57 protein-coding genes and 1 pseudogene (2 of these 58 only partly in view) are annotated in these 55,771 nt (G+C 58.0%); 37 read left to right on the plus strand and 21 right to left on the minus strand.

Features of this window, described 5'->3' with window-relative positions; all coding sequences use genetic code 11:
- Window positions 1–235: the beginning of a 4Fe-4S dicluster domain-containing protein gene (locus tag Ga0074115_RS04430; protein ID WP_057955363.1), read on the minus strand. The gene continues 905 nt to the left of window position 1, outside the view; 235 of the gene's 1,140 nt are visible here — the first part of the coding sequence; its start codon is at window positions 233–235; the stop codon falls past the left edge of the window.
- A gap of 548 nt (window positions 236–783) precedes the next feature.
- On the opposite strand from Ga0074115_RS04430, the gene Ga0074115_RS04435 reads away from it, so the two are divergent.
- Window positions 784–1,641 carry a PEP-CTERM sorting domain-containing protein gene (locus Ga0074115_RS04435; protein WP_057955362.1) on the plus strand — a complete coding sequence of 286 codons (858 nt, stop codon included), beginning with the start codon at window positions 784–786 and terminating at the stop codon, window positions 1,639–1,641.
- 245 nt (window positions 1,642–1,886) lie between these two features.
- On the opposite strand, the gene Ga0074115_RS04440 is transcribed toward Ga0074115_RS04435, so the two are convergent.
- Window positions 1,887–2,804, minus strand: a complete 918-nt coding sequence (locus Ga0074115_RS04440; RefSeq protein WP_057955361.1) for a LysR substrate-binding domain-containing protein — start codon at window positions 2,802–2,804, stop codon at window positions 1,887–1,889.
- 161 nt (window positions 2,805–2,965) lie between these two features.
- On the opposite strand from Ga0074115_RS04440, the gene Ga0074115_RS04445 reads away from it, so the two are divergent.
- The 6 genes from Ga0074115_RS04445 (at window position 2,966) to Ga0074115_RS04470 (ending at window position 7,927) form a co-directional block, all read left to right on the plus strand.
- On the plus strand, window positions 2,966–3,382 hold the full coding sequence (locus Ga0074115_RS04445) for a rubrerythrin family protein (RefSeq protein ID WP_057955360.1): 417 nt from the start codon (window positions 2,966–2,968) through the stop codon (window positions 3,380–3,382).
- 69 nt (window positions 3,383–3,451) lie between these two features.
- A complete protein-coding gene (locus Ga0074115_RS04450) occupies window positions 3,452–4,783 on the plus strand; it encodes a heterodisulfide reductase-related iron-sulfur binding cluster (RefSeq protein WP_057955359.1) in 1,332 nt (443 codons plus the stop codon).
- Between the two features lie 189 nt (window positions 4,784–4,972).
- Window positions 4,973–5,554 (plus strand): DUF3501 family protein, encoded by a 582-nt coding sequence (locus Ga0074115_RS04455; RefSeq protein ID WP_057955358.1) that lies wholly within the window; start codon window positions 4,973–4,975, stop codon window positions 5,552–5,554.
- A 288-nt stretch (window positions 5,555–5,842) separates the two neighbouring features.
- On the plus strand, window positions 5,843–6,763 hold the full coding sequence (locus Ga0074115_RS04460; RefSeq protein WP_087959729.1) for a pirin family protein: 921 nt from the start codon (window positions 5,843–5,845) through the stop codon (window positions 6,761–6,763).
- On the plus strand, window positions 6,750–7,319 hold the full coding sequence (locus Ga0074115_RS04465; RefSeq protein ID WP_057955356.1) for a cytochrome b: 570 nt from the start codon (window positions 6,750–6,752) through the stop codon (window positions 7,317–7,319). The genes Ga0074115_RS04460 and Ga0074115_RS04465 overlap by 14 nt, the downstream gene beginning before the upstream one ends.
- Window positions 7,319–7,927 (plus strand): YceI family protein, encoded by a 609-nt coding sequence (locus Ga0074115_RS04470; protein ID WP_057955355.1) that lies wholly within the window; start codon window positions 7,319–7,321, stop codon window positions 7,925–7,927. The genes Ga0074115_RS04465 and Ga0074115_RS04470 overlap by 1 nt, the downstream gene beginning before the upstream one ends.
- A 72-nt stretch (window positions 7,928–7,999) precedes the next feature.
- Here Ga0074115_RS04470 and Ga0074115_RS04475 read toward each other — a convergent pair whose 3' ends face one another.
- Both Ga0074115_RS04475 and Ga0074115_RS04480 read right to left on the minus strand, forming a co-directional pair.
- On the minus strand, window positions 8,000–9,277 hold the full coding sequence (locus Ga0074115_RS04475) for an ATP-binding protein (protein WP_198295038.1): 1,278 nt from the start codon (window positions 9,275–9,277) through the stop codon (window positions 8,000–8,002).
- 56 nt (window positions 9,278–9,333) lie between these two features.
- Window positions 9,334–10,062 (minus strand): response regulator, encoded by a 729-nt coding sequence (locus Ga0074115_RS04480; RefSeq protein WP_057955353.1) that lies wholly within the window; start codon window positions 10,060–10,062, stop codon window positions 9,334–9,336.
- 598 nt (window positions 10,063–10,660) lie between these two features.
- Between Ga0074115_RS04480 and Ga0074115_RS04485 the strand changes: the two genes are divergently transcribed.
- From Ga0074115_RS04485 to Ga0074115_RS04495, 3 genes are all read left to right on the plus strand, one after another.
- Window positions 10,661–11,437, plus strand: a complete 777-nt coding sequence (locus Ga0074115_RS04485; RefSeq protein ID WP_057955352.1) for a hypothetical protein — start codon at window positions 10,661–10,663, stop codon at window positions 11,435–11,437.
- 230 nt (window positions 11,438–11,667) lie between these two features.
- Window positions 11,668–12,333 (plus strand): DUF2202 domain-containing protein, encoded by a 666-nt coding sequence (locus Ga0074115_RS04490; protein WP_057955351.1) that lies wholly within the window; start codon window positions 11,668–11,670, stop codon window positions 12,331–12,333.
- Window positions 12,334–12,368: 35 nt separating this feature from the next.
- Complete coding sequence (locus Ga0074115_RS04495) at window positions 12,369–12,746, plus strand: hypothetical protein (RefSeq protein WP_057955350.1); 378 nt, start codon at window positions 12,369–12,371, stop codon at window positions 12,744–12,746.
- A 142-nt stretch (window positions 12,747–12,888) separates the two neighbouring features.
- Here the strand turns inward: Ga0074115_RS04495 and Ga0074115_RS04500 are convergent, their stop codons facing one another.
- Window positions 12,889–13,341 (minus strand): hypothetical protein, encoded by a 453-nt coding sequence (locus Ga0074115_RS04500; protein WP_057955368.1) that lies wholly within the window; start codon window positions 13,339–13,341, stop codon window positions 12,889–12,891.
- Between the two features lie 274 nt (window positions 13,342–13,615).
- Here Ga0074115_RS04500 and nifJ point away from each other — a divergent pair, with 274 nt between their 5' ends.
- The 4 genes from nifJ to yacG all read left to right on the plus strand — a co-directional run bounded on the left by nifJ (window position 13,616) and on the right by yacG (window position 19,481).
- Window positions 13,616–17,209 carry a pyruvate:ferredoxin (flavodoxin) oxidoreductase gene (gene nifJ / locus Ga0074115_RS04505; RefSeq protein WP_057955349.1) on the plus strand — a complete coding sequence of 1,198 codons (3,594 nt, stop codon included), beginning with the start codon at window positions 13,616–13,618 and terminating at the stop codon, window positions 17,207–17,209.
- A 143-nt stretch (window positions 17,210–17,352) separates the two neighbouring features.
- A complete protein-coding gene (locus Ga0074115_RS04510) occupies window positions 17,353–18,360 on the plus strand; it encodes a dihydroorotate dehydrogenase-like protein (protein ID WP_060528251.1) in 1,008 nt (335 codons plus the stop codon).
- Between the two features lie 153 nt (window positions 18,361–18,513).
- A complete protein-coding gene (gene zapD / locus Ga0074115_RS04515) occupies window positions 18,514–19,281 on the plus strand; it encodes a cell division protein ZapD (protein WP_057955347.1) in 768 nt (255 codons plus the stop codon).
- Window positions 19,282–19,286: 5 nt separating this feature from the next.
- Window positions 19,287–19,481 carry a DNA gyrase inhibitor YacG gene (gene yacG / locus Ga0074115_RS15685; RefSeq protein ID WP_081417735.1) on the plus strand — a complete coding sequence of 65 codons (195 nt, stop codon included), beginning with the start codon at window positions 19,287–19,289 and terminating at the stop codon, window positions 19,479–19,481.
- Between the two features lie 12 nt (window positions 19,482–19,493).
- On the opposite strand, the gene Ga0074115_RS04520 is transcribed toward yacG, so the two are convergent.
- Window positions 19,494–20,198, minus strand: coding sequence for a hypothetical protein (locus tag Ga0074115_RS04520; RefSeq protein ID WP_057955367.1), 705 nt, complete (start codon window positions 20,196–20,198; stop codon window positions 19,494–19,496).
- A gap of 199 nt (window positions 20,199–20,397) precedes the next feature.
- Here Ga0074115_RS04520 and Ga0074115_RS04525 point away from each other — a divergent pair, with 199 nt between their 5' ends.
- Both Ga0074115_RS04525 and Ga0074115_RS04530 read left to right on the plus strand, forming a co-directional pair.
- Window positions 20,398–20,775 carry a thioredoxin family protein gene (locus Ga0074115_RS04525; RefSeq protein ID WP_057955346.1) on the plus strand — a complete coding sequence of 126 codons (378 nt, stop codon included), beginning with the start codon at window positions 20,398–20,400 and terminating at the stop codon, window positions 20,773–20,775.
- Window positions 20,775–21,407, plus strand: coding sequence for an MBL fold metallo-hydrolase (locus tag Ga0074115_RS04530; protein ID WP_057955345.1), 633 nt, complete (start codon window positions 20,775–20,777; stop codon window positions 21,405–21,407). The genes Ga0074115_RS04525 and Ga0074115_RS04530 overlap by 1 nt, the downstream gene beginning before the upstream one ends.
- Window positions 21,408–21,411: 4 nt before the next feature.
- On the opposite strand, the gene Ga0074115_RS04535 is transcribed toward Ga0074115_RS04530, so the two are convergent.
- Both Ga0074115_RS04535 and Ga0074115_RS16155 read right to left on the minus strand, forming a co-directional pair.
- Window positions 21,412–23,013, minus strand: coding sequence for a methyl-accepting chemotaxis protein (locus tag Ga0074115_RS04535; protein WP_060528252.1), 1,602 nt, complete (start codon window positions 23,011–23,013; stop codon window positions 21,412–21,414).
- A 66-nt stretch (window positions 23,014–23,079) separates the two neighbouring features.
- Window positions 23,080–23,598: a hypothetical protein gene (locus Ga0074115_RS16155; protein WP_157292649.1), complete on the minus strand. Its 519-nt coding sequence runs from the start codon at window positions 23,596–23,598 to the stop codon at window positions 23,080–23,082.
- Between the two features lie 297 nt (window positions 23,599–23,895).
- Here Ga0074115_RS16155 and Ga0074115_RS04545 point away from each other — a divergent pair, with 297 nt between their 5' ends.
- From Ga0074115_RS04545 to Ga0074115_RS04560, 4 genes are all read left to right on the plus strand, one after another.
- The gene (locus tag Ga0074115_RS04545; RefSeq protein WP_057955342.1) at window positions 23,896–24,471 is read left to right on the plus strand and encodes a NapC/NirT family cytochrome c; all 576 of its coding nucleotides are present in this window, start codon (window positions 23,896–23,898) and stop codon (window positions 24,469–24,471) included.
- Window positions 24,472–24,495: 24 nt separating this feature from the next.
- Window positions 24,496–25,437, plus strand: a complete 942-nt coding sequence (locus Ga0074115_RS04550; protein ID WP_057955341.1) for an ankyrin repeat domain-containing protein — start codon at window positions 24,496–24,498, stop codon at window positions 25,435–25,437.
- 297 nt (window positions 25,438–25,734) lie between these two features.
- Complete coding sequence (locus Ga0074115_RS04555; RefSeq protein WP_060528253.1) at window positions 25,735–26,349, plus strand: c-type cytochrome; 615 nt, start codon at window positions 25,735–25,737, stop codon at window positions 26,347–26,349.
- A 15-nt stretch (window positions 26,350–26,364) separates the two neighbouring features.
- Entirely contained in the window at window positions 26,365–27,657 is a 1,293-nt protein-coding gene (locus tag Ga0074115_RS04560; protein ID WP_057955339.1) for an FCSD flavin-binding domain-containing protein, read from the plus strand.
- Between the two features lie 241 nt (window positions 27,658–27,898).
- On the opposite strand, the gene Ga0074115_RS04565 is transcribed toward Ga0074115_RS04560, so the two are convergent.
- A complete protein-coding gene (locus tag Ga0074115_RS04565) occupies window positions 27,899–28,489 on the minus strand; it encodes a response regulator (RefSeq protein ID WP_057955338.1) in 591 nt (196 codons plus the stop codon).
- A 363-nt stretch (window positions 28,490–28,852) separates the two neighbouring features.
- Window positions 28,853–29,641 (minus strand): c-type cytochrome, encoded by a 789-nt coding sequence (locus tag Ga0074115_RS04570; RefSeq protein WP_057955337.1) that lies wholly within the window; start codon window positions 29,639–29,641, stop codon window positions 28,853–28,855.
- Between the two features lie 220 nt (window positions 29,642–29,861).
- Here Ga0074115_RS04570 and Ga0074115_RS16160 point away from each other — a divergent pair, with 220 nt between their 5' ends.
- Genes Ga0074115_RS16160 through Ga0074115_RS04580 form a run of 3 tightly spaced genes read left to right on the plus strand, consistent with a single transcriptional unit; the run spans window position 29,862 to window position 31,318 of the window.
- Entirely contained in the window at window positions 29,862–30,200 is a 339-nt protein-coding gene (locus Ga0074115_RS16160; protein WP_157292651.1) for a hypothetical protein, read from the plus strand.
- The gene (locus Ga0074115_RS04575; protein ID WP_039960199.1) at window positions 30,142–30,753 is read left to right on the plus strand and encodes a c-type cytochrome; all 612 of its coding nucleotides are present in this window, start codon (window positions 30,142–30,144) and stop codon (window positions 30,751–30,753) included. Before Ga0074115_RS16160 ends, Ga0074115_RS04575 begins: the two co-directional genes overlap by 59 nt.
- Window positions 30,754–30,808: 55 nt before the next feature.
- On the plus strand, window positions 30,809–31,318 hold the full coding sequence (locus Ga0074115_RS04580) for a DUF302 domain-containing protein (protein ID WP_005963135.1): 510 nt from the start codon (window positions 30,809–30,811) through the stop codon (window positions 31,316–31,318).
- A 130-nt stretch (window positions 31,319–31,448) separates the two neighbouring features.
- Here the strand turns inward: Ga0074115_RS04580 and Ga0074115_RS04585 are convergent, their stop codons facing one another.
- Window positions 31,449–31,910, minus strand: a complete 462-nt coding sequence (locus Ga0074115_RS04585; RefSeq protein ID WP_060528254.1) for a CBS domain-containing protein — start codon at window positions 31,908–31,910, stop codon at window positions 31,449–31,451.
- A gap of 223 nt (window positions 31,911–32,133) precedes the next feature.
- A complete protein-coding gene (locus Ga0074115_RS04590; protein WP_039960203.1) occupies window positions 32,134–32,529 on the minus strand; it encodes an ANTAR domain-containing protein in 396 nt (131 codons plus the stop codon).
- A 647-nt stretch (window positions 32,530–33,176) separates the two neighbouring features.
- Here Ga0074115_RS04590 and Ga0074115_RS04595 point away from each other — a divergent pair.
- The 4 genes and pseudogenes from Ga0074115_RS04595 to Ga0074115_RS04605 form a co-directional block, all read left to right on the plus strand.
- Window positions 33,177–35,966: pseudogene (locus Ga0074115_RS04595) on the plus strand (ribonucleoside-diphosphate reductase subunit alpha); the annotation flags it as partial.
- 376 nt (window positions 35,967–36,342) lie between these two features.
- On the plus strand, window positions 36,343–37,515 hold the full coding sequence (locus tag Ga0074115_RS04600; RefSeq protein ID WP_057957128.1) for a ribonucleotide-diphosphate reductase subunit beta: 1,173 nt from the start codon (window positions 36,343–36,345) through the stop codon (window positions 37,513–37,515).
- Window positions 37,516–37,576: 61 nt separating this feature from the next.
- Window positions 37,577–37,777: a hypothetical protein gene (locus tag Ga0074115_RS16165; protein ID WP_157292653.1), complete on the plus strand. Its 201-nt coding sequence runs from the start codon at window positions 37,577–37,579 to the stop codon at window positions 37,775–37,777.
- A 139-nt stretch (window positions 37,778–37,916) separates the two neighbouring features.
- Window positions 37,917–38,753 carry an alpha/beta hydrolase gene (locus Ga0074115_RS04605; RefSeq protein ID WP_060528255.1) on the plus strand — a complete coding sequence of 279 codons (837 nt, stop codon included), beginning with the start codon at window positions 37,917–37,919 and terminating at the stop codon, window positions 38,751–38,753.
- Between the two features lie 99 nt (window positions 38,754–38,852).
- Here Ga0074115_RS04605 and Ga0074115_RS04610 read toward each other — a convergent pair whose 3' ends face one another.
- Window positions 38,853–39,437, minus strand: coding sequence for a rhodanese-like domain-containing protein (locus tag Ga0074115_RS04610; RefSeq protein ID WP_057957126.1), 585 nt, complete (start codon window positions 39,435–39,437; stop codon window positions 38,853–38,855).
- A 280-nt stretch (window positions 39,438–39,717) separates the two neighbouring features.
- Window positions 39,718–40,674 carry an SLAC1 anion channel family protein gene (locus Ga0074115_RS04620; RefSeq protein ID WP_060528257.1) on the minus strand — a complete coding sequence of 319 codons (957 nt, stop codon included), beginning with the start codon at window positions 40,672–40,674 and terminating at the stop codon, window positions 39,718–39,720.
- 323 nt (window positions 40,675–40,997) lie between these two features.
- On the opposite strand from Ga0074115_RS04620, the gene Ga0074115_RS04625 reads away from it, so the two are divergent.
- From Ga0074115_RS04625 to Ga0074115_RS04635, 3 genes are all read left to right on the plus strand, one after another.
- Window positions 40,998–42,338, plus strand: a complete 1,341-nt coding sequence (locus tag Ga0074115_RS04625) for a GGDEF domain-containing protein (protein ID WP_057956579.1) — start codon at window positions 40,998–41,000, stop codon at window positions 42,336–42,338.
- 143 nt (window positions 42,339–42,481) lie between these two features.
- Window positions 42,482–43,354 carry a hypothetical protein gene (locus Ga0074115_RS04630; protein ID WP_057956578.1) on the plus strand — a complete coding sequence of 291 codons (873 nt, stop codon included), beginning with the start codon at window positions 42,482–42,484 and terminating at the stop codon, window positions 43,352–43,354.
- Between the two features lie 2 nt (window positions 43,355–43,356).
- Window positions 43,357–44,634, plus strand: coding sequence for a peptidoglycan -binding protein (locus tag Ga0074115_RS04635; protein ID WP_057956577.1), 1,278 nt, complete (start codon window positions 43,357–43,359; stop codon window positions 44,632–44,634).
- 52 nt (window positions 44,635–44,686) lie between these two features.
- On the opposite strand, the gene Ga0074115_RS04640 is transcribed toward Ga0074115_RS04635, so the two are convergent.
- Entirely contained in the window at window positions 44,687–45,454 is a 768-nt protein-coding gene (locus Ga0074115_RS04640; RefSeq protein WP_232432906.1) for a poly-gamma-glutamate hydrolase family protein, read from the minus strand.
- 208 nt (window positions 45,455–45,662) lie between these two features.
- On the opposite strand from Ga0074115_RS04640, the gene Ga0074115_RS04645 reads away from it, so the two are divergent.
- From Ga0074115_RS04645 to Ga0074115_RS04655, 3 genes are all read left to right on the plus strand, one after another.
- Window positions 45,663–46,337, plus strand: a complete 675-nt coding sequence (locus Ga0074115_RS04645; RefSeq protein WP_057956576.1) for a PEP-CTERM sorting domain-containing protein — start codon at window positions 45,663–45,665, stop codon at window positions 46,335–46,337.
- A gap of 166 nt (window positions 46,338–46,503) precedes the next feature.
- Complete coding sequence (locus Ga0074115_RS17050) at window positions 46,504–46,626, plus strand: hypothetical protein (protein WP_267887569.1); 123 nt, start codon at window positions 46,504–46,506, stop codon at window positions 46,624–46,626.
- A gap of 11 nt (window positions 46,627–46,637) precedes the next feature.
- Window positions 46,638–46,901, plus strand: a complete 264-nt coding sequence (locus Ga0074115_RS04655; RefSeq protein WP_005964128.1) for a hypothetical protein — start codon at window positions 46,638–46,640, stop codon at window positions 46,899–46,901.
- Between the two features lie 63 nt (window positions 46,902–46,964).
- On the opposite strand, the gene Ga0074115_RS04660 is transcribed toward Ga0074115_RS04655, so the two are convergent.
- Window positions 46,965–48,677, minus strand: a complete 1,713-nt coding sequence (locus Ga0074115_RS04660; protein ID WP_057956574.1) for a radical SAM family protein — start codon at window positions 48,675–48,677, stop codon at window positions 46,965–46,967.
- Between the two features lie 160 nt (window positions 48,678–48,837).
- Here Ga0074115_RS04660 and Ga0074115_RS04665 point away from each other — a divergent pair, with 160 nt between their 5' ends.
- Window positions 48,838–49,149, plus strand: coding sequence for a YqfO family protein (locus Ga0074115_RS04665; RefSeq protein WP_057956573.1), 312 nt, complete (start codon window positions 48,838–48,840; stop codon window positions 49,147–49,149).
- 4 nt (window positions 49,150–49,153) lie between these two features.
- On the opposite strand, the gene Ga0074115_RS04670 is transcribed toward Ga0074115_RS04665, so the two are convergent.
- The 5 genes from Ga0074115_RS04670 to Ga0074115_RS04690 form a co-directional block, all read right to left on the minus strand.
- Window positions 49,154–49,351, minus strand: a complete 198-nt coding sequence (locus Ga0074115_RS04670) for a hypothetical protein (protein ID WP_057956572.1) — start codon at window positions 49,349–49,351, stop codon at window positions 49,154–49,156.
- 29 nt (window positions 49,352–49,380) lie between these two features.
- Window positions 49,381–50,499, minus strand: a complete 1,119-nt coding sequence (locus tag Ga0074115_RS04675) for an FIST signal transduction protein (RefSeq protein WP_057956571.1) — start codon at window positions 50,497–50,499, stop codon at window positions 49,381–49,383.
- 52 nt (window positions 50,500–50,551) lie between these two features.
- Entirely contained in the window at window positions 50,552–50,959 is a 408-nt protein-coding gene (locus Ga0074115_RS04680) for a PilZ domain-containing protein (RefSeq protein ID WP_057956570.1), read from the minus strand.
- A 95-nt stretch (window positions 50,960–51,054) separates the two neighbouring features.
- Complete coding sequence (locus tag Ga0074115_RS04685; protein ID WP_057956569.1) at window positions 51,055–51,771, minus strand: transcriptional regulator domain-containing protein; 717 nt, start codon at window positions 51,769–51,771, stop codon at window positions 51,055–51,057.
- Window positions 51,772–51,776: 5 nt separating this feature from the next.
- Window positions 51,777–52,214 (minus strand): secondary thiamine-phosphate synthase enzyme YjbQ, encoded by a 438-nt coding sequence (locus Ga0074115_RS04690; protein WP_057956568.1) that lies wholly within the window; start codon window positions 52,212–52,214, stop codon window positions 51,777–51,779.
- 79 nt (window positions 52,215–52,293) lie between these two features.
- Between Ga0074115_RS04690 and argE the strand changes: the two genes are divergently transcribed.
- The 3 genes from argE to Ga0074115_RS04705 all read left to right on the plus strand — a co-directional run.
- On the plus strand, window positions 52,294–53,439 hold the full coding sequence (gene argE / locus Ga0074115_RS04695) for an acetylornithine deacetylase (protein WP_057956582.1): 1,146 nt from the start codon (window positions 52,294–52,296) through the stop codon (window positions 53,437–53,439).
- A 16-nt stretch (window positions 53,440–53,455) separates the two neighbouring features.
- Complete coding sequence (gene argA, locus Ga0074115_RS04700; protein ID WP_060528258.1) at window positions 53,456–54,790, plus strand: amino-acid N-acetyltransferase; 1,335 nt, start codon at window positions 53,456–53,458, stop codon at window positions 54,788–54,790.
- A gap of 67 nt (window positions 54,791–54,857) precedes the next feature.
- On the plus strand, window positions 54,858–55,771 hold the 5' portion of the coding sequence (locus Ga0074115_RS04705) for a cytochrome-c peroxidase (RefSeq protein WP_060528259.1). It continues 67 nt past the right edge of the window; only the first 914 of its 981 coding nucleotides appear in the window; the start codon lies at window positions 54,858–54,860; its stop codon lies beyond the right edge, outside the window.

Consider the following 55,771-nt stretch of genomic DNA (forward strand, 5'->3'; position numbering starts at 1 on the left):
GGCGCTGATCCTCCCGTTGCTCAAGACGATAGCTGCCCGGCTGCTGCCGGCTCACTACCCCTGTCGGCAGGGCGGCCATACCGCTGATCGGACGAAATTGGATCACCCCAGATTCAACCACCGGACCGAACAACTGCCATCCCGCCTCCGAAATCGCATTGAGCAGGCGATCGAATGCGTTTCGTGGCAGAAATCCCGGTCGCCGTGCACCGCTTGAAGATACTGAACTCTCCACCCTTGCATCTCTCCATTCACCGGAGCCTGGAATCAGCAAAGCAACACACCTTTGCTACAACCCTCTAGCAGTGTAGACGACATCCATGACTCAGAAAGAGAGATCACTCTTCCCAATCCGTCGCTTGGCTTTACACTCCGACAGGAAGCCCCACCCCATTCCGGCCGCTGACGCTGACGCTGCTTCCTATCCGCTAGCTGGGCAAGAAGCCCGTTCAGATCACGGGAAATCGATTCCATTCCCCGGAAATCCATTCTTCTCTCTGTCGGTCTACCTGACAGACTCGACTTTTATTCCCCAGACTACGACCCGCTTTCCCATACCCTTTTCCGGCGGGAATATCCTTCTTCGAACACGCTCATCAGAGAAACCCATTCCTTTTAATTTTTATCTTTAATATTCAATAAGTTTCGTCATTATTTGCGCAACTATCGCCACCTCATCCGCGTTTAATTCTGCAGCTGAGATCGCCTCATCCCAAGTTGGCCCGCCACTTGCCACATAGCAGGCAAGTTCACTTTCAGCAGATCCATCAGGAGATTGGGACCATGGCAAACGCAACCACTTTTACCCAGAAGGCTCTCAAACTGAGCGCTGCCGCACTGCTACTGCTTGCCGGCAGCGCCGCTCAGGCGATCACCATCGATTCTAATATCAGTGATTGGATCAAGGCCCCCAAGGGCAAGGCGTCCGACTGGAACAAGACCCTGCGCAGCAGCATCTCAGTAGTGGTCGAGGATCAGCACAAATGGTATCTCAACCCCGGCTATGGCGGTCAGAAGTATGATGCCGAGGCGATGTATGTGGAGCTAGTCGGCAGCATGCTCAATATCGGTATCGCCACTGGCCGTGCCCCCCACGCCAAAGGCTGGGCCGCCGGTGATATCGCCCTCAACTTCGATTTCGGCAGCGACGCCACCTCCTTCGAATATGGCATCGTCACCCGCGATCACAACGGCATGAGCCAGGGTGACGTCTACTCGGTCGATAATTGGAACTACGGCCTCTGGGTCAAGCCCAAAAAGACCAGCAGCGGGATGAATACCTACAAGCTCTCCCACCCCACCAGCGTCAAGTCCGGTAATCTGCTGGGTAACGTGGACCTCGCCTACGGTGAGATGACCCACGGCAGCATGAACTTTGGTGACTCAAAGCCCGACAAGATCGGCAAGTATAAAAAGGACCGCCACTACATGATTGAGACCAGCGTCGATCTGGCTCTGCTCAACCTGGGCTCGCTGAATGACTTCGATCTGCGCGTGCACTGGACTGCAAACTGCAACAACGACTGGATCCAGCTCGATATGCAGCACGCCCAGGTGCCGGAGCCCGCTTCATTGGTACTGCTCGCCATCGGCCTGATCGGCTTCGCCGGCCGCAAGCGTCTGCGGCGCAAACAGGCTTAGTTCCTGACCTATAACAATAACGATCTTAACTCTCCATTTGACGCCCTCGTTTGAGGGCGTTTTTTTATTGGGCGCCACCTGACTACGTAGGAGCGCCGCGCATCAAGAAGCCGCCTGTTTTTTCTCCCCCGCTTAACAGACTTCATCTTCTCCCGCTCGGCCTTGATTCGTTGCAACAGCGCCTCGGCGGTAAGTTCACCGCGGAAGGCATTGGCATTGGCATTGGCATTGGCCAGCATATCTGGCTATTCCATATCAGCATCCAAGCGCCTGACCGTGTTCGGCAGCTGTTCGTCGATCAGTTGCGCCAAACCTTGCAGCATCGTCTTGCGGGGGAAACTCGATCGGTAGACCAGACGGATGCGCCGGAAGGCAGTGGGGATCTCGAGCTTGCGTGCAATCACCCCGGAACCGATCAGCCCGCTGCCATGTACTGTCAACGCGGGCACCAGTGTGCAGCCATATCCTGCCGCCACCAGCCGGATCAGTGTCTCCATACCAAATGCTCGCAGATACTCCTGTGAACTTCGTTGGTGGGGACAGACAGACATAATCTGCCCCGACAGGCAATGCACATCCGACAGCAGCAGCATCTCCACCTCCGCCAGATCTTCGCAGCTGATCTCATCCTTGGTGTAGAGCGGGTGCTTGCTGAGATGCGCCAGCCAGAACGGCTCATCAAACAGTAGCAGCGAATCGTAACCAGGCGCCTTGATCGGTGTCGCCAGCAACGCCGCATCAATCTCATGGTTTGCCAGCTTGTCGGTCAACGATGCGGTCACCTCATCCGTCAGGGCCAGTTGCAGCTTGGGGTAGCGCTCCCGCAACGGCTTCAGGATCAGCGGGATCAGATAGGGGCTCAGAGTCGGGATGGCGCCCAACCGCAAAGGGCCTGAAAAGGGATCATGAAAGCCTTCCGCGATATGTTTGATCGCCTCCGCCTCCTGGATGCTGCGACGGGCGTGTTCGATGATCACCTCACCCACTGGCGTCACCCGGACCGAGCGGTTGGTGCGCTCAAACAGGGTGACACCCAAGCTCTTCTCGAGCTTTTTGATCTGGTTGCTCAAGGTCGGTTGGCTGACAAAACAGTGCTCAGCGGCCCGCCCAAAATGGCCGGTCTCGGCAACCGCCACCAGATAGCTCAGATCTCTTAGATTCATGACGCCCCGCCTGTGATGCCTATGAATAAATAATCACACATTCATTCACGCTGTCAATCATTTGGATTCAAACAAACAATTAGAGGTATTTCAGGTCAGCAACTATATTTTCTCCGTGCCTAGCAGGCACAAACCAACTGAATCGAAAGGAGAAAGAGACCATGTCCCTGAAAGGCAGCAAGACTGAGCAGAACCTGAAAGACGCCTTTGCCGGCGAATCCCAGGCCAACCGCCGCTATCTCTACTTCGCCTCCAAAGCGGATATCGAGGGCTACAACGATGTGGCAGCCCTGTTCCGCTCCACCGCTGAAGGCGAAACCGGCCATGCCCATGGCCATCTGGAATACCTGGAAGAGTGCGGCGACTCCGCTACCGGCATGCCCTTTGGCAGCACCGTCGACAATCTGAAGACCGCGGTGGCTGGCGAAACCCACGAGTACACCGACATGTACCCCGGCATGGCCAAGGCCGCCCGTGACGAAGGCTTCGACGAGATCGCCGATTGGTTCGAGACCCTGGCCAAGGCAGAGCGTTCCCACGCCAACCGCTACCAGAAGGCTCTGAACGAGATGGAGTAAGCGGTAGACGCTGGGGCCGGATGGCCCCGGCACCTCCCCATCTCAACAGTAATCAGCGGAGACGACACCATGAGTATCAGAGAAGGTAACCTGGAAGCACCCACCCGCCACCCACTCAACTGGAAAGAGGCAGACTTCTACAGCGAAGAGTCGCTGTTTCAGGAGCTGGAGCGGGCATTCGATATCTGCCACGGCTGCCGGCGCTGTGTCAGTCTCTGCCAATCTTTCCCCACCCTGTTCGACCTGGTGGACGAATCAGAGACCCTGGAGGTGGATGGCATCGCCAAGACGGACTACTGGAAGGTGGTCGATCACTGCTACCTCTGTGATCTCTGCTTCATGACCAAGTGCCCCTATGTCCCACCCCACGACTGGAATCTGGACTTCCCCCATCTGATGCTGCGCGCCAAGGCGGTGAAGTACAAAAAGGGCGATGTAAAACTGCGCGACAGGATTCTCACCAGCACCGATGCGGTCGGCAGCATCGCCGGAATACCGGTGGTTGCCGGAGTCATCAACGCGATCAACAAGGCCAAGCCCGCCCGCAAGGCATTGGAGGCCGTGCTGGAGGTGCATGCCGAAGCCCGCCTGCCAGAGTTCCACTCGAAGAGCCTGCGCTCACATCTGGCCGACAGACGCGGCAGAGAGGCGAAAGGTGAACTGGCCGGCCCCACCAAGGGCAAAGTGGCGCTATTCGCCACCTGTTACGGCAATCGCAACGAGCCGCTGATTGGCGAAGATCTGGTGGCGGTGTTCGAGCACAATAGCATCCCCGTGACCCTGGCCGAGAAGGAGCAGTGCTGCGGCATGCCCAAGCTGGAGCTGGGCGATCTGGAGGCGGTGGAAGCGGCGAAGAATGCCAACATCCCGGTGCTGGCCAGACTGGTGGACGAAGGTTGGGATATCGTCGCCCCGGTCCCCTCCTGCGCTCTGATGTTCAAGCAAGAGCTGCCGCTAATGTTCCCCGACGAGCCCGATGTCATCAAGGTTTCCAAGGCGATCTTCGACCCTTTCGAATACCTGATGCACCGCCACAAAGCCGGCAAGCTGAATACCGACTTCAAGACCCCTCTGGGCAAGGTGGCCTACCACGCCGCCTGTCATCAGCGGGTACAAAATGTGGGTTCCAAGACCCGCGAGCTGCTGTCGCTGATACCGGAGACCACCATCGAGGCGATCGAACGCTGCTCCGGCCACGACGGCACCTACGCTGTCAAAAAAGAGACTCACGACGCCGCGATGAAGATCGTCCGGCCAGTGGTGAACCGGGTCAAAAAGGCCGAAGCGGACCACTACGGCAGCGACTGCCCGATGGCCGGACACCATATTGAACAGGGCATGGCCGATGGCAGCCACACCGAACACCCGATGGGCCTACTGCGCAAGGCCTATGGGATCTAGTCACCCAACAGCCGAATCGACCACCCGTAGGTTCGGTTATTAATCCAGCAATTAAATATGGCCCATGTATAGGTCGGGGTGTGCCCGACCTACTCCTGGATTTCAATCAATTACACGCGGCAGCCACGGGCCGCCCTATATCTAGGCATCCAATAGCCAAATGGATCACCTGTTAACGGAGAAGAACTGATGAGCAAACTGTCACACCAAGATCTCTACAGTCTGGAAGAGTACTCGCACATGCGCGGCGAATTCCGCGGCAAGGTGATGGAACACAAGAAGAACCGCCGGGTGCCTCTGGGCGAGCACGCGGCCCTCTACTTCGAGGACGCCCTGACCATGCAATACCAGATTCAGGAGATGCTGCGCATCGAGCGCATCTTCGAGCATCAAGGGATTCAGGACGAACTGGATGTCTACAATCCACTGATCCCCGACGGTATGAACTGGAAGGCAACCTTCATGGTGGAGTACGAAGACCCGCAGGAGCGACACCAGGCACTCGCCCGCCTGATCGGCATCGAGCGGGCGCTGTGGGTGGAGGTTGAAGGTTTCGCTAAGGTGCTCCCCATCGCCAATGAGGATCTGGAGCGTGAAACCGAAGAGAAGACCGCCTCGGTACACTTCGTGCGTTTTGAGTTGACCCCGGAGATGGCTGCCGCCGTCAAGCAGGGCGCCGCCATCAAGGCTGGCATCAACCACCCGCACTACCAGGCAGAGATCACTCTGGAGGAGCCGATCAGGGCATCGCTGGCGGGGGATCTGCACTGAGCCGCACTTATGGCTCCTGTTCCACGACAGCAAAATCCTGTAGAAGCAACCGCTTGCGATGCGAATATCTTCAGTGTCGTTTGATTCGCGCCGCAAGCGGTCGCTCCTACGAATTTTGGACTATGAACAAAATATTGGTGCATAGCCAACCGACAGTGATGCCTCCATCCTGAACAGGTGAACCTGGCAAGGACACGGCAGATTGTCAGCTTGTTCCATAGATTTGGGGCTTGCATTCCAACTTGACCGACTGGTTTAGTCAGCTATTGCCTCCTAAACTCTCTCCACATGATACTCAAAATCTGGAGGGACGCGGTGACCACCATCTTTAAAAAACCACGCCAGCTGATCCGCATCATCCGCGGCAGCGACACACAGGATGGCGCTGGGGTGCAGTTGACCCGGTTCATCCCGAGCCACAGCCTGCCGCTGCTCGACCCATTTCTGCTGCTCGATAGCTTCCGCTCCGACAATCCACAGGACTATATCGCCGGCTTTCCGCCCCACCCACACCGGGGGTTCGAGGCGGTCACCTACCTGCTAGCCGGACGGGTGCGGCACCGCGACAGTGCCGGCCACAGCGGGGTGGTGGAAGCGGGCGGGGTACAGTGGATGACCGCCGGGCGGGGCATAGAGCACTCCGAGATGCCTGAACAGGAGCAGGGTCTGCTGGAGGGGTTCCAGCTCTGGGTCAACCTACCCGCCGCACAGAAGATGGCCATCCCCCGTTACCAGGAGTTTGCACCACAGGAGATCCCGCTGGAGCAGCATGAAAACGGCACCCGCATCCGGATCATCGCCGGGCAGACCACCCGCGGCACCCGAGGCGCAGTCAATGGGATCAGTGTGCAGCCACTCTATCTGGATATTGCCCTGCCTGCTGGCGAGACCTACCAGGAGAGACTGGCCAACGGCCACAATGCCTTCATCTATCTGATCTCAGGGAGCCTGACGATTGCCGGTGACAAGACGCAGAACAACCGGATCGAACCGCGACAACTGAGGGTGCTGAGTGATGGCGACAGCGTCATCATCGAGGCGAACCAGGCGAGTCGTCTGTTGCTGCTGGCCGGACGCCCGATCGGTGAGCCAGTAGTACGCCACGGCCCGTTCGTGATGAACAGCACCGAGCAGATTGAGCAGGCCTATCGGGACTACCAGGCCGGCCTGTTCGACAGGCTCGATGAGACACCCGATGCAGTGGCGTAACACGACAGACGCCTGGGGCCTGCCGGCGATCCTGCTGCACTGGCTAGTGGCCCTTGGCCTGTTTGGTCTGTTTGGGTTGGGGCTGTGGATGACCGGGCTCGACTACTACCACCCCTGGTACCGTCGAGCCCCCGATCTGCACCGCAGCATCGGCAGCCTGCTGTTTCTGCTGGTGCTGCTGGTGCTGCTGCGGCTCGGCTGGCGACTGCTCAACCCCACCCCCACCGCCCTGCCTAACCACCTGCCCTGGGAGCAGTTAGCCGCGCGGCTGGTGCATCGGCTGCTCTATCTGTTGCCCCTGCTGGTGATGGTGAGCGGCTACCTGATCTCCACCGCCGATGGCCGGGCTGTCTCAGTGTTCGACTGGTTCGAGCTACCGGCGCTGTTAACTGGCCTGGAGCAGCAGGAGGAGGTGATGGGCAGGCTGCATAAGCTGCTCGCCTGGGGCCTGATCGGCACCGCAGCGGTTCACACCAGTGGTGCCTTGAAACACCACTTTTTTGACCACGACATCACCCTGACCCGCATCTTGGGGTCCACCAAGGAGCAACCCTAATGCAACACAAGATCATCAGCGGCCTACTCGCCGCCGGCCTCTGCCTCGCCACCCTGCCGACCCAGGCCGCCGACTACACCATCGACACCAAAGACGCCCACGCCTTCATCCAGTTCAAGATCTCCCATCTCGGCTACAGCTGGCTGCTGGGCCGGTTCAACCACTTCTCGGGGGGCTTCAGCTACGACGAGAACAACCCGACGGCCGCCAAGGTCCAGGTCGAGATTGATGTCAGCAGTATCGACTCCAACCACGCCGAGCGCGACAAACACCTGCGCAGCAAAAAGTTCCTCGACGTAACCAACTACCCCAAGGCAGAGTTTGTCAGCACCAGTTTCCAGGAACTGGCCGACGGCACGGCTAAATTGCACGGCAATCTCACCCTGCACGGGGTCACTAAGCCAGTCACCATCGATGTTACCCAGATCGGCAGCGGCACGGACCCTTGGGGCGGCTATCGGCGCGGCTTCGAGGGCCACACCCGCTTCGCCCTGGCCGACTTCGGCATCGACTACAATCTAGGCCCGGCATCGAAAGAGGTCGAACTCTATCTGGGCATCGAGGGGATCAGGAGCGATAACAAAAACCGCCCCAGGCAACGCCGATGAGCCGGGTCGGGCATTGAACCCAGCCCTGCGCTCCGCTTCTCTACGGCTGCACGCTCTCCTGCCAAGATGGGCTTAGTGGGAGTTTTTCTCACCGCGCGAGTTGGGTAGGCTCAGGCACGCCTTTGTCCCTCCGCCCTGGCGTGGCACAAGCCGGATCTGCCAACCATATAAGTCACAAAGCTGGCGAACGATTGCCAACCCCAGTCCGCTGCCTCCTGTTGCAGGATTGCGCGACCCTTCGAGTCGAAAAAAGGGTTGGAACACCGCCTCCAACTGCGCTTCAGGGATACCCGCCCCCCGATCCAGGATCTGGATCTCTGCCATCGCTCCATCACACTGCAGCCGCACCTCAAGCGGTTTCCCGTCACCGTACTGCAGGCCATTTCCGAGCAGATTGGAGAGGACCCGGCGTAACGCCAGCGGGCTGAAGCGCATCGGGCATGGCGGCGGGTCGGCCCACTCGATCGCAACCGGCTGCTGCCGGTAGTCCGTCACGACCTCTGCCAGGAATGCAGCCAGATCGAGCAGCTGTTCGTCCTGTGGAGCACCCTCCAAACCTCTGGCCAATTCAAGGGTGCGCCTGATCAGCAGATCCATCTCCTGCAAGTCCTCGCGCATGCCGTTTATTAATTCAGGTTCGCTCTTCTCATCGAGTAACGCCAGCGCCAGTTGGAGGCGTGCGATCGGGGTGCGAAGGTCGTGGGATATCCCCCCCAACAGGGTGGTCCGGTTGGTCAGCAGCTGCTGGACCTGCCTGGTCATGCGGTTGAAGTTACGCGCCAGCACCGCCAGCTCTTCAGGCCCCTCTTCCGGCAAAGACTCAGGCCGCTCCCCCCGGCCAAAGCGGGATGTCGCACTGGCGAGCTGGGCCAGCGAATAGGTTTGGCGCCTGACTAGTAGCAGCGAGCTGATCAGAGTGATCATACTGCCGCCGAGCAGCAGCAGGAGCACCGCGAGCGGTGGACTGGCGTCGTTATGCTTAGAGGAGAAACCGATGCGCACGGTCCGCTCTGCCATCGGCACATCCACCCAGGCCCAGCCCTCTGCCGTGCCACCATCGAGCAGCTGGATCTCCTGGCCCAGCCGCCGCGACAGTGCCGTCTCGAGAAATCTCAAATAGGGGCTCTTATAGCGCACCGGCTTTAGCTGAGCCTCGGCAGAGACCAGTGAAAGGCCATGCTGAAGATACAACTCATCCTCAAAATCGGGACGCGTATCCGGTGGCAGTTCCACCCAGGTCTGTGCCGACAGGACGATCAGTGCGGCAAGATCCCCAGACGCCTGGCGTGCCATCGGCACCAGGATGTAGTAGACGATCACCCCGCTGGAAAACAGCAAAAAGGTCAGCATAGACACCGCCATAATCTGGCCGGTGTACCTTAATAGGGTCTTTCTACGCGGCACACCTATCCCCAGAAGGCTTCACCCTGAGGGGTAAACAGATAGCCCTTGCCCCACACGGTGCGGATAAACTCGGGGACTTTCGGATCGGTCTCGATCTTGCGCCTCAGACGGGTAATCCTCACATCGATACTGCGGTCAAATGGCGAGCGATCGTATCCTTTCAGCAGCTCGACCAGCCTGTCTCGGCTCAGGATCTGATTGGGGTGTTCGACAAACACCTCCAGCAGGGCCAACTCTCCACTGGTGAGGGGGATCCGGTTGCCATCGCGGGTCAGGGTGAGCGTACTCAGATTGAGTTGGAACTCGCCAAACTCCAGCAGCTTCGAGGGGGACTGCATCACTTCAGCGCCTTCCCCTGGTTGCCTGCGCCGCAACACCGCCCGTATCCGGGCCAGAAGTTCGCGGGGGTTAAACGGCTTCGGCAGATAGTCATCCGCCCCCACCTCCAGTCCGACAATCCGGTCCACATCCTCACCCCGGGCAGAGAGCATGATGATCGGGGTATCCTGGCGCGCCCGAATCCGCCGCGCCAGGGTCAGACCGTCATCGCCAGGCAGCATCAGATCCAGGATGATCAGGTCTACCGCCGCCTCTGCCAGATGACGCTGCATCGCCACCCCATCTTCGCAGGCGCTGACTTGAAACCCCTGTTCACCCAGGTAACGCTGCAGCAACTCCCGCAGACGGGGGTCATCATCAACGATCAGCAGCTTGGTGTTTTTTGTGTCCACCCCTGCGAGTCTACCAGAGGCGGCCTCGATCTGGCTCCGAGAGTGGCCGGCTGAAATAGGTTGAAACACTTTAGCGGTGAAATGGAATGGATTTGGGCTCAATTGTCATTATCATCCCAGTTATGGAAGTGTGACCGGGATAACTGTTTGGGGGTGTCTGAATCGTGAAAGCACGCTGGCCGATAGCAGCCATGTTTGGGGGGATCGCGCTCGCCAGCCCGGCGTGGTCTGACGATACCATCAGCGCACCACTGTTACTGGAGGAATCAGCCACTTCGCCTGAGCCACACCACCAAGAGAAAGCCGTGCAAGGCAGGGACAATCCTATGAAGACCGACAACCAAGCCGCTGCCGGCAATCGCGCGGCATCCACTCCAGACAAGAAGCACACCCGATTTGGCGTTGGTTATGAGTACCGCATGAAGATGCAACGACCTGGGCGCAGCCACCGGCCAGCGCGTCCACATCGCCCGGTTCGACCGAACCGCCCCGGGCGATGAGAGCATATCTGCAGCTTATAAGACTCTGTTCAAAACACCCCGTTGCGTTCCTGCCTGGGTGGCGCACCCACACCCTCATTCTCTTCTGCAGCATCGCGATGACCAGTCTGAATGCCTCTGAATATGAATCGGGGAGCTTCAGTTTCAGTCTCGGCATGGATTACAGCTCCGGCGACTATGGCCTCGCGGCCGACACCGAGATGCTCTATCTGCCGGCAACATTGGAATACAGTCTATTTCCTTGGCGGCTGGCCATCACCATCCCCTACCTGCGTATAACCGGACCAGGCGGAGTAATTGGCGGTAATGGTGGTGGCATAATCGTCAAAGATGGTACAGATCGTCGCAGCAACCGGGGAGGCAGTGGTGGAGAGACTCCAACGCTACGCACCCAGCAGGGACTGGCCGATATCGTAACCAGTCTCTCCTACGCGCTCGATCCATTATGGAATCTGCCGTATGCAGTTGACCTGATCGGCGAGGCAAAACTTGCCACCGCGGATGCGGAAAAAGAGCTAGGCAGCGGCAGCAATGACTACTCCCTACAACTCAATATGGCTACCACCCAAGGCCGGTTAACACCTTTTTTTACCCTCGGTTACCGCCTGATGGGGGATCTACCCCAAATGGAGCTGGGTAACGTCAGCTTTGCTTCACTCGGCCTCGACTATCGCCTGAGCAGTTCACTCTATAGCGGGATCAGCTTCGACTACCGGCAGGCATACTCAGCGACCTCTGCTGAATTGAGGGAATGGGTTGCCTACCTGAATTGGGAGATGGACAACAGCTGGTCGATAAACGGCTATGGCGTAGCCGGCTTCTCCAATGCCAGTCCGGATGCCGCTGTTGGAATACAATTGCGTTACGCTCGCTAGTGGGCCTTGCTCCACAATCATGGATTAACGCCATAGATTCTGCCGCTTCTCATATCCCCCACACCAAAACCATCATCTGTATGGGCTGATTTCAGGCAACAAGTCCGCTCACGGAAACAGATTGAAACACTCTGCAGGTCTCCAGAAATAGCACAGAAACTATTCATACCTAACCTCTGTCATACACGCGGCGAGTTGAGTATCGCCGATAATCCTTCAGGAGATTAAGTATGAAGCCAAAGCACCCCATAATTGCACTTTCGATTGTCGCCCTGCTCGCTGCCGCACCTGTTCATGCAGGTTGGAAACATCAGGGCCAGCAGCTAGACAGCTACACTAGTCAGCCGATCACATCCGAGCCATTAAGCCTCGAAGAGAGCGAAAAGCTCACCTTCATGCGGGAGGAAGAGAAACTGGCACGGGATGTCTACCTAACCCTCTACGAGCAGTGGAAACACCCGGTCTTTTCCAACATCTCCAGTTCCGAACAGCGACATATGGAGGCCATGGAGAGACAGCTCGACAACTATGAAATTGTCGACCCGGTCATGGATGACAGCATCGGCATGTTTACCAATACTGATCTGGCCAACCTCTACGCCGAACTCATCGCCAAGGGGCAGACATCACTCATCGATGCACTCATGCTCGGCGCCCTGATCGAAGAGATCGATATTGAAGATCTGCAACACGCCATTGCAGATTCCACTCACCCGGATCTTACCCAGACCTACGAAAACCTGATACGCGGCTCACGCAACCATCTCAGAGCATTTGTCCGGCAGATTGAAAGCCTGGGCGTTCCCTACACAGCACAGGCACTGGATCAGCTGCAGGTGGAGATAATTCTGGAGCAGCCGATGGAACAGGGTCGCACTACACGCGGCAGACGCTAAAAACCAAAACAAGACGATGAATTGAGGACTATCTGATGAAAAAAAGTTTGATTACAACGCTCATCCTGAGCAGCCTGCTCCCCGCCACCGGCGCCCTGGCAGCAGAGGACTACACGCAATACTCGACCCCTGACCTGCTGCAGATGGGGGATGAGGTCCGCTACATGAGCGAAGCAGATCGTGATGCCTATCGCAGTGAGCGACAGAGCCGTATGCAGAGCATGAGCCAGGAGGAGCGACAGACCATGCGCAGCGAGATGGGCACAAGCTCTGGCGGGTATAGAAACATGGCCGGTGCCGAGCAGGGCCAGGGGAGTATGACCCGCTCCCGCCTGCGGGATGGCTCAGGTGACGGCGGTGGCCAGAGGCGCGGGGGCGGTTTCGGTGGAGGCGGAGGCCGCGGTCGCCGCTAAATCGGCAATCAAATAGCATGTTGCCGGCTTGATAACCGTAAACGTTCAGCTTGATTTGCCCATGCAGCCATCCCGGCATGGCTGCATGGGCGGTTCGACTAACCAAGTCGAGCAGTTGGCATCCTCTGCCCAACAGGTCGTACTAAACGTCGATACTGTTTTGTTGCTGTTGCGAGGCTTTCTCTTCTTCCGCCCGCTTCTGGATGATCTCTTCCGGCGATGGTGGCAACGAAGCCATCGAACAGTGTTTCTCACGGGCGGTTGAACGCAGCGCCTCAAACTCACCCTTCAGATTGGCGTACTCAACTGCTTCGGGGCCATCACCACCTTCCAGAAACAACAGTGCCGGCCAGAACAAGACCAGGCCAACACCCATCTGCACCGCATCAGAATCGGCCTTATCCTTCAATTTTCTGTAGAGATTGAGCGTCCGCTTGGAGACATGATCCATCTCGAAGGTGATCTGTTCGCAATCGTAGTTCATATATTTTACCGGAGAGACATAGGCCGCCGACACCTCTTCCGGCTGGCTCGCACAACCCGCCATCAGCGCCAGTGATCCGGCCAATACTCCACTCAAAGCCTTGTGGTACATCATATCGATCCTCGTGTTTGAATTATTTCCCAAGCCTCCGCAAAACACGCTATGAAAAAACGCATCCGCGCAAGGTGTCTGCACCCCAGATAGAGGTGCAGGCAGTATGAAATAGTGCCAGGTTCCGACAGATCGATTTGTGAACGGCATTCATCTAAATGCGGGGCGATTTAGGTTGATTTCGGTCATCAGCGATCCATTCACCAATGGTCCAGAATAGATGCTATACCTTTTCAGGAAGCCAGCTTCACCCACTGCGTCAGGGAACCCACAAATGTCAAACAAGATGGTCACCATCGACGGCAACGAGGCCGCCGCCCATATCGCTCACCTCACCAACGAAGTTATCGCCATCTACCCCATCACCCCCGCCTCCCCGATGGGCGAGTGGTCAGACGAGTGGTCGGCCCGGGGCATCAAAAACATCTGGGGCACAGTGCCCGACGTGGTGGAAATGCAGAGTGAAGGAGGCGCTGCCGGGGCGATCCACGGCGCCCTGCAGGCAGGGTCGCTTTCGACCTCCTTCACCGCCTCCCAAGGCTTGCTGTTGATGATCCCCAACATGTACAAGATCGCCGGCGAGCTGACCCCCACGGTGCTGCACGTCTCAGCTCGCTCGCTGGCGGCCCAGGCCCTCTCGATCTTCGGCGACCATAGCGATGTGATGGCGGCGCGTGCCACCGGCTATGCCATGCTCTGCTCCGCCAGCGTGCAGGAGGCAGCGGACTTCGCCCTGATCGCCCAGGCCGCCACTTTAGAGGGGCGCATCCCCTTCCTCCACTTCTTCGACGGCTTCCGCACCTCCCACGAGGTGAACAAGATCGAGCTGCCGAGCGACGAAAGCGTGCGCGCAATGATCGACGAAGAACTGGTCAGCGCCCATCGCGCCCGGGCCCTAACCCCGGATCGCCCAGTGATCCGCGGCACCTCGCAGAACCCGGATGTTTACTTCCAGGGCAGGGAGACGGTCAACCCCTACTATCAGGCGCTGCCTGAGATCATCCAGAGATGGATGGACCGCTTCGGCGAACTCACCGGCCGCCACTACCGCCTGTTCGAATATATCGGCGCAGAGAACCCCGAGCGGCTGATCATGCTGATGGGCTCGGGCATCGGCGCCGCCGAAGAGACGGTAAGGCACCTAGCCAAGCGGGGAGAAAAGGTCGGCCTGCTGAAGGTGCGGCTGTTCCGCCCCTTCGCTGCCGACAAGATGCTCGAGGCGCTCCCCACCAGCGTGCAGAAGATCGCCGTGCTCGACCGCTGCAAAGAGCCGGGCGCCGACGGCGAGCCCCTCTACAAGGATGTGGCCAGCGCCTTCGCCCAGGCCTTCAGCCGCGGCGCCCTCGACACCATGCCCCGCATCAGCGGCGGCCGCTACGGCCTCTCCTCCAAGGAGTTCACCCCGGCAATGGTCAAGGGGATCTTCGACGAGCTGGCGCAGGATCGGCCCAAACACCCCTTCACCGTGGGCATCATCGACGATGTGACCCACACCAGTCTCGGCTGGGAGCCGGCCTTCCGCCCCGATGCCGCAGAAGGGGTCACCGCCTGCGTCTTCTACGGACTGGGGGCCGACGGCACCGTCTCCGCCAACAAGAACTCAATCAAGATCATCGGCGAGCAGACCGATAATTTCGCCCAAGGCTACTTCCAGTACGACTCCAAGAAGTCCGGCGCGGTCACCGTCTCCCACCTGCGCTTCGGGCCCCGCCCCATCGCCTCCACCTACCTGATCGGCGACAACGAGGCGAGCTTCGTCGCCTGCCACCAGCCGATCTTCCTCGACCGCTATGAGATGCTCGACAAGGCAGCGCCGGGGGCGACCTTCCTGCTCAACTCGCCCACCGATCCGGCCAAAGTCTGGAATACCCTGCCCCGCCCGATGCAGCTGCAGATGATCGACAAGCGGCTCGCATTCTACGTCATCGACGCCTACCGCATCGCCGACCAGACCGGCATGGGGCGACGCATCAACACCATCATGCAGACCTGTTTCTTCGCCATCACCAGGATCATCGACAAGACCAAGGCGATCGCACTGATCAAACAGGCGGTGAAAAAGACTTACGGACGCAAGGGGAAGAGACTCCTGGAGCGCAACTACGCCGCCATCGACGCCGCCCTGGCCGGCCTGCACCAAGTCGAAGTGCCAGACGAAATAAGCAGTCACCTCGAACGCCGAGCGCCGGTACCGGCGTATGCCCCAGCCTTTGTACAGTCGGTCACGGCAAAGATCATCGCCGGCCAGGGCGACACCATCCCGGTCAGTGCGATCCCGGCGGACGGCACCTGGCCCCTGGGCACCGCCGCCCACGAAAAGCGCAACATCGGCCTGCAGTGGCCAAAGCTGGAGATCGACCTCTGCACCCACTGCGGCAAGTGTCCGCTGGTCTGCCCGCATGCGGCGATCCGCTCCAAGGTGTTCCGCGAGGCGGACCTGGCCGACGCCCCGGCCAGCTTCCGCAGCGCCCCGGTCAAGGGCGGCGGCTTCGAGAAGGGGCTGCGCATCACCTACCAGGTGGCCCCGGACGACTGCACCGGTTGCGGCCTCTGCGTGGAGATCTGCCCGATCCGCGACCGTCAGAACCCCAAGCGCAAGGCCCTCAACATGGTCGACGACCCGGCCTATCAAGAACAGGAGCGGGCCAACTGGACCTTCTTCCTCGGGCTGCCGGAATTTGACCGCAGCCAGCTGCGCCAGAACACCCTCAAGGGGGCGATGGTGATGCAGCCCCTGTTCGAGTTCTCCGGCGCCTGCGGCGGCTGCGGCGAGACCCCCTATGTAAAACTCGCCACCCAGCTGTTCGGCGACCGCATGCTGATCGCCAACGCCACCGGCTGCTCGTCGATCTACGGCGGCAACCTGCCCACCACTCCCTACACCACCAATCCGGATGGGCGCGGCCCGGCCTGGAACAACTCCCTGTTTGAAGACAACGCGGAGTTCGGCCTGGGCATGCGGGTGGCCATCGACAAGCAGGCGGAACAAGCTCGGGAGCTGCTACAGACCCTACGCGGCGAGATCGGCGACGAACTGGTGGACGGCCTGCTGGGTGCCGACCAGCACAGCGAGGCGGGGATCTTCGAGCAGCGCGACCGGGTCGAGGCGTTGAAGGAGGAACTGAAGCGTATCGACAAGCGGGAGGCCCGCAGCCTAGAGGGGATCGCCGACACCCTGGTGAAAAAGAGCGTCTGGCTGGTGGGCGGTGACGGCTGGGCCTACGACATCGGCTACGGCGGTCTCGACCATGTGCTCTCCACCGGACGCAACGTCAACATCCTGCTGCTCGATACCGAGGTCTACTCCAACACCGGCGGCCAGACCTCCAAGGCAACCCCACTGGGCGCGGTGGCCAAGTTCTCCGCCGGTGGCAAGGCCACGCCGAAGAAGGATCTGGCGATGATGGCCATGGCCTACGGCAACGTCTACGTGGGCCAGGTCGCCTTCGGCGCCAAGGATGTGCAGACCCTGAAGACCTTCCTCGAAGCGGAGTCCTACGACGGGCCCTCGCTGCTCATCTGCTACTCTCCCTGCATCGCCCACGGCGTGGACCTCTCCAACAACATCCGCCAGCAGGATCTGGCAGTGGCCTCCGGCCACTGGCCACTGTTTCGCTACGATCCACGCAAGGCGGAGCAGGGCGAGAACCCGCTGCACATGGACTCCAAAGCGCCGTCGATCCCCTACCGGGATTTCACCGCCACCGAGGCCCGTTTCAGCGTGCTCACGCGCACCCACCCGGAGGCAGCCGAGCGCTTCCTGCGCAGCGCCCAGAAGCAGGTCAAGACGCGCTTCTTCCTCTACGAACAGCTGGCCCAGCTCGCAATGGCTAATATGGAAGAGAGACCGGAACAATCCTCTGAATGAATTGGGATGAAAATGCAGGGCTCGCAAAGACGCAAAGTACGCGGAGTCTCTTCCTGCGGAAGGCACCTATTGACCGAAACTGATAAATCCTCAACGTACTCTGCACCTCCGCAGCCTCTGCGTTTACAGCACAGGAGTTTGAAATGGATCTGACCACCAATTATCTCGGCATGCAGTTGAAAAATCCGCTGGTGCCCTCCGCCTCGCCCCTGTCGCACAGCATTGACGATGCCAGGCGGCTCGAGGATGCCGGCGCCTCGGCGCTGATCATGTACTCCCTGTTCGAGGAGGCGGTAACTGCAGAGGAGGAGGTGATGGTGCGTTTTCTGCACCACCAGGACACCGGTTTCAGTGAGGCCGACAGCTTTCTGCCCGATCACTACGACTTCTCCAACGGCCAGGATCTCTACCTGGAAAACCTACGTGCTCTGAAGGAGACCCTGGAGATCCCGGTGATCGCTAGTCTTAACGGCATTACCCCCGGCGGCTGGATCGAGCACGCCACCGAGATGGAACAGGCAGGCGCCGATGCCCTGGAACTCAACGTCTATTTCGTGGCGGCGGACCTGAACACCCCGGGCAGCGAGATCGAACAGCGCTACCTGGAACTGCTGAAGGATCTGCGCCAGCAGGTCACGATCCCGATCAACATGAAGCTCTCACCGGCCTTCAGTTCGGTGGCCAACATGGCCAAACAGCTGGAGGACGCCGGCGCATCAGGGGTCGCCCTGTTCAACCGCTTCTACCAACCAGACATCAATATCGACAACCTGCGCCTGGTCTCCAGCCTGCACACCTCAGTCTCGGCAGAATCGCTGCTGACGATGCGCTGGATCGCCATTCTGCACGGGCGAACCACCCTCTCCCTGGGTGCCACAGGCGGCGTACACACCGCTGAAGATGCCATCAAACTGCTGCTTGCCGGAGCCGACGTGGTACACCTCTGTAGCCTGCTGCTGGAGCAGGGGCCCAGCGCCTTGGATCGGGTGCTCACCGGCATCAAGGCATGGATGGAGGAGAAGGGTTTCGCCTCGATCGACGAGGTACGCGGACGTGTCAGTCAGATTAGCGTACCGCACCCTGCGGAGTTTGAGCGGGCTAATTATGTGCATATCCTCGACAGCTTCCGCAGCGGCCCCGGCGTTTTTTAGGAAAACGACAGAGTCAGGACCACTGTTTGACGGCTTTCCCTTCCCTGCTCGTGGTTGCAGCTGAGGTGTGAAGCAGGCCCTCTTATTCCTTTTGCCTCACCCGGATAAATAGTGGACAATTGTCTCTTCCTACCATCACAAATCAAAAGCAACGTGGCCGATCTCGTCGTTTACGAACATCCGCTGAACGAAAGGATTCGCATTTTTTTGCGCCTGGAACATCTGCTGCTGCAGATCGATCGCTTTGTGCCCTTGACGGACATCTGGAGTAGCCGTGCAGCCATCTACACGCTGCTCGACGTCACCGCCATCTTCGCCCGCTCCGACCTGAAGACCGAGATCCTCAAGGAGCTGGAGCGCCACTCCACCAGCCTTGAGCGAATCCGCCGCCAGCCAGATGTCGACATAGAGGCACTGGGAGCGGTGCTGGAACGCTTGGAGCAGTCGATCCATCAAGTCTATCGGCTGGAGGGGCAGATTGCCCACAAGCTAAAGAAGAACGAGTTCCTCAGCGCCATCGCTCAACGAACCAGCATCCCCGGCGGTAACTGCAGCTTCGATTTACCGCAGTTTCACCACTGGCTGAATCAGCCCCATGAGGTCCGCCAGCGCCAGATGGAGAATTGGCTGCTGGAGCTGGCGCCCGTTCGCAAAGCGATCATCCTGCTGCTCGAACTGGTGCGCAACAGCAGCCACCCCAGTTGGGAGATTGCCAAGAGCGGCCTCTATCTGAAGACCCTCGATTCGCAAACCCCTGCACAGATGGTGCGCATCGGGCTGCCCAGGGAGACGCCGCTGTTTGTCGAAGTGTCAGGTAACAAGAACCGCTTCAATATCCGTTTCCTCGAACCCGTCGAGTCAGGACGTCCGATCCAGGCGAGCGAAGACGTCAGGTTTCAATTCACCAGCTGTATTCTTTGACGAAGATGAGCGCAACAGAGAAGCGAACAGTTAAATGCCCCACCTGCGGTCTCCCGGTAACCTGGGAAGCTTCGTCCCGTTGGCGCCCCTTCTGCAGTGAACGCTGTCGCCTGATCGACTTGGGTGAATGGTTCGATGAGGAGCACCGCATCCCCATGCCGACCGACGTGGTACCCGATGGGTTCGATCCAGAGCGTTGAATTGCATCCCGGCTAATCACCACCACTGCCTGAAGCTGACTTCCTCTCCAGCACCGTTTCGCCTTCACTGAGTGCTTTCCGAAGCGCCTCTGCCTCCCTGAAGAGGGCTTTAACCCGCTCATTGACCGGCCCGTTGCGGTTCAGATAATCCTTGATGGCGCTGCAGTGCCCCAGTGCTGCATGGATATCACCCTCCAATTGCAACTCCCGGGCCTTCTGCATATGAAATGTGGCGAGACATTCCGCCCGGCGGGTGCCGATCAGGTCCACCAGGTCGCGAACTGCTTCTGCCGTGATCGGCGTCAGCAGACCGCCCTGTTTTATAAAGTCGATCAGCTCGTTGATAACGCTCGTCAACTTCTGCAGATGGAATTTATCTGTGATCTTGTCAGCTTTTGCTGCATCACCCAGGGCAGCAAGTGCCTGCTCGGTCGTTTCGACCAGTTCATCTATGCCCTCATATTTTGGCTCGACTTTTTTCACCGCCCGATAGCGGGCAAGCAGGTCCTCCCGCAGCAGCCGCTCCACCTCATTTGGCAGATGACAGCCCTGCAGACGAAACAGAATATTTTCCACCAGGTCGACACCACGCAGAAGGCGCTGGATCTTGATTCGTTTTGCCTCCACTGCCTGTTGGTGACGTTGGACGATTCCGGACAGGAAGAGCGCCAAGACCAACAGCCCTCCCAGAATTGCGATCAGTGTGTACTGTTCCATTTTTTCCTTCAGCAGCGGTTTCCGCACGCTTATCATTAGCCACTAGAGGAGAGTCTTCCAGGGCTGAAAAAACAGGCCGGCGATGCAACAGCGCCTGCCAATAGTAGCGGCCAGCTTGCCAGCAGGTTGAAATTGATGACAGATTGCTCTGGAATGTGTCAAACGAGTGTGACTCCACTGCTGCGAGAGGGTAAACCGCATGTCTTGGCCAATCATCATCATCGGCACAATCACCGGTGCCCTACTGTTGATGACCCTGCTGACCTACCGTTCAGCCCGCAAGCTGGTGGGACAACAGGTAGAGGCAGAAACTGGGGAACCTGCCTCGCGGCTGCTCTATTTTTACAGCGACCATTGCGGCCCCTGCAAAAGCATGTCGCCGCTGATCGACGAGCTGTCTGAACACTACCCGAACATTCGCAAGGTCAATGTCACCAAAGAGCCGAAGCTGGCGCAGGCATTCAGCATCCGAGCCACTCCAACAACCATCCTGGTACTCAACAACCTGGTATCCGAAGTGGCGTTGGGAGCCAAATCGAAACGGCAATTGGAAAAACTGCTGCAGCGAGTAGCCTGATGCGATATCAGATCATCCCAGTCACTAGCTTTCAGCAAAATTGCAGCCTGCTTTGGTGTGAGAGAAGCCGAAAATGCGCCATTGTCGACCCTGGCGGTGAGATCGACAAGATCATTGCGGCCATCGAAAGTCAGGAGCTGATACCGGAGCGGATTCTCATCACCCATGGCCATATCGACCATGCTGGTGGAGCCGCGGCACTTGCCAAGGCACTTGGGGTGGTTATCGAAGGGCCTCACCAGGAGGACCGATTCTGGCTCGAAAACATGCCACAACAGGCCGAAATATTTGGTTTTCCCCAGGTAGAGACGTTTACGCCAGAGCGTTGGCTTGAACAGGGCGATAGCGTCACTGTGGGAGATGAGCAGCTTGAGGTGATCCACACCCCCGGCCATACGCCAGGTCATCTGACCTTCTACCATGCTCCATCCAAGCTGGCACTGGTGGGTGATGTGATCTTTCAGGGCTCAATCGGCCGTACCGACTTTCCACGCAGCGACTATGCTACCCTGATTCGCTCAATCCGTGAGCGACTCTGGCCGCTGGGAGACGACTGTCGATTTGTTCCAGGGCACGGCCCCGAATCGACCTTTGGTGAGGAGCGGCTGCACAATCCATTTCTCCGCGACTAATGTTTCAGGTTTTAAACTGCCCCACCATCACCTTGAGTTGATCTGACAGCGCCGCGAGACTTTCCGCTGCCGTCGCCGTCTCGCTGGAATCCCCTGTCGCCAACTCGGTCAACTCACTGATGCGTGAGATATTTTTATTGATTTCTTCTGCCGCCGCGGCATGCTCAAGCGAGCTATTGGCAATCTCATTATTCATGCTTGTAATCGTGGCGACGGCATCAGCGATCGCTTGCAGGGTGATGCCGGCTTCACTCGCCTGGGCCACACTTTTAGCCGCCCGCTCACTGCCATTCTCGATGGCGCGAATCGCCCCTCCAGCACCGACCTGCAGACGCTCAATCATTGCCTGGATCTCCTGGGTCGACTGAGCCGTTCGGCCGGCCAGGGTGCGCACTTCATCTGCCACCACGGCAAACCCGCGACCACTCTCACCCGCCCTGGCCGCTTCAATCGCCGCATTCAAGGCAAGCAGATTAGTCTGTTCGGCAATCCCATGGATGACTTCCAATACGCCACCGATATTATCGCTCTCTTTGCCCAACTGACGGACGACAGCAAGGGTCATTTCAACACTTTCTGCCAAGCCATTAATCGCCCCGATAGTCTCCTCAACCACCGTTTGACCTTCTGCCGCCTTGTCATTGGCATCCTTCGCCGCACCTGCAGCATGAGAAGCATTCTCGGCGACATGCTCCACCACCACCGCCATTTCGTTCATCGCCACCACAACCTGCCGGGTCTGCCCCTCCTGTTCAATCGTGCGATGATTTGAGGAGCTAGTGGTCTGTGAGAGCTGTTCTGCCGATCGGCTCAACTCAGCAACAGAGCTCTCTACATGATGAATAATCTCCTGCATCTTGTTGAGCAGATTGTTAAATGCTTCGGCCATCTCACCCACTTCTGCCTGACTAGCAACTTCTACACGCGCCGACAGATCCAGTGAATCACTGATCGCCTTGATCCTTTTTGAGGTTGCCACAATAGGCCTTGAGATCCAGCGACCGATAAGGATCCCCACCCCCAAGGTCAGGCCCATCACCACAAACGCAACCACAGCAACCTGCTTCACTGTGCGCCAGACCGAACCCTGGAGGCTTTGTGCGGAGAACACTGCCAGGATTTCGCCTCCGTTTGTTACATCCGGTAGGGTACGGCGAACCACATAGTTCCAGCCTTCTTCATCTATTAGCGTCTGCTGAACATTGGCAGCCAGCTGCTTCATTGCCTCCCCATCCACGCCATTTCCAATAAAGGTGTATGCGACCGGAGAGGGCGGGCGGGCCTTACCAAAGGCAGATTTTGGGGCACCTTTGGAGGTACCGACTATTGCCAGATATTTGAGGCCTGAACTGGCATAGAGAAACTGGGCATCACGCCCCCGCAGCTTCATCACATTGCTACCATTGACTGCCCGAGTCGCCAGACCAATGATCGGCTGTAGCACCGCTTCGGCAGTCTCCCGCAGTCTAACTTCATCGGCATCCGTTTGGACTTTATAGAGTACGACGCTGAATGTCAGCAGAGTTGCCAGCCCTGTCCCCAAAATCCCCAACAGGATGGTAGAACCCAAACTGTGGTATCGCTGTTTGGCTTTTTTGATCGGCATGGCCCCACCTGTCGTTCAGAACACTACTCCAATAAATCGACGGGGTAGTGGCTCTTTGCTTACCGGCTACTTATGAGTCCCGCACTGCCCCTGAACACAAAACGCCTCATACCCACTGTGACACACGCGGCAGGTGTTTACGCCTAATGGTGCATCCGGGTTGGCATCAGTCACATCGCTTCCGTCTTCCTTAAAAACACCGTAGCTGATGGCGCCAGCTTTATGCCCTGAGACAAACAGAAGCTGCAACTCCTTCAAGTGGAGAATCATGTTGGCACCATCCCCCATCCCACCATTTCTTGATTTGTATGCAGCAACAGAGTCAGGCCTCACCAAAACAGCTACAGCACCGGGGCCTTGAGGGCGAACCGCACAATATGTCTCGACCGTTTCCTGATAGATCGGAGGCAGAGCACTCACATCGGCATCACACCCCGGCAGAGCACCAATGGCAGTCAGCGGAGTAGAGACAGCGTTCCAACTCCTCCAGTCGGCTGGGAAAGGCACTTCACTCCCTGCAAGCGACCTACCAGCTGCACCAACCCCGCAGATCAGGACAAATACCAAAGCTCCAAGTTTTTTCATCGCCCAATACTCCTCATTCTCTGCTTCCTAAAAAGTAGTCGGCCAGTTGGAAAAAACCTTGATCCACAGAAAAAATGGCTGGGCCGAAAAGTGATGAATATCAGTTTTATCTAATAAATTCATATGCTTCTGAGATGCTTTTTAGCTTTACATCGGGAACCGAGTTGCCGTAACATCCGGCTCTGCGTTGTTCCGCCTGAGAGATGCTTTTTATCCGGGCCGATGTCGGTTGTTCGTTTGGTATCCGCCAATTACCCGTTCATGCACCGACTCATACTAAGAAAGAGGGTGTGGAATATGTCATTTGTCGCTTCCGGTAGAGGAACTGGCGGTAAAGCGTCCATCATTTTCATCGCTGTAATTTTCCTTGGCGGTGTCATTTTTGCCGGTCTGTTCAATGTCGGATTGGCATTCACCAATGAGATGGATTTCTGTACCAGCTGCCACACCATGAAGGTCAATCTGGAAGAATACAAAGAGACTGTCCACTACAAAAATGCCTCAGGTGTGCGAGCCACATGCTCCGACTGCCATGTCCCCAAAGTGTTCGTGCCAAAAATGATCGCAAAGGTCATGGCAGCTAAAGATGTCTACCATGAGATAATGGGTACTATCGACACTAAGGAGAAATACGAGGCACGTCGATGGGATATGGCGAATCGCGTCTGGGAAAAGATGCGTAACTCGGATTCCCGTGAATGCCGCACCTGCCACGACTTCACCCAGATGGACTTCAGTGAACAAGATCGCACTGCGCGGAAACGCCACTCCAGAGCCATGGACCAGGGTAAAACCTGCATCGACTGTCACAAAGGCATTGCTCATGAGGAACCTGATGAGCCCGACGAGGCTGAGGCGAGAGAAGACTCCTGATCCCAGAAGCGCTACGGAAAATCAATGAAAAGAACCACAATCCCGGCCCTGCTGTTAAGTCTTCTCTTGTCATCCCAGGTCTTTGCGGGTGACAAAGAGAAAGAACGGGAGTTGCGACAGGCCGCCATCATTGATGATATCGAAGCCATGGAGCAACTCCTAGATGAGGGAGTTGCAGTCGATGCTGCCAACATTAAAGGCAAAACCGCCCTCATGATGGCAGTAGAGAATGGCAATATGGATACCATAGTGCTTCTTCTCAGCCGCGGCGCCAAAGTCAACTTTCGCACCACAGAGGGTTGTACAGCCCTGACATTTGCCGCTGAGAATGGGCACCCGGCAATCACCGCTTTTCTTCTCGAACGTGGCGCAAATCTACATGACCGTACACGCGCCGGTTGGGACTCACTGATGATAGCAGCCCGCTACGGCATAACCGACATGGTGGAGCAGCTGCTTTACAAAGGGGCCGACCCCAAAGCATCGGACAAATACGGCAAAAACGCCCTGATGATGGCAGCCGAAAAGGACCATGTAGAAACTGTTGCGATACTGGCAAAAAATGGCGCTGATATCGACTCTCAGGACAAGAATGGATCGACCGCCCTAATTCTGGCAGCCGACCGGGGCAATACCGAGGTAGTCAAAGAACTCCTCACCCAAGGCGCCAGCATCGATAAAAAAGATCGGGATGGCGCCACAGCGCTTACATGGGCAGTGGGGCAGGGTCATATCCAGACTACGCAACTCCTTCTCGAGAGCGGCGCTGACATTAATTCAGCTGATAGCGATGGCATCACACCACTGATGGAAGCCGTTAGCAGTGGCTCCCCGGACATGGTCAAGCTGTTGTTACAAAAAGGTGCAGACAAAAATCTAAAAGACAGAGATGGCAGAACTGCCATCAGCATCGCAACAAAGAAACGAATGAAACAGATCCTGGCTCTGCTTAGCCAGGCGAAGTAAGGCCGTTAACAAAGGATCTAAGGCTTTAGCCGTAACGCTAGATCCTGGGAAATAATAATAAATAGAAACCTATGAGGCGAAGCCTGCGCGACGCTAGAGCGGCCGCGCGTTACGGCTTTGTTGCCGTTAGAAGAGCAATATACGGACGGATGGAGTGTTCAAGCTGTTGGCGACTGCCGCTATTCATCCGACGTGTGCGTAATGTTGGAACCCTCTAAAAAGAGGACCAACACACCCTTGAGGGATACTGATCCCTCCGTTACCACGTAAGCCTGTTCAAAATCCAAAGGAGGTAACATGGCATACACCACCCTCAAGAAGGCCCTGATTGGCGCGCTGGCTATCAGCGCTTCCTCAATGGCTTTCGCAGCTGATAAAAAGCCCCTTATGATGGGCGCAAGCGACAGCATGCTGGCCAACACCTGCGCAGGTTGTCACGGTACCAATGGCGCAAGCGCCGGCCCTGCCACCCCGAGCATTGCGGGACTCTCCACCGAGTACTTTGTTGAGGCAATGCAAGGTTTCAAGAGTGGCGATATCCCCACCACCATCATGGCCCGCATTGCCAAAGGCTACTCTGACGACGAGTTTAAGCAGATGGCCAATTATTTTGGCAAGAAGCCTTTTGTCGGCGCGGAACAGAAGTATGATGCAGCTCTGGCCAAGAAAGGTGCCAAGCTGCATGACAAATATTGCGAAAAGTGCCATGCCGAAGGCGGTTCCTCCGCTGAAGATGACTCCGGTGTACTTGCTGGTCAGCTCGCCATGTACCTGAAATGGTCGCTGGCAGACTACAAGGCGGGTGATCGCGAAGCACCCAAAAAGATGAAAAAGAAGCTTAACAAGATGCTGAAGAAAGAAGGCGACAAGGGCATTGAGGCCTTGGTCAATTTCTACGCCAGCCAGAAATAAGGGGGAGTTTTGAATATGAAGATTACCCGTAGAAATTTTGTCAAAGGTGCAGGTGCTGCCACTGCAGTTGGCATTATTGGAGCGCCCACACTCGCACTGGGCGCTAGCAAAAAAGTAGTAGTGGTTGGCGGCGGCACCGCTGGCGCCACTGCAGCCAAGTACCTGAAGATGGCTGACTCCAGCATCGACGTGACGCTGATCGAGGCCAACAAAAACTACTACACCTGCTACATGTCCAACGAGGTGCTGGGTGGCAACCGCACCATTGACTCAATCCGTTTCGGCTACACTGGATTGGCCAAGCACGGCGTTAATGTGGTCAACGACATCGTCATCGGCATCGATGCCGGCGCCCGCGTCGTCAAGACCAAGGGTGGTAAGAGTTTCAACTACGACCGCTGCATCGTCGCCCCAGGCATCGACTTCAAGTGGGAGAGTATTGAAGGTTATGACGCCAAGGTCGCCGAAGATATCCCCCACGCTTGGAAGGCAGGCTCCCAGACCGTCACCCTGCGCAAGCAGTTGGAGGCGATGAAGGACGGTGGCACCGTTGCCATCTGCCCGCCGCCGAATCCCTTCCGTTGCCCACCTGGGCCCTACGAGCGTGCCTCTCAGATCGCTGATTACCTGAAGCGTAAGAAGCCCAAGTCCAAGATCATCATCCTGGATCCAAAACCGAAGTTCTCCAAGATGGGCCTGTTCGTGCAGGGCTGGAAGGATCTCTACGGCTATGGCACTGCGGACTCCATGATCGATTGGCAGGGCACCCCCAAGGGCTCTGACGACAACGTGCTGAAGAGCGTCAACGCCAAGACCCGCACCGTGACCACCGGTTTCAACGAGGTGACTGCGGACGTGCTGAACGTAATTCCTGCACAGAAAGCGGGCAAGATCGCCTTTGCAGCCGGCCTGACTAAGGGTGACTGGTGTCCGATCAACCTGCACACTTTCGAGTCCACCATTCACAAGAACATCCACGTGATTGGTGATGCTTCGATCGCAAAAGGTATGCCGAAATCCGGCTATGCCGCCAACTCCGAAGCCAAGGTCTGTGCTGCTTCTGTAGCCGCCCTGCTGAGCGGTCAAGAGCCCGGCACCCCGGCCTACGTCAACACCTGCTACTCAATTGTAGGCAAGGACTATGGCATCTCCGTGGCGGCGGTCTATCGTCTGGCCGAGGACGGTTCCAAGATCACCAAGGTATCCGGTGGCCTGACCGCAAAGGATGCCAGCGCCGAGACTCGCAAGCGCGAGGTTCAGTATGCCTATAGCTGGTTCCAGAACATCACAAACGACATCTTTGGGTAAGATCATGTACGCGGTTAGCCTGCTAGGCTGACACGGATGATCGCGCATTCGCCAAGGATGGCGGAGAAGATTACCCTCACAGGATGAGATAAAACTTCTAACCGGGGCCAACGCCCCGGTTTTTTTATTTCGACCTGCTTAAATCCAAAAGCACATGACGCCCAAGGAAACCAGCCTCAACTTGACCTAATCTACTAAACTGCCGTCCAGCAGCAGATAGCATCCTTCCCTGCTCGATCACTCACTTCCTTTTACGCAGGGCGAGAGCCCGCTCCGATTTTTTTACCTGCTGCTGAATCTCTTGAATCAACGAGTTGAAGTCTCCCTGCTCCTCCTCAATAAGGATTCTTCCCGTAGTATCTCTCTGAATAGCGCTGATTCCAGGCTGCCTTCGCTCCAGCTCTTCGAGCAGGGAGGATTGATCTCTCGCCGCCCTGAGCAATCGGCGACTCTCACACATCAGCGCCTTTTGCTGCAACGCCTGTCGAATAGTCACGACCAAATCAATTGTATTCGCAGGCTTAGTAAAAAACCTGCTGATCTGCCCCTCATTTATGGCCTTGATCGCTCCTTCCAGACTCGCCTTGCCGGTCAAAATCATCCTTACCGTGTCTGGGTAGAGCCGATAGATTTCGGCTAGCAGTTCAGAGCCAGACATGCCAGGCATCTCTTCATCAGAAACCACCACATCCACAGTCTCACGCTCCAAGATTGCCAACGCCTCTTGCGCTGAGCCGGCCACAACTATTTCAAAGGGTTCGCGGCGAAGCGCTCGCTGCAGACTTGCCAGTACCTGGGGTTCATCATCAACAAAGAGCACCTTCTGAAGCATCTCGTCTCCAAAGCATTTCCACACAGCTGTACTGCCACCGAATTAGAGGATAGTCGATACGAACAAAAAAGTGGAACTGGCGCCCCGCTCTGCGTAATGACGCATCCTAGGAATTATACCGGGAGCAGCCTGCTCGACTTGCGCTCCGACGATAAACTGCTTGATATCACAATAGAGACATCGAACTTAAGCGTGCATGAGGCAGAAAAAGCAATATGGCAATCATATCTTGCGTAACTGTTGATCCTTCGAAAGCAGTTCTTTTTGGCCCCCATAAAAAAGCCCCTGCCTGGCGGCAAGGGCTTTGTCTGTACTCTGCAGCAGAACCGATGCCCCGCTGGCCATTCCAATCGCTTTCTTCGGTTAGCGATACTGGCCTGGCCTATAACGTGGAGGCACTCCTGGAAGTGGCATCTGGTTGCCTCGATCGCGGGGAAGATTCGCCCTTGAATAGCTGGGGAAGTCAGGGTTCACCCAACCCCGTTCAGCCAGTTTGCCTGGTGGAGGAACCAGCCTGGAGACATAATCCATCACAGCAGCCACATCACGCGCAGTGAAGCGTCGAATCTGTTTTACCATACTGGAATCAGCATTACGGCGACGACCGGTTCTGATCCATTCAAATTGTCGCATCAAATAGCGGTAGTGCTGCCCCTGAATCATTGGGATGTGCTCTTTTCTATTTCCCTCGCCATGCTCGCTATGACATTCCACGCAGTTATCTACGTAAAGCTTTTCGCCGTGCTCCAGGTCCATCCCCGACCCCCGGCCATTAGTTGGCGTCATCGGAAGTTGTGCAATATAGGCTGCAACATCTGCAATCTCTTGCACACCTCCAAGTAGGCGCGAAGAGGTAAAAGGCCGCATAGTAGGATTGTCACGATTTCTGGCGCGGATATCAGCCAACTGCTTGATGATCACTGTATTCAGTTGCCCTGCAAGTTGTGGGTAGGTGCCGTCAACCCGCCCCCAGCCTTCCGGCGTGTGACACACGGCGCAGATTTTGTAAACCTTTTTGCCATTTTCGAGATTCGGCGTCCGCGAGAGCGCCTGATCATACTCTTTCATCGCCTCTTCTGCTGGACTCGCCCACACGCTAGACAGCCCGAACATGCAAGCAAACGCAACCACACCCGCTAAATACTTGTTCATCTAAACCTCACCAACCTGCTTGCCAAGCCCCAATCAGAGGATGCCCCCCAACAAAAGGAAGAACCCATGGCTAAGAACATAACCGGGACCGCGCACGATCATACGATGGGGAGCAGAATATCGGTTAACTGCCGGTCGGGCAATATATATTAAGGGGCATAAACAGCACAATTTTTTTGATGATCACCCAACAATTAGAACCCATTAAACTGCTAATTTTTTGAAATTTAAAGAAAAATTGAATCGCATCAATGCTTTTGTCACAATGCCCGCGTCCTTGTCGGATCAAAACAATCAGCCGCAGGGACCGGCACACAAATTGAAAAAAATATTGCCATTTTTCTCCGCCAGCAGAGACCACGCTCTTGGCTGGGGGGAAGAAATTCGCCTGGAGGTGGAGGCATGGCCTTCCGCAACCACTCCGGGGCCATTCCAAACAAAGCAGCCCCCCTATCACGGCTGCTACTTGCGCAATTCGACCGTTAACCAGGAGGCTTCCAATGAAACGGTTATTACTAACGATCTTGCTTACTCTGCCGTTAACGTCACAGGCGATTGACCTTGAAAATGGCAAAAAGCTCAGCCGCAGCTGCGCCCTCTGCCATGGTATCTACGGCCAAGGCACCCCAGGCCCCGCTTCCCCCCGTCTAGCCGGCACGCCAGCCGGTTACATGACCAAGCAGATAGAGGCCTATATCAGGGGCGATCGCCTCAACCCTCGAATGGTCATTACCTCCTCACTCAGGTCCTTGAGCGAAGATGATATTGACGATATCTCCGCTTACTATGCAAGCATCAACCTTGAGACTATCGCTCCCAGGCTGGCGGAAATCCCCCTATGGCCCGGTGCTATTGATGCGGGCAAGGCCATCTACAACGAAGAGTGTAAGAGCTGCCACCGCAAGAACGGCATGGGCAAATCCCGAAAAAGCATCCCGGCTCTGGCGCTACAGTACTCCCAGTACCTGTTCCGGCAGATAAAGATGTTCCAGTGGAAACAGCGTGTGCATGACGATGACCCGGAAGATGATACCTTCGATGAGTTCGACGACCGACAGGTCGAAAGCATCCTCGCCTACATCTCGTCATTGGCTCCAAACAATAAAAAATAAGGCATAACACTACAGTTCATGATGCGTTGAAGGCGCCCCCATTTCGGAGAAATCTATGAATACGATCAAAACCCTCTGGTTCACCCTCGCGTTGTCAGCAATTCTTTTGCTGCCTGCATATGCTGCTGACAACAATGATCCCCAGATCAACATCACCGACATCAAACAAACCGTAGTTCAGATGAGCGTCAAGGTTCCGCGAGAAGATGCCATCCAGGCACTCATGTCGCGTGCAGCAGAGATCAATCTGAAGTTTGTGTCCCGCCAGCAAGTATCCAAAGAGCTACAAGCCCGCGGACTGAAGACCCCCTACCTCGACATCTTCCAGTTCTGTAACCCTGAAGATGCCCGGAAGATGATCATGCATGACCCGATCTACGCAGCCTATATGCCCTGCCGCATCGCCATGGTTGAAGACAAGCAAGGACAATTATGGCTGATGATGTTAAACCTCGACATGCTGATCAACAGTCAGATGCTGCCGCCTGAACTGACAGAAATTGCAATCCGGGTTAACCAAGCCATGTTGGACGTAATGGTTGCTGGAGCGACCGGCGAATTCTGAGCATATAGTTCAAATTCAAAACCCCAGGTGCGGAAGAGTATTCTCCCGCACCTAGGATGATCAGGCATAAAAAAACGGCGGAAATCGCCGTTTTTTTATGCCTGAAGCAGCAATCTGCTCCAGTTTATTCCTATGAAGTGCCGCACATGTTGCTCGAAATATTGTACTGAAAGATTGCTTTGTGGATATCCCCCAAACTCAGCATACCGAGCAACTCACCATCCTCTGCAACCGGAATCCGGCGAAACTTGTGCCGTATCATAACAGTTGCCGCCTTCAGGATATGCATATCAGGATCAACCGTAATAACCCGCGAAGTCATCACATCTGCGACCTTCAGAGTCACCACATCTTTGTATTGAGTCAGCATACTGTCGTAATCAGGGGCGACCATACCGTCCTTGAAATCCTCCAGGCCCGGGAACATACGGTGCAGCACATCCTTCTCCGCTACGATCCCCTTCAACTTCCCATCCTCCACAACAGGCAGGCCACTAAAACGAAACAGGCACATCAGTGAGACCACCTCCAACAACTTTGCAGCGGGGCTCACAGTCTTAGGCGCACTTGTCATTATGTCGCGTACTAACATTGAAAATAACTCCTCCTCATACGCTTGATTGTTCTCTCGGGTTTCCCCATGGGACAAACCATACGCAATCCGGATAGTATTTCCAACCTTTAGGTAAGCAGCATAAACACCGCAGCATACTCTTATTCTCTGATGTGCAAACGCCCCATTAAACCAAGCGCATTACACCCGAAACGAACGGTGAGGCAGACATGCTGCCTCAAATCACAAATACAAAACGGGATTATGGCTGACGTCTGGCTGACAACTGTCTTTGCGCAAATACTTCAGAGGCTGACGCCACAAGACAAGCAAGATCGACAGAATCCAGCGACCCGGGCTCCACCCCGGCAACCCCCGCCACCTCGGCACGCTGCAGCAAGTGCCGGTCCCCGTTTCGGGACAACATCACAACCGGCAAGGATGCCAACTCGACCAGTGTCTCCAAAGCGTCAAGCAGACGTGGAGTCGGGGCATCCACATCCACCAGTAGAAAATCGGGATTTAGTCTGGCCACCCAGGTCAGCAGATCCGTATTGGTACGAACAGCAGCGGCCAGGGAGAGATGCGCTCCGTCCAGGCATCGACGCAGATAGACTTCAGAAGCCAACTGATCACTAACATAAAGTACTGAACGCATAACCTCACCATCTCCTCACCCAAGCGGGCAACAGCTTCTTTTTTCTGTTTACGGCCGACCTCGTTAACCCTACATGCATTTCATTTTTTTGCTTCCGCAAGGCACAAAAAAACCGCAGTGGGTCACAGGAATTTACCTCTTCGTTCGACACCACCCACCCTCACCCCACAGCAGCATCTACAGCAACCGTTAAACAGCAAGCTAAGCCTGTGTTTTTACTAAAAATGCAGCAAATCCCACCTTACTTATCCACAGCTCACCCACAATCTGCGCACCAGTTATCACCCTTCCATACACAACATATTGTGTTTGACAGCAAGAAATATGCGTATATATTGTGCCTCAGCAGCTGAGCAGCACACCAGATTCTGCGGACAGGGCACAAAATCAACACAGCCCCCCCCCCGGCAACCTCCCTGCGAACGGGAAGTGGAGCACCGGAGCCGCACCAATGCCTGCTGTAAATCATTGACAGCCTGTACCGCAACCCAAGCCACCCGGCTTCAGAACATCATTGCGAACAGCCACAGAAGATTGAGTCCGGAGGAGACATGGCAATCGAAGCGACCCCAGAGAATTTTGCAGACGCATCTATCCCCCCGCTAACTGCCAGCAGTTTCAGCCCGGATGCGATCGACGACACCCAGGGTAACCTGCAGGTGATCCGCCGCAACGGCAAAGTCACCCACTTCGACGCCAGCAAAATCTCGGTTGCCATCACCAAGGCGTTCCTCGCTGTGGAGGGAGGCAGTGCCGCCGCCTCCAGCCGCATCCACAATGCGGTCGAGCAGGTCACCGAGCAGGTGGTCAAGGCCCTCACCCGCCGCCTGCCCGCCGGCGGCACCGTGCATATCGAAGACATCCAGGACCAGGTTGAACTCGTCTTGATGCGCTCCGGCGAGCACAAGGTGGCCCGCGCCTACGTACTCTATCGCGAGCAGCAGGCGCAGAAGCGTGCTGAAGAGGCCGCCCTCCGCGCCGAGGTCGAGGGAGAACAACCCGAGCACCAGGTGATGGTGACTCTGGCAGATGGCTCCAAGCGTCCCCTCGACATCGCCCGCCTGAAGACCCTACTCGCTGAGGCCTGCAATGGCCTCGACCAGGTCGACGCCCAGCGGGTGCTCGACGCCACCTGCCGCAACCTATTCGACGGCGTCACCGAGAACGACATTTCCCAGGCGCTGGTGATGAGCGCCCGTACCCTGATCGACCAGGAGCCCAACTACTCCCAGGTCTCAGCGCGACTGCTGCTGGATATCCTGCGCCGCGAGGCCCTCAGCTTCCTCGATCTCGACCTCGACAACCCAGTGCAGACCCAGGCCGAAATGGGCAAACACTATGCCGACTACTTCAAAGCCTACGTCAAACGCGCCGTCAAACTGGAGCTGCTCGACAGCCGCCTGCAGCAGTACGACCTGCAGCGCATCACCGACGCGATCAAACCCGAGCGCGACCTGCAGTTCAACTATCTAGGGCTGCAGACCCTCTACGACCGCTACTTCATCCACACGGAAGAGGGCACCCGCTTCGAACTGCCACAGGCCTTCTTCATGCGCGTGGCGATGGGGCTGGCGATCAACGAGATCGATCGCGAAGGCCGCGCCATCGAATTCTACAATCTGCTCTCATCCTTTGACTTCATGAGCTCCACGCCGACCCTGTTCAACGCCGCCACCCTACGGCCGCAGCTCTCCAGCTGCTACCTGACTACCATCTCGGACGACTTGGACGGCATCTACTCGGCAATCAAGGACAACGCCCTGCTCTCCAAGTTCGCCGGCGGCCTGGGCAACGACTGGAGCCGGGTGCGCGGCCTCGGCGCCCACATCAAGGGTACCAACGGCAAGAGCCAGGGCGTGGTGCCCTTCCTCAAGGTAGCCAACGACACCGCCGTCGCCGTCAACCAGGGCGGCAAGCGCAAGGGCGCAGTCTGCGCCTACCTGGAGACCTGGCACATCGACATCGAGGACTTCCTCGAGCTGCGCAAGAACACCGGTGACGAGCGCCGCCGCACCCATGACATGAACACCGCCAACTGGATCCCCGACCTGTTCATGAAGCGAGTCGCCGAAGAGGGCGACTGGACCCTGTTCTCCCCCAACGAGGTGCCCGACCTGCACGACCTCACCGGGGCTGAGTTCGAGGCCGTCTACACCGCCTGCGAAGAGAAGGCCGCGCGCGGCGAAATCAAAGTCTTTCGCAGCCTCAAGGCGGTGGATCTGTGGCGCAAGATGCTCGGCATGCTGTTCGAGACCGGCCACCCCTGGATCACCTTCAAAGATCCCTGCAACATCCGCTACACCAACCAGCACGCCGGCGTGGTACACAGCTCCAACCTCTGCACCGAGATCACCCTGCACACCAACGACAGCGAGATCGCGGTCTGCAACCTAGGCTCGGTGAACCTGGCCGCCCATGTCAACGAGCACGGCCTCGACATAGCGAAGCTGGAGCGCACGGTCACCACCGCCATGCGCATGCTCGACAACGTTATCGACTACAACTACTACAGTGTGCCCCAGGCGCGTCACTCCAACCTGCGCCACCGCCCGGTGGGGCTCGGCATCATGGGCTTCCAGGACGCGCTCTACAAACAGCGCATCGGCTACGCCTCGGAACAGGCGCTGACCTTCGCCGACCGCTCCATGGAGGCGGTCTCCTACTACGCCATCCAGGCCTCTTCCGAACTGGCGGCAGAACGCGGCCGCTACTCCAGCTATGAAGGCTCGCTATGGAGCCAGGGCGTGTTGCCGATCGACTCACTGCAGCAGCTCAAGCAGGCCCGTGGCGACTACCTGCAGATCGACCAGAGCAGCAGCCTTGACTGGGATGCACTGCGTGAAAAGGTGAAGACCCAGGGCATGCGCAACTCCAACACCATGGCCATCGCTCCCACCGCCACCATCTCCAACATCGTCGGCGTCAGCCAGTCGATCGAGCCCACCTATCAGAACCTGTTCGTCAAATCGAACCTCTCCGGCGAGTTCACCGTGGTCAACCCCTATCTGGTGCATGACCTGAAGCGCGAGGGGCTGTGGGACGAGGTGATGATCAACGACCTCAAATACTACGACGGCAGCCTGGCGCCCATCGAGCGCGTCCCGGCGGAGCTGAAGGTGCTCTACGCCACCGCCTTCGAGATCGACCCTCGCTGGCTGGTGGAGGCCGGCGCCCGTCGCCAAAAGTGGATCGACCAGGGCCAGTCGCTCAACCTCTACATGGCCGAGCCGTCGGGCAAGAAGCTCGACAACCTCTACAAACTAGCCTGGGTGCGCGGCCTCAAGACCACCTACTACCTGCGCTCGATGGGCGCTACCGCAGTCGAAAAAACCACCGCCAGCAGCAGTGGTGACGTCAATCGACTCGGCGACGGCGCTCCGGCCGAGGCGCCCAAGGCCTGCTCGATCCTCGACCCGGATTGCGAAGCCTGTCAGTAAGTTACGCAATAAAAAAGCCCAAGGTGCGCCAACACCTTAGGCTTCGTGGCATGGTAGTAAAGGAGTCCTTCTGCCACCTACCGTCGTTGCTCTTTCACAAGCACTAGCAATGCTAGCACAACGAACGGTAGCTCGAAATCTCCTTCTTAATGTAATTAGGAGCATTGAGATGCTAGATCCTAAAAAGTCGGTATATGTACACGCATATTCCAGATTCCGTTACGGAAGATGGGAGTATGTGAGTCAACACTACCGCTCCATGCCTAGTTAAATCTAGGGGGTCAGGGGCACGAAAGTGCCCCCAACTTTCGTGTTCGCATTGTTTAGCTTTCCGCTTATAACGAAAAAATGACAGTATCCGAAACGGGAGACGGACATGCTGAACTGGGACGACCCACTGGCACCACTGACCAACCAACAGAGCGCCACCGCAACCGCTGTTGAGCCGGCAGCGCCGGCCGAACCTGCGCCGAAGCCCCACCCGGAGGCCAACCCACTGCTCAGCAATCGCGCCACACCCCAGCCTGTCGCCGCGCCGCTTGACACCAAGCCGGTCAACCCGGACGACAAGCGGGTGGTCAACGGCCTCACCGACGTCAACCAGCTGGCGCCATTCAAATACCCTTGGGCCTGGGAGTACTTCCTCAACGCCAACAAGAACCACTGGACGCCGCTGGACATCAACATGGCCCAGGACGTTCACGACTACCACCACAAGCTGACCCTGGAAGAGCGCCACATCTACGAGAACGTGCTCTCCTACCTGACCACCTCCGACATCTTGGCGATGCGCAACATCGGCCTGGCGGTGATGGAAAAGATGAGTGCACCTGAGCTGCAGATCTACCAGGCGCGTCAGGTCTACGAGGAGGCCCTGCACACCTGGACCTACCAGCACTGCATCGAGACCATCGGCCTCGATCAGGGCGAGATCTACAACCGCTACCGGGTGGTGCCGGAGATCAACGGCAAGATCCAAATCGCCAACCGCCGTCTACACTCGATCCTGCGCTCCGATGTGGACCTGTCCAACCGCGATGAGCTGGAAAACTTCCTGATGGCCTACCTCTTTTTCGCCGGCATCTTCGAGGGGGTCTGGTTCTATAACGGTTTCTCGCCGATCTTTGCCCTGCAGCGCCGCGGCCTGATGAAGGGCACCGCCGAACAGCTGCAATACATCATGCGCGATGAGGTGCTGCACGCCTCCTTCGGCATCCGCGTCGCCAAGCAGATCATGCTGGAAGAGAACATCGCCCCCGATCCCCAGGCGATCCGTGAGATGTGGGACGAGTGCGAGGCAGCGGAAGATGCTTACGCCGGTTATATCCTGCGCGATCCGATCCTCGGCTACAGTAAAGATGACCACATGGGACAGTTTCGTTATGTCGCCAACCGACGCGCCCGGCAGATCGGACTGTCAGAGCCCTACCCCGGCGCCGAGGCAACCTTACCTTGGCTCGACGAACAGGCCAATCTGCGCAAGGAGAAGAACTTCTTTGAGACTACTGTCACCGAGTACCAGACCGGTGGCGCACTCAACTGGGACTGACCTGAAAGCGGGAGCGCTGCGGCTGAAAGGCCGCCAGCCCTCCCATCAGTGGAGAGAGACCATGTATTGCCAGCGTTGCCGATCCCTGATGCTGATGGCCGAACAGAACCGTCAGGGCCACACCGAACAGACACGTTACGAATGCCCCAACTGCGGTCGCGGAGAGCTGCTGACCCGGCGCATCCAGGAGAGCCTCCACCCCAGGCATGCCGACGATCCTCAACCGCCAGCCGCCAGCCGTCACCTGCTCCACCCGGGCTGAGCATAGATCATCAGCCGTGCCACTTGGACCGGATCTGCATCGAAACGGGCTGGCTCGAGCGCCAGCCCGTTCAACAAGCCACTCGAGTTTCGGCACCTCTTTATCCTCTGGCAGCGGCTGATCGAGCAACAGGCTCCGCGTGGATCACGCCTCCCCTGGGTTTCCCCGCATCACCGGCAACGACCCTATTCCGATGAAACAGCTTCTGGCATTGCTGGCAGCCGCCTACCTTCTGCTTACCGGCTACCTCTACCTCAATCAGCGCACCCTGTTCTACTTTACCGGGGCAACCTCACCGGCCGCCGTGCCGACCAATTACACCATTGAGGTCAACGGCCTGACGCTGCACGGCTGGTTGATCAACCCGGGAGCTGACGAGGCGATCCTCTACTTCGGCGGCAACGCTGAACACATCGAATACAACATCGACCAGTTCAGCCGGATCCTTGCCGGACAGAGCCTCTACCTGATCCCCTACCGGGGCTATGGCAACAACCCAGGTCGTCCATCCGAGGCAGCACTGCTCGCCGATTCCGAGGCAATCTACGACCAGATCCAGCCCAAACACCGCCAGATCTCACTGCTGGGACGCAGCCTCGGCAGCGCCATCGCCATCCACCTCGCCAGTCGACGCCCGATCACCAGACTGGGGCTGATCACCCCCTTCGACAGCGTGGAGAGTATTGCCGCCCGCGCCTACCCGCTGTTTCCGGTACGGCTACTGCTGAAGGATCGCTATCTCTCCAGCGACAAGGCCGAGGCAATTACCGCCGATACCCTGATCCTCTACGCCGAGCGGGATGAGGTGGTCCCAGCGGTGAACACCCAGGCCCTGATTACCGCCCTCAAGGCGGCCAGGGTGGAAGCTGTGCAGCTGTCCGGCACTACTCACAACAACATCGCCCAACACCCCGACTTCTCCCCACTATTGCGCGGTTTTTTTAGGCACCCTGATTCTCCAGCAGACCACCCATGACGCTCAACACCCTCTGCTTCACCCGGCTGCAGGCAAGCGGTTTGCAACAAAATAAATCATGGCCGCCCAGATTTATTCAGAAGCTCCTTATGAATCGCCCTAAGGCATGTACATTTTTTCCATATTGAGCTTGTAGGACCAGGGCAGGCCAGCATTCTTCCAACCGTTTTTCAGACGCCAGCTTTTTCGCTCGCCCGACTTGATCTTGCCACCTTCAAAACCATCGGTGACCACATAGACCTGCGTGTACCCCTTGCCCCACAGCATCTTGGCGCTGGGCGCGCCCCGAGTGCCGCCGGAACGACACATGAGGATCACCGGCGCCTCCTTGCTCAGGCCTCGGGCCTCGAGCGCCGCGGCAATCTGCTTCTCAAAATTGACATTCGTCTCCATCAAAAAGACCGGCTTCTTCGGATTCTTTTTGCTGCGGTTGGCGATTTTGTAGGGGATATTGATATCCACCACATCAGTAAAACCGGTGAACATGATCTCCACCGGATCACGCACATCGACGAACAGCACCTGATCGCCCTGTTTCTGCTTCATCGCATTCGCCTCCACGGAATCGACGTAGAGGTGCCAGGGGGTCTGTTTCGTCGGGTCTTCCGGTTCGGGGGCAGCCCACAGGGCACTGGCACCGGCAGCCAAAACAATGCTTGCGAGGGTAAGTATGGTTTTTCTCATGTTACTACTCCTGAGATTTAGCTATTCAGATTACTGCGCAAAAATGCGATTTTTACTTCGGCAATGGCTCCATGCATTGCTCTCGACTTTGGCTCCAAGCAGCGCTCTACCTCCTGTACCCCAAGGGCACTTCCTTTGGGGCGCATCCATGCCGTCGTGTAACCAAAGGGGATGGAATGCTTCATTGCATCCTGCAATCGCGGCATCTGTACGTCCGTGTACGGCGCCGGAGAGGGCTCCAGGAACATTGAAAAGGCTCAACCCCTGGCGAGCGTTTTCACTACTCCGGCACACAGATTTTTTTCATCCTCACCGCCCGGCTGGTACGCACCAACAACAGGCCGACGATCAGGGTCAGCAGCAACAGCAGGCCGCTGCCGATATAGAGGTAAATCATGCCGTTGGTCAGCTCATGCATCAGCAGGCTGGCGATAGTGATAGCCGCCACTGGAAAGGAGTAGGCCCACCAGCTCAGAAAAAACTGCAGCCGAGTGAAACGCCCCACCTGGGTAAACAGCAACAGCGTCAGGAATAGGCCGCTGTAGTAGAGAATGCGGGCAAAGCTGTCCAGTTCCCCGGTCAGTTTCATGTAGGCCACGAAACCCACCGCCGGCGGTGCAATCAGGATAAACAGGGTCGGCATCAGCTTGGCCGGTAGCGGATCATGAAACAGGATGCGATAGAAGATGATCGTCAGGAGGATCATCCAGAACAGCAGTCCGACACTGAAGAAGAACCAGGAGACATCCACGTAACCGAGAGGCATACCCGCCACCGGCACCAGCACATTACCCACCGCCGGAATAAACCAGGCCGGATTCAGATGATGCACCTCAAAATGCTCATGGTGAATCCAGACATTCACCACATAGAGAGTGAAGAGCAGGTGCAACGCCGTGCCGGTCATCCACAATAGGCGGCTGATATCCTCACTGACCACCAGGAAACAGACCGACAACAGCAACAGACTGATGGAGACCGCCGGAAAGAAATTCAGCTTTACCGGATTTTTCAGCTCCGCCAGAACTGCCTTGCGGTGATGGATCAGCTTGGCGCCGTAGAGCACCAGCAGCACCAGAAACAGGCCACTGGTGAGTCCCACCAGCCAGGGGTTGATCTGCAGTTCCCACTGCCAGACATGCTGCGCCTTCTGCCAGGCAATCGTCAGTCCCGCCATCCCCATCACCATGGAAAAGAATGAGATCGGCAGGTTCTCCAGTCTCTCTTGCTGTGACATATCCAATCCTCCACCATGCGAGTCAGCGCGATTTAATAGTTGATTAAAATGGTAAGGAATTATCGCGGCATCGGCATTGAAAAATATCAATATCCATCAAGTTCACTGGAGAACGGTGGCGCGACGACAACTGGTCCAGCTGCCGTTGCAGAGATGTGTGGCGACGGCAAGAATAAGGGAGGGACGGGATATTCCACGAATAAAAATAGGGAACAACCCTAGACATCCAAAGGCAACTACCAGCATTTTTTTAGCGATCCTGTAGGTATTATGGATACCTCACGTTAGCTGGGGGTTACCCGAAGCGATCAGAGGACCGATCTATGACATCCATTGAGCAACTGAGTGAACTGGTGGAACTCTCCAGGCTGGATGAAAATATCATCGCTCAACATAGAGAACCGCTGCTGAAAGCCTTGACCGAGTGGACCCCGGAATTCACCAGCTGGCTGCACACAAAAACCAGCTGCTCTGAGAATAGCCCTGAACTCCTGATGGACGGCTATTTCGAGTCATTTGTCTGCGCTAGATACAACCAAACCTTTTACGCCATTCAATATCAACAGGCGCTGCACTGGCTGGCGCAGGGCATCGCTCCATCCCAGGCCATCGGTTCACTCAGCCAGATCCGGCAATTTTTTATCCACTTGGCCGAATCCTGGCAGCAGATGGATCTTGCCCGCTCGCTCTGTCGAGTCGTCGACCTCTCACAATCGATCCAGGCAACCGTTGCCCACCTGGAACACACCCTGGAGAAGCTACGTCAATCGGCGCAACAGGATATCAACCGCATCAGACGCAGCTGCAGCGTTCTGGGCAACACAGATCAGGACGATATCGTAAAGGCCTATATCGCCCACTATCGCTGGAAGGTGCGCGCTTATTCGCTGGCCCTTGGCGAACCACTGCAGCAGGAGGAAGTGCCAATCAGCCCGCACGAATGCGAGTTAGGGCGCTGGCTCGACAAAGGCGGCATCAGGCGATTTCCGGAGGATGTTCAAGAAGGACTGCTGGCGGCCCACGAACGCCTTCACCATCTGATGGCGATCATCCTCGACAAGGCGAAAACCCAGCAACCGCAGGATATCAGCCACTATCTGATGGATCTTGAAGCGGCCTCGGAAGAGATGGCAACGATTCTGGGCAACTGCATCGAACAGGAGGTTTACCAGCTGGCGGTGGAAGACAATCTGACCCGCCTGGGCAATCGCCGCATGTTTGATCGCGAGCTCGCCCGCCGGATCTCCCATTCGCAACGCCACAACTCCGGCTTTGGCCTATTGTTCATGGATCTCGACAACTTCAAGACCATCAACGACCGCTACGGCCACAGCATCGGTGATCTGGTGCTGAAATCAGTAGCACAAGTGCTGCAAGCGATGATGCGCGGTGGAGATACCGTATTTCGCTGGGGTGGCGAAGAGTTTGGCGCACTGATCCACGCCGACAATATCGAGGAGGTCGGCCAGCTTGCCGAACGTTTGCGCGCAAAGGTGGCAGAAACGCCGATACAAACCGATCTCGAACCAATCGGGGTGACATTGAGTATTGGCGCCACCCTCTACTCACCCAGTGAAGAGAGATCAGATGGCATGTTCAGACGGGCCGACAGCCACCTGAACAATGCCAAGGCACAGGGGCGCAATCGGGTTATCGTCGGCTGAACTGTCACACGGATGTGGTTATCCCCTTCAAGTAACAAGCAGTCTGGCCGGCTACGCGCCAGGCAGACAGCTGCTGTTTAACTCTTGGTCCCAGGGATATATGCTGTGGGCTACCCCAGGATCGAATCAACTGAAGGACCGTTATGATCAATCCGCGTCATTCCCTGTTCTGGATGGGGATCTACCTGGCGGTAGTGAGCGTCGTCTGCGGCCTGCTCTTCCTGCCACTAAAATCCGCCTTCATGGCCAACTGGGGCTTCAACACCCTGATCCTCAGCCTGCTGCTAGTGGGGGTGGGCATCACCCTCCGCCAGGTGCTGGTGCTGGAAACCGAGATCAACTGGATCAAGCTGTTCCGTACCGGTCAGTCCGGTATTTCGGTGGCTGACGAACCACGCCTGCTCAAGCCGCTGGCCAAACACCTCTCCGGACTGCGCAAAGACCGTTTCCGCCTCTCCGCCCTGTCACTGCGTACCGTGCTGGGCGGCATCCGCGAACGCCTCGATGAGTCCCGCGAGATCTCCCGCTACATGATCGGCCTGCTGATCTTCCTCGGCCTGCTTGGCACCTTCTGGGGACTGCTCGACACCATCTCCGCGGTGGGCCAGGTGATCGGCGCCCTCGACGTCGGCAACAACGACTTCGCCGCCGTCTTCACTGAACTCAAAACCGGGCTGCGCAAACCCCTCGACGGCATGGGAACCGCCTTCAGCTCCTCCCTGTTCGGCCTTGGCGGATCGCTGGTGCTGGGGTTTCTCGACATCCAGGCCGGCCACGCTCAGAACCGCTTCTTCAACGGCCTGGAGGAGTGGCTCTCCGGCGTTACCCAGCTGATCGATGATCCCGATGCGATAAGTGAAGAGGCGAGCCGCGGCACTGAGGTTCCAGTGGGGCGCCAGGATCAGTTCGATCTGCTGATTCAGGAGATGCGGACCGATCGCCAGCTGATGCGACAACTGCTGGCGCACTATGAAAAGGGTGTAGCTGAGGACGACACCACAGCCAACGGAAGCTAGCCATGTTCACCAGCGCACGCCGCTCACGACACCAGATCAACGTCTGGCCAGGCTATGTGGACGCCCTCTCCGCGCTGCTGATCCTGGTCATCTTCGTCATCCTGATCTTCACCTTCGCCCAGTTTCTGCTGTCGCAGATTCTCAGCAATCAGGAGAGCGAGCTGGCTAACCTTAACCAGCAGATCGCCGCCCTCAGCCACGACCTGGGGCTGGAACGCACCCAGCGCGCCAGCCTGGAGCAGGATGTCAGCCAACTCTCCGGTATGATCAGCGAACTCACCGACGAAAAGTTTCAGCTCTCCAGCCAGATCGGCCAGCTGACTACCCAGGGCGAGGCCGACCAAAAACAGATCGAACTGCAGCTGCTCAACATCGCCAGTCTGCAGCAGGACATCGCCACCCTGCAGGCGATGCGCCAAAAGCTCGAACAGGAGGTCGGCCAGCTCGCCAGCAACCTGCAACAGAAAGACGAAGCGTTGGGCCAGCTGCGCGATCGCAGCCAATCACTGCAGGCGGAACTGGCGGATCAGCAAGAACGCACCCTGCTGGCCCAGCAGCAGCTGCAACACAAAGAGATCAACATCCAGGCCCTCAACGTCCTAGTTGGCCTGCAGCGTGAGGCGATCAACAAAGAGCGCCGGCTGAGCGAAGAGGCACAGATCGAGGTGGCCGCACTGAGCCAGAAGATCGGCCTGCTGCGCAGCCAGTTGCAGGAGATCAGCGCTGCACTGAAGCTGTCGGAACAGGAGAAGACGACGCAGCAGAACGAGATCAAACGTCTCGGCGAACGACTCAATATTGAACTGGCGAGGCAGGTCAACCGGCTCGAGCAGTATCGCTCGGAATTCTTCGGCCGGCTACGCGCACTACTTGGCAACAACCCGGCGGTGCGCATCGTCGGCGACCGCTTCCTGTTCCAATCGGAGCTGCTGTTCGCCTCCGGCTCCGCCAGGCTGGGCGCCAAGGGCAAGGCGGAGCTGGCCAAACTGGCGGTTACATTGAAGCAGGTGGCAACCCGCATTCCCAAAGAGATCAACTGGATCCTGCGGATCGACGGCCACACCGACCGGCTGCCGATCCACACCGAGCAGTTCCCCTCCAACTGGGAGCTCTCCTCAGCACGGGCAGTCTCAGTGGTGCGCTACCTGGCCAGCCAGGGCATTCCCCAGCGACGCCTCACCGCCGCCGGCTTCGGCGAGTTCCACCCCATCGACACAGGGGATACACCGGAAGCACTGAGCCACAACCGCCGCATCGAGATTAAGCTAACTTCACTCTGAATGACTGGCTCACTCTTTCAGACAGCATAGGATGCGGTAAGGCGGCCACCTCCTAGCCGTTTGTTATGGCATGATGTACCGCGTCATAAAATAGCTCCCGCAGTGCATCGTACTCCGGTTCCGGATCTACGAGGTCGTAACGCATGGTCTTGTGCAACTCGATCTGGAGCCCCATGCCACTGGCATTCTTGTTGACGATATTGCGACGAGAACGTCCCGACAACCCGTCACAGCTCTCCCCTGTACCAGCCTTAGTCGCATCCACCGGAATCAGCTCATATTCACCGAAAACACTCCGATTCTGCTCGATATAGTCGATAAAGGCGGCCCGCTGGGCGCTGTTTCTCCCTCCCACACAGATGGTGCCTGTGGGGTAACCACGACGACTGCTATAGCCGTGGATGGCAACGCTGTGGCTGCGGCTTCCCACCAGAGCAATGGCATTCGTTTCATCAAAATGGCTGGAGGTGATATGCAATCGGCGATAGTTACTCAGTCCATCGAGGCAGGCAGCCTGGCCGTGTCCCTGAAATCCGTAGTGGCTCCAACTATAACGGTCGGCCAGCGCCTGAGCGATCTGGCTGGTCTTGGCCTCGATGCGGCCACCATGGATCGAGAGCACCACCACACTGCTGCCTGGGTCATTGATGTTGATGTGGTAGTCCCGCCCCTGCAGACAGCTGGTTGAATCCACCAGTGCCGGTCCACTACAACTGCCCGACTCCACACACTTGAAATAATCGGCTGCAACGGGCGCTACCATAATCAGCAGGCCCAAGGTGACACCGCACACTGGGAACAAAATGGATCTCATCTTCATCGTCGGCCCCATCCATTGATATAGGAATCTTATTCTTTACGCGCCGCCAGCATAACCTATACGCCAGCCCCCACCAACACAGCAGACCAAAAAAACTCATCCTCTGTCGGCCGCTTTTGCACTACAATATCCATGGCGCAAAATCGTCTCGTTCCTTAGGAACAGGCATCCCGTTTGAGCTAAACAGTGCACACGGACAGATAAAAATATGAAAAAAATCGCGGCATTAGCACTCCTCCCCCTGATCTTGGCGAGCCTTCAGGCAAACGCCTACGTGGTGCATGAAAACGGCTCCACTGCGGAACTAGGGAGCGTTGGCGACAACACCTTCTCTTTCCTCGACAAGTTTGTCGCAATGGACTTCAGCGTCGGCAGCGAGACCCTGCTGGACGGACTCACCTTCAACGCCATCACCAAGGCATCGACCCTGACACCAACCGTTCAGGTTGCCCTCTACAACAACGCTACCGGCAGTGTCGGCACCGAGCTGTTTCGCGGCACCTTCGCTATTAATTTGATCGAGATCACCGGCATCTTTGGCAGCGACATTCAGCGCAGCTACTCGCTCACCCTCAGTGATTGGCTGCTCGGCCCCGGTGACTACTGGATCGCGCTGCAGGCTGATCCCGCCCAGTTCGCCATGCACTGGACCCGGGTCGGCCTGGACGGCATGATCGGCGACAAGATTGGCACCTCCGGCGGCTACACCGTTCCCACCAACGACACCTATTTTCTGCTCACTGGCCACGATCCGATCGTGCCCCCCCCCACGCCGGCGGCGGAACCTTCTGCGATATTGCTGTTCAGTCTGGGCATTGCCGGGCTCGGCATCGCCCGCCGGAAGCGAAACAAGCCGCATCCATCGGCGCATAGCGATGGATAGCGAAGCCTCCGGAAATTGTTGGCACTGCAACCAGCCCCTACAGGCTTTGGATTACCGGCGGGAATCCACCTGTCCAGCATGCAACCGCCACACTCACGTTTGCAAAAACTGCCGCTTCTACACACCCGGCCGACACAATGATTGCCTGGAACCGATCGCAGAGCAGGTGACGGAGAAAGAGCGGGCCAACTTTTGCGACTACTTCGAGCCTGCCGACCGCGAGGCCGCCACAACGACAGCCGCTTCAGCAGAGGCCCTGCTCGACGCGGCTGAGGATCTCTTCAAATAGTCTCTCCCATCATGAATCACAAACAGCAACACACCCTCGCAGCCATCTTCCACGATCCAGTCAGCGCCAATATCCACTGGCGTGAGATCGAATCGCTATTGAAGGCAGCAGGGGCCGAGCTGGAAGAGTCCCACGGCGCCCGCCTGCGGGTGCTGCTCAACGGCCTGGAAGAGACCCTGCACCGCCCCCACCACAGCGCCGCCCTGACCAAGGAGAGTGTGCGCAACCTGCGCAAGTTCCTCAGCGCGGCAGGCGTCACACCCCACACCCATTGAGCCCTCAGATTTGACGCCTATGGACGGCCCATGCCCGCCGGCAGCGTTGGATTGGCTACCCGATTAATGCCCGAGCAACCGCCGCGTCAGATGCAGCCGCACCTCAGCCTGCTCGGTGAGCATGTGGAACAGATGGTGCGGCCCAGTCGCCTTGTCGATTAGCGGCTGCAGATCATCACGGATCTCAGCGTAGTACGCCAGCAGCCGTCGGTCGAAACGCTGCAGCGCAGCGCTGAGCGGATCCTTCCGATGACGCGCCAGAATCCGTTCCGCCCCCTCTTGCTGCAGATTTCCCAGACTGATGTGCACCGCGTTGAACAGGGTCACCCAGCCATTGAACCAGAACATCAGATCGGTATCGAAGCTCTCCCCCGGCGGTGGGCCACTCTGCAATACCTGCTGCAGCAGATCATGCTCCTTCACGAACTCCCCCGCCTCCAGCAGCTCCGCCCGGCCATAGGCATCGATGGTCGAACTGGTGAGCAAGATCGGGCGCTGTGGATGACGGGCCAGAACAAAACTCGCATCCTTGATCAGCTGCCCCTGCTGGCTGCTATCCAACGGATTGCGCTTGAGCCGCGGCGACGGCGCCGAAGAGAGTAGCTGCACCTGCTGCCCCCGCTCCCCCAACTCCTCAAGCAGACGCCCGAACACCCCTTTCTGAAACAGCTCCATGGAGAAGTTGAGGCTGGTCTGCTTATGCAACAGACAGAGCTGGATCCGTTTGAAGTGGGGTGCGGTCTCGACGATATTGGCGATCTTCGCCACCGGGATACGCTCCTTCAGCGCCCCCCGTTTGTCGACCACCACCTCCTGATGAAATTCGTCGAAGCTGATCTGCAGCAGCAGACTCGCCTCGGGCCAATGGACGGGACGATCCTTCAGGGCTCGCTGCATCGCTTTGAACACCCGTTCGCTACTTGCCCGATCGTCCGCGAAGTCGCCATTGAGCAGGATCGCAAACTGGCGGATATGACGCATACTGCGGATCGCCGCATAGAAATGCTCGAGATGACGGGTCAGATCGCCACCGGTGAAGAGCACACTCTCGGTCAGACCATCCACCAGTTGGTAGAGCGACTGCGGTTCCAGCTGCTGCTTCACCGGTGGCCGCCAGATGAACATGCAGTGGCGACAGGTCTGCGGGCAACCCATCGCAGGGATTAGCCCCAGCTTGGCAAAACGCAACTCACCACCTGGATCGGGCAGCCCATCCAGCAGCGCCAACCGTTCACGATCCGCCTCGTTCAGCATCTCGCCATAGCGCTGCCGTTCCTCTCGCGCCAGACCACTGTAGGCGAGCTTGTAGCTCTCCGTTAACAACCCCAGCCCCTGCCAGAGCCGCACCACCCGCGCGGTCAACCGCTCCGGATCGCCATCAGCAGACTCCAGCAACGCCAGCAGCTGCGCCCGCTGTACCGGCGCATCGGCAGGCGCCTGCAACCAGTGGTCGATATAGCCCCGGACAAAGGCCTCGGCATCTTCAGACTCCAGCAGCAGATCCATCAGAAAGCCACGGGAGCGGCGAAACGGAACCAGCAGCTCAGCCAGATAGCTGGGATGAACATTGTGCCGCAGCCAGTGGTAACCATAGAGGTAGCTCATCAGGAAGCTGAGATTGGCCGCATCGGGCCGCTCCGCCAGCAACTCCCCCATGGCGCCGCTGGTCATGCGATTGATCTCCCACTTGAAGCGCTGCCGCAGACCGGTGAGATAGTGTTTTTTCAGCACCGCCTGGCTGGCGGGTTGCACGGTTTTTGCTGCGCGGGCGGACATCGCTCTGGCTGGCCTCTCGATTCATACAGAAGTTTCACAATCTTAGGGAATTTGCACCGGAAGAAACACAGGAGATGGCAGAAGATTTCCGCATCGACTGATTGCCGTACCGGCACCTGCCGATATACTGCGAAAAGACATTGCTCTGGAGATCGCGCCTATGTACCTGCTCGCCTTCTATGTCCCCGAGAGCCACTTGGAAAGCCTCAAGCAGGCACTGTTCGACAAAGGTGCCGGGCGCCTTGCCGCCTACGACCGTTGCGCCTGGGAGACTGAGGGGCGCGGCCAGTTCCGGCCATTGGCGGGCAGCCGCCCATTCATTGGGGAAACAGGCAGGACTGAGCAGCTAGTTGAATACAAGGTGGAGATGATCTGTGCCGAAGAACGGATTAAGGCTGTGATCGATGAGCTGCTACGAACCCACCCCTATGAACAACCCGCCTATCATGTCATCCAAATGGCTGGCTTCTGAGCCGCTAGCGCTTGAACTGCCTCTTGCACTCGGCCTTCGCCTTCATATCTGCCGCCGCCGGCTGGCTACCCTGTTTTTCATACTTCGTCGCCAGCTTACGTTTGCAATCCTGGTAGCCGAAATACTCCACTTGCATCGTATCGTTGTCAGAGCAGGCGGCCAGCAGCAGAAGCCCACCCAGCAGCCAGAAACTTTTTAACATCAGCCACCTCGCATCCACTGATGGGAGCCTCACAGAAACAGTGTCAGCACCCCGGTATAGCCGTAGATTCGCCCGTTGTAGAGTTCGCCATTGGCAAAGAAGCCCACCAGCGGGAACGGCCCAAGGCTCGCGCTGATCATCCCAAGCTCCTCCGAATCGGGGCCAAACTGGTAGCGCCCGCGCCCCAGGCAGGAGACATAGATACCACCACGGATCTGCCGCCCGATGAGCCGCCGCTTCAGCCGGTCAAGCATGTGCTGCATATCCTGACGCGCACTATTGCCGTCGCGCCGGCAGAACATGATTTGCTGCTGATCCTGCAGGTAATCACCCACCGCAATCACGCCGCTCGCCTCATCGATCCCGATCAGATTGCGCACCAGATAGTCGCCGCTGTCGGAGCCGCTGATCGGCAAGGCGGCAAAAATATAGCCGCCGGCCCGCTGCAGATCCCGTGACAGCACCTCGCCCATCTCCTCTCGCATCACCTCCAGCGCCGGACGCTCATCGATGCTGATCAGCAAATTCTCATCGCTGCGGCTCAGCTGATGCACCGGCCCGATCGGCGAACAGCCCTGAGTGTGGTCGGTGATCAGTTCCACTTCGCTGCCAAACAGCACCCCGGAGATACCACCACTGATCACCCCGTCGAAGACCTGCAGCTGTGCCCCTTGCGAAGAGGTGATACCGCCATTGATGAAGGGGCGATCAGGATGCTGCGCCAGCGTCTGCAGCCAGGCGGCAGTCTCGGGGTTGGAGGGATCGGCGTGCAGCAGGGCGAACAGCGGCTCGGCATCGAGCAGCCATGCGGGGGGATCCATCCGGCTGACTGGCCCCCGCGGGGTCTCTCTGAGCAGACCAAAATTGGCGACTGGGAAGCTACCGACCATCACCGCCACCGCCGCGGTTTCGTAGATCTCCTGGCTGCCGGCGCAGATACCACCCCCCAAGGTGCCGACCCAGTGCACCCGCGGATAGGCCTGGCGCAGCGCCGAAACCAGATCCGCCAGCTGTCGCGCCAGCTGGTCGGTGGCGTAGAGAAAGCCCAGATTAGCATCCGCTGGCAGCGAGCCGAGCTGCGCCAGGCAGGAGTCGAGCAGATCCTCTAGATTCTCACCCTGGGCCAGTGCAAAGGGAAACGGCTTCATACGCGACAGCTCGCCTCCGTATTCGTTAAGGTCGGGTCAGTAAATCTCAAACTCAGCGAGGAAAGCGGTCGGCGAAGTTCTCGATCCACTCCATTGCCGCCTCCTCACCGGAGAGTTTCCGTCCATCCTGCTCCAGTATCTGCTGTTTATACTGCTCGATCTGGCAGACCTGTTCCACCATGCGTACCGCAAATTCGACCCGCGGATTGTCAAAATGCACACCCACCTCAAAGCCCCCCGGCTTCTCGTGACACCAGACGACCATACCGGCGGCATGGAAGCGTGGGTCGACCAGCGGAATACTGATGTCGATCATCACACCGAGTTCAACCTTTGACTGCGAGACGAAACAGAGCCCCCCCTCGCTGATATTGCGCAGATACTCCTTGCTGTCCCCCACCACCTCTTGCAGCTGGTAATGGATCGGGATAGTCGACGGGTGACGGATAAACTGCCGCATGGCATTGAGATCCTTCTTTGATTTATCTGATCAGTAGCGTCGCAGAGGCTTATCCATAGCAAAACAGAGAGTTGCCCACTACGCAAGGGCTTGGCTCAATCAAGCAGTAGCAGGCCACGATAGCCGCCGTCGCGGAGCCGCTTCGCCTCCTCCAGGGCGCGATCCAACGCCTCTACGGAATCAAAGCCAAGGGCCTGCACCATGCGGGATGGCTCCGCACCTGCCTGAGTCCCGTCGAGCAGCTGCAGCATCCGGGTCAAACGAGGGCCATGGGCGGCGATACGCGGCGGCAGCAGGCTTGCGTTTTTGATCTGCCGGCGCTGTTCGATCTGCAGCAGACGTTTGGCCTGCTCGAGCTGGGCGGCCAGCGGCAGCTGCAGATCGAACACCAGCGCCGCCTGACCCGAGCCCGGCTGCTCACCTGCAGTCAGCAGATGAGTGGGCAGTTCGACCGCCCGCCAGGCGAGCCGCTCCTGCCGCACCACCGCATCGGCGGCCGGATCCGGCGGGAATTTATAGAAGCCCCAACGGGCGCCCAGGGCGCACTCGATCAACACCTTGTCGCCGTCGATACGGCAGTCGCCCTCCTCACACTCAGCCGCCGCCAGCCAGGCGCGTGGATCGAGCTTCCAGGCACAGAAATCGCGATTCGGCGCCCGCCCATATTCTGCTTCCAGCGCCCGCCAGGTAGTGATGAACGCCTGCCACTCCTGTTGATAGTCAGGGTTGCGGCGCAGGAACTCCCAGGCCCAGCCGCCGGCATCGAGTTCAGCCGCAAACCTATAGGCGTCGGCATCGCGCCAATCCAACATCGGGATCACTCCCCCACCAGCCGCACCGCCACCCTGCGCTCCCGCGGACCGTCCAGTTCCACCAGCATCAGCGATTGCCACTCCCCCAGCACCAGCTGCCCCTGCTCCACCGGGATCGCCTCGCTGGAACCGAGCATCATCGCACCGAGATGGGCATGGGCATTCTTTGGCTCACCCGGCGGGCAATCGCGCAGATGGATGTCATTGTGCGGATAGGCATCCCCCGGCGGCGCGAGACGATGCAGAAACAGCCGCAGATCATCGAGCAGGCGCGACTCGTTTTCGTTGATAGTGAGCGCGGTGGTGGTGTGCTGGCTCGACACCAGCAGAAAGCCATTTTGCAGGCCCTGGCGCGCCAGCAGATCCTGCAACTGCAGCGTGATATCGTGCAGTGCCACCCCTGTGCCGGTACTCAGCTCAATCTCTTCGTAGTGCATCCGCATGCCCAGCTCTCCCTATGCAAAAGAGCAAAGCATACCTTTTTGGCTTGCATGCGTGGGACTGGCCTTCCAGAATCAACCCATGACCACACCCAAATTCATCGAATTGGCCCGGGCGCTGATCGCAGCCCCCTCGGTCAGCAGCGTCAACCCCGAGTGGGATATGGGCAACCAGCAGGTGATCGAACACCTCAGCGGCTGGCTCGAACCTCTTGGCTTTCAGATCGAGATCCTGCCGGTGCCGGGTTGTGACGATAAATTCAACCTGATCGCCAGCCGCGGCTCCGGCCCGGAGGGACTAGTGATCTCCGGCCACACCGACACCGTGCCCTTCGACGAGGGCAAATGGAACCGGGATCCACTCAAGATCAGCGAGAGCCACGGCCGCCTCTATGGCCTCGGCAGCTGCGATATGAAAGGCTTCTTCGCGGTGGTGATCGAGGCGCTGAAGCAGGTGCCACTGGAGCGGCTGAAGCAGCCGCTGACGATCATCGCCACCGCCGACGAAGAGAGCACCATGTGCGGTGCCAAGGCGCTGGTCGAGCTGCATCGCCAGTTGGGACGCCACGCCATCATTGGCGAGCCTACCGGGCTCAAACCGGTGCGCATGCACAAGGGGATCTCGATGGAGTCGGTGCGCCTCACCGGCCGCTCAGGCCACTCCAGCGACCCGGCCCTGGGGGTCAACGCCCTGGAGGGGATGCACAAAGTGATCGGCGAGATGATGGCCTGGCGCAGCGAGTTACAGCAACGCTACCACAACCCCGCCTTCGCCGTGCCGGTGCCCACTCTCAACCTGGGCCACATCCACGGCGGCGACAACCCCAACCGCATCTGCGGCCAATGTGAACTGCAGTTCGATCTGCGCCCGCTGCCCGGCATGCAACTTGGTGAACTGCGCGGCGAGTTGTCGCAGCGGCTGGAGCGGCTGCTCGCCGGCAGTGAGCTGCAGTGGCAGCTCGAGCCGGTGTTCGACGGCATCCCTGCGCTGGAGACCCCGGCCCAGGCGGCCATAGTCCGGGCGGTGGAGAGCCTGACGGGCCAAAGCGCCGGCGCAGTCGCTTTCGGCACCGAGGGCCCCTATCTCAACAGCATGGGCATGGAAACAGTGATCTGCGGCCCCGGCCATATCGCTCAGGCACACCAGCCGGATGAGTATCTGCCGCTTGAACATATCGCCCCAGCGATCAAACTGATAGAGTCGCTGATCGGAAGATTCTGTTTATAGACAAGCTGTTACGCCAATGGCCGAGAGATCCCCACAATCAGACCCCTTTATCGCCTGGTTCCGCGGCTCCTCCCCTTATATCCATGCCCACCGGGGTCGCACCTTTGTCATCAGCTTCGGCGGCGAGGCGGTGGCCAGTAGCGGCTTTGCCGATCTGATCCACGACATCGCCCTGCTGCACGGGCTGGGTATCCGTCTGGTGCTGGTACACGGCGCCCGCCCGCAGATCGAACAGCGGCTGCAGGCGCAGGGTACCCAGCTGCACTACATCAACGGTCTACGGGTCACCGACGATGCGGCGCTGACCTGTGTCAAGGAGGCCGCCGGGACAGTGCGGGTGGAGATCGAGGCATTGCTTTCGATGGGGCTGGCCAACTCACCGATGGCGGGGGCACGCATCTGCGCCGCCTCTGGCAACTTCGTCACCGCCCGGCCGATCGGGGTGCGCGACGGGGTCGACTACTGTCACACCGGCGAGGTGCGGCGGGTCGATGCGGAGGCGATCCAGCAGCGCCTCAACAGCGGCGCCATCGCCATCGTACCACCGATCGGCTACTCCCCCACCGGCGAGGTGTTTAACCTGAGCGCCGCCGACGTGGCCGCCTCGGTGGCCATCGCCCTGGGCGCCGACAAGCTGATCAGCCTGGTGGAGGGCCAGGGGCTGAGTGATACCGACGGCAGAGCAATCACCCATGCGATCCCGCGGCAGATCGACACCCTGCTGGCGCAACAGGGGCCGCTGGCGGAGGATCTCTGCCAACACCTGCGGGGGGCGGTGAGCGCCTGTCGCAGCGGGGTCAAACGCATCCATCTGCTTGAGCGGCAGCTCGACGGCGCGCTACTGAAAGAGCTTTTTACCCGCGACGGCGTGGGCACCCTGATCACCGCAAAACCCTACGAGACGACCCGTACCGCCCAGATCGACGATGTCGGCGGCCTGCTCGAGTTGATCGAGCCACTGGAGGCCAACGGCACTCTGGTGCGGCGCTCACGGGAGCTGCTGGAGACTGAGATCGACCACTTTACCGTGATGGAGCGAGACGGCATGATCGTCGCCTGCGCCGCGCTCTACCCCTATCCGAATGAATCGATGGCGGAGCTGGCCTGCGTCGTGGTACACCCCGACTACCGGGACGGCGGTCGCGGCGATCGGCTGCTCGAACAGATGGAGAAAATGGCAGCGGCGCAAAGTATCCATCAACTCTTCATCCTCACCACCCGGACCGCCCACTGGTTCCGCGAGCGGGGTTTCGAGGCGGCCGAGATCCAGACACTGCCGATGCAGCGTCAGGCGCTCTACAATTATCAGCGCAACGCCAAGGTCTTCATTAAACCGCTAACCGGCTGTTAAATGGATTTACATTCACATTCTGCTTCGCAACCAGCCGAATAAAAACGCCCAGGCTCCATCAATCACCATGGCTACCTGCAGACTCAATCGATTAAAAACCGTGATCCTGCCACTGTTCATCCTGATGGTGTCCGGCACCCCTGCTATCGGGTCTGACCGCAACGAACCGATCCGCCCTCTACCCTTGACGATCGATCTGAATCCCGACAAGGTCGCACTGGGGGATCTCCTGTTCCACGACACACGCTTCTCCGGCAACAACACCATCAGCTGCGCCCACTGCCACAATCTGGCTACCGGCGGCACCGACCATCGCGCCACATCTTCCGGCATCAACGGTCAGCTGGGCGGAATCAAGGCCCCCACGGTCTTCAACAGCGGCTTCCACTTTGTCCAGTTCTGGGATGGGCGCGCCGCTACCTTGGAGGAGCAGATAGAGGGACCGGTGCATAATCCGCTGGAGATGGGTAGCAGCTGGCCGAATGTGATCAAAAAACTGCAGGCCGACCCCAAACTATCGCGCACATTCAAGAAGAGCTACCCCGACGGCATCACCTCAGCCAACATCAAAGATGCCATTGCCACCTTTGAACGCTCGCTGATCACATTCAACTCCCGCTTCGACCAGTGGCTACGCGGTGATGAGAAGGCATTGAGTGAACAGGAGTTACAAGGCTATCTGCTGTTCAAAGACTACGGCTGCATCAGCTGTCACCAAGGCATGAACGTCGGCGGTAACATGTATGGCTACATGGGGGCGATGGGGGACTACTTTGCCGACCGCGGCACACCACTTACCCAGGCAGACATGGGGCGTTTCAATATCACCGGCCTGGAGGAGGACAAACACCTGTTCCGGGTGCCCTGTCTGCGGCTGGCAGCGATCAACCCACCCTATTTCCATGATGGCAGCGCCAAGACCCTGGAGGAGGCGGTCAGGATCATGGGGCTCTACCAGCTGGGTCGGGAGATCCCGCCAAA

It is taken from the genome of endosymbiont of Ridgeia piscesae (assembly GCF_001443665.1).
In the GTDB taxonomy this organism is placed as follows: domain Bacteria; phylum Pseudomonadota; class Gammaproteobacteria; order Chromatiales; family Chromatiaceae; genus Endoriftia; species Endoriftia persephonae.

What these genes read in the sequence shown, in the direction of transcription:
- Ga0074115_RS04435 (WP_057955362.1), top strand. Translation starts at nt 784, where the DNA reads ATGGCAAACGCAACCACTTTTACCCAGAAGGCTCTCAAACTGAGCGCT.
- Ga0074115_RS04440 (WP_057955361.1), bottom strand. Translation starts at nt 2,804, where the DNA reads ATGAATCTAAGAGATCTGAGCTATCTGGTGGCGGTTGCCGAGACCGGC.
- Ga0074115_RS04445 (WP_057955360.1), top strand. Translation starts at nt 2,966, where the DNA reads ATGTCCCTGAAAGGCAGCAAGACTGAGCAGAACCTGAAAGACGCCTTT.
- Ga0074115_RS04450 (WP_057955359.1), top strand. Translation starts at nt 3,452, where the DNA reads ATGAGTATCAGAGAAGGTAACCTGGAAGCACCCACCCGCCACCCACTC.
- Ga0074115_RS04455 (WP_057955358.1), top strand. Translation starts at nt 4,973, where the DNA reads ATGAGCAAACTGTCACACCAAGATCTCTACAGTCTGGAAGAGTACTCG.
- Ga0074115_RS04460 (WP_087959729.1), top strand. Translation starts at nt 5,843, where the DNA reads ATGATACTCAAAATCTGGAGGGACGCGGTGACCACCATCTTTAAAAAA.
- Ga0074115_RS04465 (WP_057955356.1), top strand. Translation starts at nt 6,750, where the DNA reads ATGCAGTGGCGTAACACGACAGACGCCTGGGGCCTGCCGGCGATCCTG.
- Ga0074115_RS04470 (WP_057955355.1), top strand. Translation starts at nt 7,319, where the DNA reads ATGCAACACAAGATCATCAGCGGCCTACTCGCCGCCGGCCTCTGCCTC.
- Ga0074115_RS04475 (WP_198295038.1), bottom strand. Translation starts at nt 9,277, where the DNA reads ATGCTGACCTTTTTGCTGTTTTCCAGCGGGGTGATCGTCTACTACATC.
- Ga0074115_RS04485 (WP_057955352.1), top strand. Translation starts at nt 10,661, where the DNA reads ATGACCAGTCTGAATGCCTCTGAATATGAATCGGGGAGCTTCAGTTTC.
- Ga0074115_RS04490 (WP_057955351.1), top strand. Translation starts at nt 11,668, where the DNA reads ATGAAGCCAAAGCACCCCATAATTGCACTTTCGATTGTCGCCCTGCTC.
- Ga0074115_RS04495 (WP_057955350.1), top strand. Translation starts at nt 12,369, where the DNA reads ATGAAAAAAAGTTTGATTACAACGCTCATCCTGAGCAGCCTGCTCCCC.
- Ga0074115_RS04500 (WP_057955368.1), bottom strand. Translation starts at nt 13,341, where the DNA reads ATGTACCACAAGGCTTTGAGTGGAGTATTGGCCGGATCACTGGCGCTG.
- nifJ (WP_057955349.1), top strand. Translation starts at nt 13,616, where the DNA reads ATGTCAAACAAGATGGTCACCATCGACGGCAACGAGGCCGCCGCCCAT.
- Ga0074115_RS04510 (WP_060528251.1), top strand. Translation starts at nt 17,353, where the DNA reads ATGGATCTGACCACCAATTATCTCGGCATGCAGTTGAAAAATCCGCTG.
- yacG (WP_081417735.1), top strand. Translation starts at nt 19,287, where the DNA reads ATGAGCGCAACAGAGAAGCGAACAGTTAAATGCCCCACCTGCGGTCTC.
- Ga0074115_RS04520 (WP_057955367.1), bottom strand. Translation starts at nt 20,198, where the DNA reads ATGGAACAGTACACACTGATCGCAATTCTGGGAGGGCTGTTGGTCTTG.
- Ga0074115_RS04525 (WP_057955346.1), top strand. Translation starts at nt 20,398, where the DNA reads ATGTCTTGGCCAATCATCATCATCGGCACAATCACCGGTGCCCTACTG.
- Ga0074115_RS04530 (WP_057955345.1), top strand. Translation starts at nt 20,775, where the DNA reads ATGCGATATCAGATCATCCCAGTCACTAGCTTTCAGCAAAATTGCAGC.
- Ga0074115_RS04535 (WP_060528252.1), bottom strand. Translation starts at nt 23,013, where the DNA reads ATGCCGATCAAAAAAGCCAAACAGCGATACCACAGTTTGGGTTCTACC.
- Ga0074115_RS16155 (WP_157292649.1), bottom strand. Translation starts at nt 23,598, where the DNA reads ATGAAAAAACTTGGAGCTTTGGTATTTGTCCTGATCTGCGGGGTTGGT.
- Ga0074115_RS04545 (WP_057955342.1), top strand. Translation starts at nt 23,896, where the DNA reads ATGTCATTTGTCGCTTCCGGTAGAGGAACTGGCGGTAAAGCGTCCATC.
- Ga0074115_RS04550 (WP_057955341.1), top strand. Translation starts at nt 24,496, where the DNA reads ATGAAAAGAACCACAATCCCGGCCCTGCTGTTAAGTCTTCTCTTGTCA.
- Ga0074115_RS04555 (WP_060528253.1), top strand. Translation starts at nt 25,735, where the DNA reads ATGGCATACACCACCCTCAAGAAGGCCCTGATTGGCGCGCTGGCTATC.
- Ga0074115_RS04560 (WP_057955339.1), top strand. Translation starts at nt 26,365, where the DNA reads ATGAAGATTACCCGTAGAAATTTTGTCAAAGGTGCAGGTGCTGCCACT.
- Ga0074115_RS04565 (WP_057955338.1), bottom strand. Translation starts at nt 28,489, where the DNA reads ATGCTTCAGAAGGTGCTCTTTGTTGATGATGAACCCCAGGTACTGGCA.
- Ga0074115_RS04570 (WP_057955337.1), bottom strand. Translation starts at nt 29,641, where the DNA reads ATGAACAAGTATTTAGCGGGTGTGGTTGCGTTTGCTTGCATGTTCGGG.
- Ga0074115_RS04575 (WP_039960199.1), top strand. Translation starts at nt 30,142, where the DNA reads ATGAAACGGTTATTACTAACGATCTTGCTTACTCTGCCGTTAACGTCA.
- Ga0074115_RS04580 (WP_005963135.1), top strand. Translation starts at nt 30,809, where the DNA reads ATGAATACGATCAAAACCCTCTGGTTCACCCTCGCGTTGTCAGCAATT.
- Ga0074115_RS04585 (WP_060528254.1), bottom strand. Translation starts at nt 31,910, where the DNA reads ATGTTAGTACGCGACATAATGACAAGTGCGCCTAAGACTGTGAGCCCC.
- Ga0074115_RS04590 (WP_039960203.1), bottom strand. Translation starts at nt 32,529, where the DNA reads ATGCGTTCAGTACTTTATGTTAGTGATCAGTTGGCTTCTGAAGTCTAT.
- Ga0074115_RS04600 (WP_057957128.1), top strand. Translation starts at nt 36,343, where the DNA reads ATGCTGAACTGGGACGACCCACTGGCACCACTGACCAACCAACAGAGC.
- Ga0074115_RS16165 (WP_157292653.1), top strand. Translation starts at nt 37,577, where the DNA reads ATGTATTGCCAGCGTTGCCGATCCCTGATGCTGATGGCCGAACAGAAC.
- Ga0074115_RS04610 (WP_057957126.1), bottom strand. Translation starts at nt 39,437, where the DNA reads ATGAGAAAAACCATACTTACCCTCGCAAGCATTGTTTTGGCTGCCGGT.
- Ga0074115_RS04620 (WP_060528257.1), bottom strand. Translation starts at nt 40,674, where the DNA reads ATGTCACAGCAAGAGAGACTGGAGAACCTGCCGATCTCATTCTTTTCC.
- Ga0074115_RS04625 (WP_057956579.1), top strand. Translation starts at nt 40,998, where the DNA reads ATGACATCCATTGAGCAACTGAGTGAACTGGTGGAACTCTCCAGGCTG.
- Ga0074115_RS04630 (WP_057956578.1), top strand. Translation starts at nt 42,482, where the DNA reads ATGATCAATCCGCGTCATTCCCTGTTCTGGATGGGGATCTACCTGGCG.
- Ga0074115_RS04635 (WP_057956577.1), top strand. Translation starts at nt 43,357, where the DNA reads ATGTTCACCAGCGCACGCCGCTCACGACACCAGATCAACGTCTGGCCA.
- Ga0074115_RS04640 (WP_232432906.1), bottom strand. Translation starts at nt 45,454, where the DNA reads ATGAAGATGAGATCCATTTTGTTCCCAGTGTGCGGTGTCACCTTGGGC.
- Ga0074115_RS04645 (WP_057956576.1), top strand. Translation starts at nt 45,663, where the DNA reads ATGAAAAAAATCGCGGCATTAGCACTCCTCCCCCTGATCTTGGCGAGC.
- Ga0074115_RS04655 (WP_005964128.1), top strand. Translation starts at nt 46,638, where the DNA reads ATGAATCACAAACAGCAACACACCCTCGCAGCCATCTTCCACGATCCA.
- Ga0074115_RS04660 (WP_057956574.1), bottom strand. Translation starts at nt 48,677, where the DNA reads ATGTCCGCCCGCGCAGCAAAAACCGTGCAACCCGCCAGCCAGGCGGTG.
- Ga0074115_RS04665 (WP_057956573.1), top strand. Translation starts at nt 48,838, where the DNA reads ATGTACCTGCTCGCCTTCTATGTCCCCGAGAGCCACTTGGAAAGCCTC.
- Ga0074115_RS04670 (WP_057956572.1), bottom strand. Translation starts at nt 49,351, where the DNA reads ATGTTAAAAAGTTTCTGGCTGCTGGGTGGGCTTCTGCTGCTGGCCGCC.
- Ga0074115_RS04675 (WP_057956571.1), bottom strand. Translation starts at nt 50,499, where the DNA reads ATGAAGCCGTTTCCCTTTGCACTGGCCCAGGGTGAGAATCTAGAGGAT.
- Ga0074115_RS04680 (WP_057956570.1), bottom strand. Translation starts at nt 50,959, where the DNA reads ATGCGGCAGTTTATCCGTCACCCGTCGACTATCCCGATCCATTACCAG.
- Ga0074115_RS04685 (WP_057956569.1), bottom strand. Translation starts at nt 51,771, where the DNA reads ATGTTGGATTGGCGCGATGCCGACGCCTATAGGTTTGCGGCTGAACTC.
- Ga0074115_RS04690 (WP_057956568.1), bottom strand. Translation starts at nt 52,214, where the DNA reads ATGCGGATGCACTACGAAGAGATTGAGCTGAGTACCGGCACAGGGGTG.
- argE (WP_057956582.1), top strand. Translation starts at nt 52,294, where the DNA reads ATGACCACACCCAAATTCATCGAATTGGCCCGGGCGCTGATCGCAGCC.
- argA (WP_060528258.1), top strand. Translation starts at nt 53,456, where the DNA reads ATGGCCGAGAGATCCCCACAATCAGACCCCTTTATCGCCTGGTTCCGC.